This is a genomic window from uncultured Mailhella sp., assembly GCF_947631555.1.
In the GTDB taxonomy this organism is placed as follows: domain Bacteria; phylum Desulfobacterota; class Desulfovibrionia; order Desulfovibrionales; family Desulfovibrionaceae; genus Mailhella.
Genome location: NZ_CANRLT010000007.1, coordinates 1 through 51,171, shown reverse-complemented (window position 1 = coordinate 51,171; position 51,171 = coordinate 1). Strand labels below are relative to the sequence as shown.

Genomic DNA, 51,171 nt, shown 5'->3' with positions numbered 1-51,171 from the left:
TACTGCAGAAAGCCCGTTGTACATGAGCGAGGCGGAGAAGCCGGACCAGCTTACATAGCTGTTCCAGTGCAGGAGGGAAGAGCGGTGCAGGCCTCCGTTGCCCAGGACTGATTGCAGGATATTGCGCAGGCCGGAAATGAAGAACCAGAGCAGTGCGCCGCCCCAGGCCAGCCAGCCGCTCTGTGTGCAGAGGAAGGCCAGGAAGGCAGGGACGAAGCCGGCGAGGATGCGCAGGGCGTTACTCAGACGCGAGTTGAGAAAGCGTGCCTTTTCCCGGAGGGATTCCCGCCTTGGCGGAGCCGGACAGAAACCGTTGGTGACGGCGGAGTCCGATCCGCCCAGCGTGATGATGTTCCCCTTGTTTCGCGGCGTCTCGCTGGAGGCAATGCTGCATTTGCCGCGGTCGCAGACCACACTGTGTTCCGAGACGGCGAGCCATTCTCTTTTCCGCTGAAAGCCGTAATGCCCAAGTCCTGGCAGCCTGCGCAGGAGCGAAGCGAAGGGCGACGTTCCCTCTTCCGGCATGGGGGAGCGAAAGGTGGTCTGTTCCAGAAGTTCAATGCGCAGGGGCAGGCGCAGATGGGCGGAATGGCTGGTGTTGTCCAGTTCACGGCGAGCCCGGCGGGGCAGGCTTTCGGGATAGGCAAGCCCCATACCGTAGCGGTGTCCCGGGCGGCTTGTGGAATCCGTGCCTGCGGTGGAACCGAGCTTGGCGTTGAGATAGAAGTCGCAGAGCACGGGAATGTTCTGCAGGATAATCCGCAGTTTTGCGGCACGGGGAGAGAAGTCTTTTGCCGCCGGAGAGAGATTTTCCGGCAGCTTCATCGGAAGGGAGTCTTCCCCGCTCTGTGTTTTGGCATCGGCAGGAGCGTCTGCGCTGCGGAGCATGGAGAAGATGAGCTGCTTGATGCGGGGGACGCTGCCGTCGTTGATGGCGCGCTGGAGCGCGTTGATCCTCTGGATGTCTTCAAGGTCGCCGTTATGCCAGTCCTTGAGATTGAAAAGTTCGAGGTGCGTGATGCGGCCCTGGCAGTCCCAGAGCAGGATGAGCACGTCTTCCGCCGTCAGTCCGGCAAGGTTCAGCGTGATGCGGCAGCCGCTGCGCAGCCCGCAGAGCCGTGACAGCAGTGCCAGCGGCTTCTGCTGCAGAATGTCGGGGCAGCCCTCGTCATCACAGGCGCTTTGGAGATGGGAAAATTCCGGGAAGCGTTCGGGGTCCGCGAGGCGCGCCAGGATGGTCTCAGTGGTGAAGCTGTTCAGAGTATTCAGCTCGGTCAGCAGGGCGGAGCGGCTTTCCCCGGACAGTCCTTCCGCTTCCAGTGCTGTGCGCACGTCCGCCGCCCGTGCCTTGAGCAGCGGGAAGAGCCGGTCGTGGATATATTCCGCAAGGTGGAGTGTGGACGCCTGCCCGCTGCCCACAAATTTTAAAAATTCCTGTGTGTCCAGAGGATCAGGCGTGGCATGGAGCATGGGAGCAAGAGTGAAGCGTTCCGTCTCATTCCAGGTCTTCAGCAGGTGGAGAATGCGTTTTTCCAGCCATTTTGTGGCGGCACGGCCCTCGTTCATGAGGCCGGACACGGACGGGGAGGCCAGAAAGTTCAGAAATTCCTCGTTGCTGGCAAAGCCGCGGGGCACCCAGATGAGATCCACCAGACGCCCCCTGTGGGGAGCGTGGAACAGCAGCCCGATGCGGACGGTGATGCCCACGATGCTTGCGGCGTAGAGCAGCTCGCGGGCCGCTTCCAGTGAGACATAATTATAATAGATGACCGTAAGCGTCCGTATGCCCTTGAGCCAGGCGTCCATGATGAGGTGGGTGGCGTTTTTCCGGCCCTTGGTGTTGGCGTCGTGGACGTGGTTGTCAAATACAGCCTGATTCCACGCTTCGGGCATTTCCAGCATGAAGCAGCGGTGGAGCAGACGGCGCACGGTGGCGGGGTCGCCGGTGGCGGCCTTGTGGAAGTCGTGGGCCAGGCGCAGCTGCGTTTCCAGGTCGCCGTGGGCGCGCACCAGTTCCTTCATGAGCTGCACCAACACGCGGCCGGTATTGATGCGCAGGGAGGTGCGCGCCATGACCAGCACTTCATCGTAAAGGGCCTGAAGTGCGTCCAGCCTGTCCTGAGTCTGTCCCTGTGCCAGCGTGTCGAGGAGCCTGAGCACGGCGGAGGCCATGCGCAGTTCCACGGGGGCAGCCAGTTCGATGATTCCGTTGGGCCGCAGGTAGGGCATACGGCTGCCAGGTCCGCTGTGCATACGCGTAACGGTCTGATTGATGAGCGTGAGGAGCTGATGATCCTGGGGATCGAAGAAGAGAGTGCGCTGCGCCATACTCGCAACCTGCATGGATTTTTTTCCTTTTCTAATACTCCGGCCGCCCGGACGCAAGCACGGGATCCGGGATCGAACGTGACGGGAGCGGGCGCGGATCAGGCAAAAAATAGCCCGGATTATGTATGGTTTTTTTTCGCGGCTGGGTGCATTATACTTTACACTGAGACGCACCCCGCTTCCCCACGCTGTTCAGGAGAGACGCAGAGGGAAGGCGGCGGATGTTTTCCAGGAGGGGAATGGAGATGAAGGCATTTCCTGAAGTCAAGAAGAACTTCGGCTTCGGCTGTATGCGGCTGCCGTTGAAGGACGAAGCGGTGGACTGCGCCGAGTTCGCGCAGATGGTGGACATCTTTCTGGATTACGGATTCAACTATTTCGATACGGCGCACGGGTATATGAACGGCCGCAGCGAGGCTGCCCTGCGGGAATGCCTGACCAGCCGCCACCCGCGGGATCGCTATGTGCTGGCCGACAAGCTCTCCACGCACCATTTCCAGCGGGAGGAGGACATCCGGCCGCTGTTTGCCAGCCAGCTCGCCGCCTGCGGCGTGGAGTATTTCGACTTTTACCTGATGCACGCGCAGAACAGAAGTTCCTTTGCCAAATATAAAGCCTGCCGTGCCTACGAGACCGCGCTGGAACTTCTGAAGGAAGGCCGGATCCGGCACTTGGGCATTTCCTTCCACGACAAGGCAGAGGTGCTGGAACAGATACTCAGGGAATACCCGCAGATAGAGGTCGTCCAGATCCAGTTCAACTATGTGGATTACGAGGACGAGGCCGTGCAGAGCCGCAAATGCTATGAAGTCTGCGAAAGGCACGGCAAACCGGTGATCGTCATGGAGCCGGTCAAGGGCGGCTGCCTTGTGAACCTGCCGGACGCGGCGCAGAAGATTCTGGACGAGCTGCACGGCGGCAGCAGCGCGAGCTACGCCATACGTTTTGCGGCGGGCTTCCCGAACGTGAGGATGGTGCTTTCCGGCATGGGGAATCTGGACATGATGCGGGAGAACGCCGGGCTTATGCGGGACGTTCAGCCGCTCAGCGCTGCGGAACGGGAGGCGCTTCAAAAGGTCGTCGCCGTGTTCCGATCCCTGGATCTCATTCCCTGTACGTCCTGCCGCTACTGCACCGAGGTCTGTCCGCAGCACATCGGCATCCCCGATCTTTTCGCACTGCTGAATGCGAGGCGCATGTTCCGCAAGGGAAATGCCGAGTACTACTATGAAAACGTCTATACCGGCGCGGGCACGAAGGCGAAAGACTGCCTGAAGTGCGGAAGCTGCGAAAAGCTCTGCCCCCAGCACCTGCCCGTGCGCGAACTTCTGGCGCGGGTTTCCGCCGAGTTCGATACCTGACGGGCGGAGACGGCAGAGGGGAGGCGCTGCTCCTTCAGCTGCTGGAAAAGGGAGGAAAGTCTGAGGGAGACAGTGCATTTTCTGCTCTCCCGCATGGGGAAAAGGAAGCGGCGGCGTGAAAGGTCTTGTCAAAGGCCATAGGGAAATTTTGAAGGAGTTCAGGCAGAAACGAGACCGCGGCTTCTGAAACTATGGCCGGGGCGCGGGTGAAAGGCGCATTCTGTGGAGAGATGGTATGGAATACAGAATCTTGCCGCACGGCGGAGAGCGGATCGGAGTCCTCGGATTGGGCATGGGCGGCATCATGGACTGCCCGGAAACTGAGATAGAGCAGGTCGTCCGCAGCGCCATCGCGCACGGGATTAATTTCTTTGACCTTTGCGCGGGCGGGAAAAATGTTTACGCGCCCTTTGGACGGGCTATCGCCGGGCAGCGGGAAAAGGTGCTATTTCAGCTCCATTTCGGCGCCGTCTACGATGCAGAGGGTAAGTACGGCTGGTCGCGGGACAGGGCGGCGATCCGCGACACCTTTGAATGGGAGATGCGGACGCTGAACGTGTCCTGCGCCGATTTCGGCTTCCTTCACTGCGTCGATGAGGACAGCGATGTCGACAAGCTCGCCGCGGAGGGAATCCTCGACTATGTGCAGGAACTGAAGGCTGCCGGAAGAGTCCGGCACCTTGGCTTCTCCTCGCATTCTCCGCGCACGGCGCAGAGGATACTTGATATGCTCCCCGTGGATATGATGATGTTTTCCATCAATCCGGCCTACGATATGGAGCAGGGGGACGAGCTGGGCATCGGAAGCTGTGCTGAGCGGGCGGCGCTGTTCCGGCGCTGTGAGGCGGAGGGCGTGGGCATCTCGGTGATGAAGCCCTTCTGCGCCGGAAAGCTGCTGGACGCGAAGACCTCTCCGTTCAAAATGGCGATGACGCGGTATCAGTGCCTTCAGTACGCCCTTGACCGCCCCGGCGTTCTGACGGCTGTCCCAGGGGTGCGCGGGCTTTCCGACCTGCAGGAGCTGCTCGGTTTTACCGATGCACCGGAAGAGGAACGGGAATACGCCGTCATCGGCGGGTTCACTCCCGCGGCGGCACGGGGAACCTGCGTGTACTGCAATCACTGCCAGCCCTGTCCGGCGGGCATCGACATCGGGCTGGTGAACAAATACTATGACCTGGCACTGGCGGGCGACGGCATGGCTGCGGGTCACTATGAAAAGCTGTCGGTCAAGGCGGACGCCTGCCTTTCCTGCGGTCACTGTGACGGCCGCTGCCCGTTCAAGGTAAGGCAGAGCGAGCGCATGAAGGAAATCGCGGCGTATTTTCGCAAGGAAAAGAACGCCCTGCCATAAAAGGATGGCAGCGGAGACTGCGGATTCAGAAAAGGTGTTTCCCAAGGAGGAAAACATGAGCAAGATACTTGTGGCGTATTTCAGCGCCAGCGGAACCACGGCGCGCACTGCCAAAGCTCTGGCCGGAGCCGTGGGTGCGGATGTCTACGAAATCAGACCGGAAGTTCCCTACACGGCAGCCGATCTGGACTGGCAGGACAAGAATTCCCGCAGCTCCATCGAGATGCGGGACAAGTCCAGCCGTCCGGCGCTGGCGGACAGAAACGCCCCCGTTGCGGAGTACAATACCATCTTGCTGGGCTTCCCCATCTGGTGGTATGTCGCACCGACCATCATCAATACGTTTCTGGAAGCCTACGATTTTTCCGGGAAGAAAATCGTGCTCTTTGCCACGTCCGGCGGCAGCGGCTTCGGCAAGACCGTGGCCGGTCTGAAAGGCTCTGTGGCAGCGGACACCGTGATTATTGAAGGCCGGCTGCTGAACGGCGCTCCGTCTGCGGAGAGTCTCAAGGCGTGGGCCGCATCAGTACTCTGAGGAGTCGAGCCGTGAACTATGTGAAGCTCGGCCGCTCGGATCTGACGGTATCGCGCATCTGCATGGGGTGCATGGGCTTCGGTGACGCGGCCACGGGGCAGCATCGCTGGACGGTGGACGAGGAGCAGACCCGCGGCATCCTGCGCCGTGCACTGGAGCTGGGCATCAATTTCTTCGATACGGCTCCCGTCTATCAGAACGGCAGCAGCGAACGCTTTCTTGGGCGTGCGCTGCGGGATTTCGCCCGGCGGGACGAATATGTGCTGGCCACGAAGTTCACACCCCGGACGCAGGAAGAAATCGATGCGGGCGTCAGCGGGCAGAAGCACGTTGAAAACGCCCTGAACCGGAGCCTCGAAAATCTCGGCGTGGACTTCGTGGATCTCTACATCTGCCATATGTGGGACTACCACACACCGATGGAAGAGATCATGGAGGGACTGCACAGTGCGGTGACAACGGGTAAAGCCCGCTGCATCGGCATCTCCAACTGCTTTGCCTGGCAGCTGGCCAAAGCCAACTTCTACGCAAGGGAACACGGACTGAGCGAGTTTGTCTCCGTGCAGGGGCACTACAATCTCATCGCCCGCGAGGAAGAGCGGGAAATGGTTCCTTTCTGCCGGGATCAGAACATAGCCCTGACGCCGTACAGTCCGCTGGCGGGCGGACGTCTTTCCCGGCGCCCCGGAGAAAGCACCCGGCGTTTCCGCGAGGACGCTTACGCCCGCTTCAAGTATGACGCCACGGCGGAGGCGGACGGCAGGATCATCCTTCGGGTGGCGGAATTGGCGGAACGGCGCGGTGTTTCCATGACGGAAATCGCCCTGGCCTGGCTTTTGAGCAAGTCCGCCGTTCCGGTAGTTGGAGCAACGCGCGTTTCTCATGTGGAAGGCGCGGTCAGGGCGGCGGCACTGGAACTGACGCCGGAGGAACAAGGTTGGCTGGAGGAGCTGTACGTTCCGCACGCGCTTGCAGGCGTCATGGCGCAGAACGGGAAGCAGAAGGCTGGAAACGTGGTGTAGGCTGGGCGTCGCCGCGACTTTCGCCCAAAAGACAAGAACGCCGTCACGCCAGTTTTCCCGGAGTGACGGCGGGAGCAGAAAGAAAAAGCGCGTCAGGCCGAAACCGGCGCGCAGGAGGAACATATGCCTGAGAAAATCGTTCAGACGGCGGGCAGAGCGCAGCTTGGTGCTTTCGCTCCCGAGTTTGCGCACTACAACGACGACGTTCTTTTCGCCGAGAACTGGAATAATACGGATATCGACCTCAAGACCCGCTGCATCGTCACCGTGGTGGCACTCATGGCTTCCGGCATAACGGATTCCTCGCTGGTCTACCACCTCCAGAACGCCAGAACCCACGGTGTGACGCGGGCGGAGATCGCCGCCATCATCACCCATGCCGCCTTTTATGCGGGCTGGCCCAAGGCGTGGGCGGTGTTCAATCTGGCCAAACAGGTGTGGACGGATGAGTCCGCTGCGGAGACCGCCAAAGCCGCTCATGCCGCAAGCATGATTTTTCCCATCGGTGCACCCAACGACGCCTACGCGCAGTACTTCATCGGCCAGAGTTATCTTGCCCCTGTCTCGAAGGAGCAGGTCGGCGTGTTCAACGTGACCTTCGAGCCGGGCTGCCGGAACAACTGGCACATTCATCACGCCGTGAAGGGCGGCGGACAGATACTGGTATGCGTGGCCGGGCGCGGCTGGTATCAGGAATGGGGCAAAGAACCTGTGGCATTGAAGCCCGGCGACTGCGTCAACATCCCGGCGAACGTCAAGCACTGGCACGGCGCAGCACAGGACAGCTGGTTTTCGCATCTGGCCGTGGAAGTGCCGGGAGAAGGCTCTTCCAACGAATGGCTTGAGTCTGTGGACGATGCCCGGTACGCCGGTTTAAAATAGCGGACAGTCGCCTGTCTCAAGGCCGTTTTGATCTTTTTGGGCGACGTGCCGCAGCATTTTTCGGTTCGGCTTGACACGGAAACAGCCTGATGAGATACTGTTCAGACACGGTGAATTCTGGATGAGGGAAATCGGGGCTTATGCCCCGGTTTCCCGGAACGCTTTCCTGCCTGTCTCCGTTTTTCACACGCACGTTTTCAGGCGCCTCTGAGCGCCGAAGCGGGGACACGCAGGCAGAGCCGGGTGATTTTCGCCCCGCGCCGCCGGCGTCGCAGACAGATCGGCTGCGTGACCTCACCTCAACCCGGAGTCTGCATGACCTTATTTTCCTACCGAAGCCGGGCAGCCTGCCTGGGGATACTGCTTTTGTGCATGGTATTCCCGATGGATCCGGTTTATGGCCAGGAAGTCTTCTCCCAGACGGGGACTGCTTCGTGGTACGGCCCCTGGCATCATGGCAAAGCCACGGCGGCCGGAGAACAGTTTGACATGTTCGCCATGACGGCGGCGCACAAGAGCATTCCGCTCGGCACACTGGTCAGGGTACAGCACAAGAACAACGGGAAGAGCGTGATCGTGCGCATCAACGACCGCGGCCCGTATCTCAGGAACAGAATCATTGATTTGTCCTACGCCGCAGCCGACAGTCTGGGCATCACCGGCGTTTCACAGGTGACGGTGGAGGTCGTCGGCGACAGGAACGGCCGCCCCCTCGACAGCACACAGTCTTTTTTTGTGAAGCTCAAGGATGGCCCGCTGTCCGCCGCGTCCGTGGAACAGCAGCTCGACAGGCTCATACGCCTTGGTGTGTACGACGCCGTTTCGCTCCTGCACGTCAGGGACGGACTCATGGCTCTTGGGCCTTTTTCCAGCTTTGACGAATCGCAGAACGCGCTTGTGCGCGTGGCCACCACACACCCAGGCGCGAGCATCATGCTGGCTGCGAAAGCCAGCATGTCCCCGGCCATCATGTTCACCGCCCAGAGGTGACGAGTTTTCTGCATGGGGCAGCCTTCCTGTCGGAGAACGGTATCGGCGTCTCCGAACGTTCATGCCGGAACGGGTGCAGCCCTGATAAGAATCCGCACATAGTCCGGAAAGTGTCCTGACACTGTTGAAAGCCGCCTTGCGTGGAAATGCAAGGGCGTCAGGGCAGCTTGTTCAGTTCGGCGCAGAGCGCGGCTGCGGCGCGGCGGGCGCTTCCCGGTTCTCCGCAGAGTTTGCGCAGTTCTTCGAGATCCTGACGTATGGCGGCGAGAGCTTCAGGGTGGACAAGCCACTCGTCCACGCGCCGGGCCAGCGGCTCGGGGTCGGCCTCCCTTTCGATGTGTTCGGGGAAGATGGCGCGGCCCAGAATGAGGTTGGTGAGGCTGATCCACGGAACCTTGAGGACGTGTGAACCGATCCAGTAGGAGAGGGGCGAGACCTTGTAGGCAACCAGTGTCGGTACTCCGGCCAGTCCCGTTTCTAGCGTCGCCGTGCCTGAGGCGGCCAGAATGCACTGACATGTCCGCATGAAGGGATAGCGGTTCGCATTTTCTTCCATGATGAGGGGAAGGTCGCTGCGCCACAGGCTGCGCAGGTAGTCTTCGGAGAAATGCGGGGCGCGGATGCAGTGGAAGGACAGGTCGGGGTGCTTTTGGCAAAGCCGTTCGGCAGCTCCGGCAAAGGCGGGCAGGAGCGTTTCCACTTCCTTCCGGCGGCTGCCGGGCATGAGTCCGATGCGATGCGCGACCGGGTGTATGCCTGCGAGGGACGGATAATCCACGAGATCGACCAGAGGGTTGCCCACATAGGTAACTTCCAGGCCGTGGCGCTCGTAGAAATCCACCTCAAAGGGCAGGATGGAGAAGATATGGCGCACATGCCCGCGCAGGAAGTTCACCCTTCCGGTGCGCCAGGCCCACACCTTGGGCGGAATGAAGTAGAAGACCGGTATACCCAGTTTGCGTGCGATGCGGGCCACGCGGAAATTGAATTCCGGGGCGTCCACAAGCAGCACGGCGTCCGGTCGTATCCTGGTCATTTCCCTGCGGATGCGCCGCAGCAGTCCGAAGATGCGCGGCAGACTGCCGAGAACCTCCACAATGCCCATGACGGAGAGTTCTTCAACGCGCAGAAGGTTTTCCTGCCCGGCCTTTGCCAGGCGGTCTCCGCCCATGCCCACCACGCGCAGAGCCTGACCTTCGGGCAGTTCGCGCAGAGCGGCGAGCAGCGCTCCAGCCTGAAGATCTCCCGAAAGTTCTCCGGCGTTGATCCAGAGGGTTTTCATGGCGCGGCCTCCGTATTGCGCGGAAGAGCAAAGCGTTTCAGCGCGGGATAGAAGAAATTGAGCAGCGCCCCGAAGATCAGGGTAAAGATAATGCGGAAGCCCAGTATGCCCCAGAGTGTGCCGCCCAGCAGCGCGAGGGCAAGGCTGTCTTCGATGAGGGAGTGGCACAGGCCCAGCAGCGAGATGGAGCAGAGCACGTCACGCCGGGAGAGCTGGCCTTCGTGTACCGATTGGATGAGGACGCCGCTGCCGTAGAGTATGCCCATGGTGAAGCCGATGACCACGACGGAAACGGCTCTTGGGGAGATTCCCAGGCAGCGCAGAATCGGGCCGAGCAGCCAGGCCGCAAAGCGGGAGATCTGGAGCAGATCCAGAATTTTCTGGAGCAGCATGACGGCGCAGATGACGGCATAGAGTTCGGCCAGCGTGACGAGCTGCTGCACGACCCATTCCCCAAGGCTGGGGCTGGAATCTATATGCAGCAGCACCACGGCGTCCTCCTGCATCAGCCCGAAGCCATCGAAGATGAGGTGCAGCACAAAGGCGGCAAGCACACTGCTGGCAAGCCGGAATATCAGCTGGAAGAGCATGGAGACGCCGCATTGCCCGGCAATGCGTATTTCCAGCACAAGGCTGTGGGCGATGAGCGTGAGCACGGCAAAAACGGTCATCTGCGCCACCGAGACGGCGGGCATCTGGGGCAGCAGGGCGAGCAGTACGGACAGTCCGGAATAGATGTTCACCAGCATACAGGACGCCCATGCCAGACTGAATTCGTCAGGCAGCCCGATGAGCGCCATGATGGGACTCATGGGCAGAGCCAGCCAGGGGATAAGTCCGCTTTCTTCCAGAATCTTGACGGCAATGACGATGGGAATGAGAAAACGGAAGATGTTGAGCGCGACACGATGTCCGCTTTTCCATGAATTGCAGAGGATATTCCAGAGGGAGATCGACACGGGAACCTGCCGGGCGCGGCACACGATGCAAAGAGGAACACCGCTCGAAAGGAGAGTTTTGCTCCTTGCGGGCCGGGGACAAGGATGGCCAGGAGAGCTATTTATCGCGGTCGAGGTAGCCGTAACGGGCAGAGACGCCGTCGGTACGGCCGACGATGCGCTTGACCACGTCGTCCATCGTGTCCGGCGTGACGATACCGATGTCGCGAATCAGATAGTATTCCATGGAGCCTTCAGACATGGCCAGCGTCCAGACCACGGCGTACACGGAGCCTACGCCGGGACGGGAGGGAAATTCGGAAGCTGTGGAAAGCAGGATACGGAACTTTGTCTCCCGTGCGGGTTCGGCGGGGTTGGCGCTGTCAATGGCGGACTTGAGGCGGGAGAAGAGTTCTGAGCCGATGGCATCGCCGCCTTCAAATTCCACGATGACGGGAGTACGGCGTTCAGCTTTTTTGATCTCGTCCGCGGCAGCGGCGGGGGAGGCTGTCAGTATCAAAAGGGAGAGGAGCATGATTCCCGGAATGAGGAAACGGAGCGCTTTCATGAAAAGTTCCTTTGAGGTTTGAAACCTTCCCCTTTTCAGGGGGAAAAGAGTGGTGGACAAAAGGGCAAAGCCGATGAAATCCTTAACCCTTCTTCTGACTGTACGCTGCCGCGGCGTTTTGTCCTGTGGGAACAGGCGGAAATCAGAAACCTTGTTCCAGAGGCGGCCAGACCAGTGCCGTGTCCGGCTGCGGAGCTAGAGGCCGCGGGGAAGGCGCAAGCAGCATACGCCGCCCATCCAGACTCAGGCGGTCTTCGGCCAGCCATTGCAGTGCCTGGACGTAGATACGGTGTTCAAAAACGTGGATGCGTTCCAGAAGCTGCGCGTCGTCTTCATTCTGACGCACGGGCAGGATGGCCTGCACGATGATGGGGCCGCCGTCCATGACTGGGTTGACCAGATGCACGGTACAGCCGCTGAACTTTACGCCGTAGTTCCAGGCGTCACGCGCGCCGTGCGTGCCGGGGAAGGCAGGCAGGATGGCGGGGTGGATGTTCAGCACCCGGTCGGGGAAGGTGTTCAGGAAAACAGGAGTTACCAGGCGCATATACCCGGCCAGGGCAACGGTGTCCACGCCGGCCGCGAGCAGGTGTTCCGTCATGCGCTTATCGAAGCTTTCGCGATCCGGAAAGGCGGTGTGGTCGAGGCACAGGCTGGGTATGCCGTGCTTTTGGGCGCGATCCAGGACGGCGGCGTTGGGACGGTTGGCGATGATGATGCGGATGTCGGCGTCGAGGCGGCCGGACTCTGCAGCGTCGATCATGGCCTGGGCGTTGGTGCCGCTGCCCGAGGCGAGGATGCCGAGTTTCAGGGTCATGGACGGTTCCTTATCGCGTGAAGGCGGCGCACACGGCGTCAACCAGCGCGGGTATGCTGAAGGTTTCCGGCTGAATATCGGGGTGCAGACCGAGTTTTTCCATGGTTTTCGCCGTGACCGGGCCGATGGCTGCAAAACGGACGTTCGGATGCTTTTTCAGTTCTTCTGCGGGAATGGCGGCGAGAAAATTGCGCACCGTGGATGAGGAACCGAAGGTCACGCAGTCGAGTGTGCCGGAGTGCAGGGCTTCCATGACCTGCGCCCGGTTTTCGTCCGAGGGAAGCGTGGCATAGGCGGCGATGACGTCCACGCCGGCTCCGGCTTCACGCAGGGCCGCGGGCAGTTCCTCGCGGGCTTCACGGGCGCGGGGCAGCAGGACACGGCTGCCGTTTACGCCCAGGGCGATCATGCTTTCGGCCACGCTTTCGGCGATGTAGGCGGCGGGAACGAGGTCAGGCAGAACGCCCATCGCTTCCACGGCCTTGGCCGTGGCCGGGCCGATGGCGGCCACGCGCACACCCCCCAGGGCGCGGGCGTCAAGGTGCAGGGCGGCAAGACGCTTTTGGAAAAAGCGGACTCCGTTTACGGAGGTGAAGACCACCCATTGATAGCGGGAGAGGTGGGCCAGTGCTTCGTCAAGCTCTGCATAGTCGGGCAGGGGAGCAATGTTGATGGTGGGGAACTGGATAACGCGGGCGCCGCGTCGGGCAAAGAGTGCGGCACTCTCGCTGGCCTGTTCGCGGGCGCGGGTCACGACCACGGTACGGCCGAAGAGCGGGCGTTTTTCGAACCAGTTCAGCTTGTCCTTCAACTTCACCACCTCGCCCACCACGATGACGGAAGGGTTGGTAAAGCCCTCGTGTTCGGCCGCGGCGGGCAGTTCAGCGAGGGGGGCGGCCAGAGAGCGCTGGCACTCCGTAGTTCCCCAGTGGATGAGGGCTGCGGGCGTGTCTCCGTTCATGCCTGCTTCCATGAGCCTGGAGGCGATGTCAGGCAGATTTTTCATGCCCATGAGGAAGACCAGCGTGGAGGCGCTGCGGGCCAGAGCCTTCCAGTCATGAACGGAACCGGGCTTGTCCGGGTCTTCGTGGCCGGTGATGATGGTCACGGACGAAGCGAAGGCGCGGTGGGTCAGCGGAATGCCCGCGTAGGCAGGAGCGGCAACGGAGCTGGAAATGCCGGGGATTTCCTCGAAGGGAACGCCGGCATCCGCCAGTTCCTCGGCCTCTTCTCCGCCGCGGCCGAAGATGTAGGGATCTCCGCCCTTGAGACGAGCGACAATCTTGCCTTCTCTGGCTTTTTCAATGAGCAGCCTGTTGATGTCGTGCTGCTTCATGGCGTGATTGCCCGCGATCTTGCCAACATAGATGCGCTCGGCATCGGGGCGGGCGCAGGCGAGGAGCTGGTCGCTGGCCAGATAGTCGTAAACCACGACATCGGCTTCGGCAAGGGCGTTCCGGCCTTTGCAGGTGAGCAGGCCGGGATCGCCGGGCCCCGCTCCTATAAGGTAGACGTACATCCTTCCTCCGGGATTTGGATTGCGCTCAGTGTACTTGGAAATGCGGCGGGGGGCAAGTCCTGCACGGCTGTGAGCCGGGCGGGCATGATGGGGAGAGTGTGTGCCGTGTACGGAGAGGCCTTTCCCTTTGACGGGACTTCCCGAACGGATATAAAAGGAAAGAAAGAATGGCTTTTCGCTGCAGCTCAGGACGAGCCGGCTTGCGGCGGAGTCTGGGCACGTTTCGGGGAAAGGGGTAAACAGTTGCTGGCGTATGTTGTTGTGGCTTTGGGCTGGATGTGCGGCGGTATCGTGGGCGGAGCCACGGGCATTGGAACCGCCATGATCGCCATGCCGATTCTCACGCTGGTGCTTTCTCCCAGTGATGCTGTTCTGGTTTCATCTCTGCTTGCCGTGGTATCCAGTACTCATCTCGCATGGGCGTACCGGCGCTTCGCAGTCTGGGCCGATGTCTGGCCTCTGGTTACCGGTATGCTGCCCGGCTCGCTGCTGGGGGTAATGGTACTCAAGGTGGCTCCTGTGTATGTGCTTGAGCTTATGATCTGCGTTATGCTTGCCTGCTTTCTCCTCATGCAGTGTTCGTCCCGTCTGTCCCGGTTCAGTCTGCCTGATGCACCGCCGTTTGGCTTGGGAGCAGGAGCGGTCTGCGGCTTTGTGCAGTCCTCCGTGGTCATGTCCGGCGCGCCCCTGGGTATTTATGTCCTCCTGCGGCATTGGGATCCTGACAGAGCACGGGGGGCCATGAGTCTGTTCTATGTGTGCGCGGCCATGTGCGCCATGCTCCTCCAGGCCGCTTCCGGTCTGTATTCGGCTTCTCTGGTCAAACTGGCTCTGGCAGGCCTTGCAGGTTCTCTGGCGGGGCAGACGCTGGGCGTCTTTCTGGGCAGACATCTCGGAAGCGAAACTTTCCGGCGCATCCTGCTGGTCTTTCTCGCCGTGGCCGCGGCTGTTCTGTTTTGCAGGGCTGTTTCCTGAGTTGGGAAACGCCGGAACAGTTCGGGAAGATTCTGTTTTCATGTCTTTGGGAGCCGTGTTTCCGAGCCCTGCGGTGGAGCGGGAGCACGATTTTGGAAAAGTTCCTTTCCCTTTGACGGGACCTTGAGTTAACGGATAGAAAAGGGCAAGGTGCGGCATTCCCCGTCGGGGGTGCGGTGGAGATTTTGCACTTTTTGGGGAGATGATGTGGAACAGTTGCTGACGTATATTGTTGTGGCTTTGGGCTGGATGTGCGGCGGTATCGTGGGTGGAGCCACGGGGATCGGGGGTGTCATGATAGCCATGCCCCTCCTGACGCTGGTTCTTGATCCCGGCGATGCGATCTTGGTTTCGTGTCTGGTAGCCGCGACAGCATGTGTCCATCTGGCGTGGGCTTACAGGCGTTTCATCGTCTGGCCAGACGTCTGGCCTCTGCTCGCAGGTATGGTGCCCGGTTTGATAGCGGGCGTGGCCATGCTTAAGATTGCCCCTGTGCCTGTCCTTGAACTCATGATCTGCGCCATGCTCGTCTGCTTTCTCCTCATGCAGTGTTCGCCCCGTCTGGCCCGGTTCAGTGTGCCCGCTTCGCTGCCTCTGGGACTGGGCGCGGGAGCGGTGTCCGGCTTTGTGGCTTCCTCTGTGGCCATGTCGGGAGCGCCTTTGGGCATTTATGTCCTCTTGATGCACTGGGAGCCGGACAGAGCACGGGGCAACATGAGTATTTTTTACCTTTGTTCGGGCATAAGCGCCATGCTCATGCAGGCCTTTTCCGGACTGTATTCGTACTCTTTGCTGAAACTCGGAGTGGCGGCACTGGCGGGCTGCATGGCGGGACAGACACTGGGCGTTTCTCTGGGCAGGCATATCAGCCGTGAGACCTTCCGGCGCATCCTGCTGATTTTTCTCGCCGCGGCCGCGGTTGTCCTGTTCGTCCGGGCCGTTTCCTGAGCACTTCCGGAGAAAAACCGGAAAAGGACTCTTCCCCTTTTTCCCCCTCGTGGTTATGATATTCCGTGCCGCCCCCGCGTCCGTGGGGCGGAAAGGACACGCAGCAAAAAAGGAAGCCTCATGAAGACCTGGAAAACGTTTGCCCTCTGCGCCGCCTGCCTTGCGGCGCTTGCCTTTACCGTGCCGGACATCGCGGATGCCGCCCGCCTGGGCGGAGGACGCAGCTTTGGCAGCTCCTCGATCATGAAACGGCCTGTCGCCCCGCGCACAGGCTCCTTCGGCAGTTCCGGCCTGAGCCGTCAGACTGCCCCCATGCAGAGCAGCCGTGCTGACGGCGGTGCGGCGGCCATACCGCGCTCCAATACCGGACTCTTCGGAGGACTTTTCGGAGGTCTTCTGGCGGGAACCATGCTCGGTTCCCTGTTCGGCGGCTCCTCGGCCGCGGGCACGGGCGGCGGAGCCGGCTTCATGAATCTTCTGCTCATCGGTCTTCTGGTGTATTTCGGGGTGCGGCTCTTCCGCCGCGTGAGCGGAGGGAACGCTGCACGCCGCGGGGAATACCGGACCCGGCAGGACTATGAATCCCAGCAGTCTTCAGCGTCCGGGGCGTGGGACAGCTTGCGTTCCGCACAGCCCGAGTCCCCGGCGGCGGTATCCGTCCCCGCCGGTTTTGATCAGGAAGAATTTCTGCGTGGGGCCAAGGCCGCCTATGTCCGCCTGCAGCAGTCATGGGATCGCCGTGATCTGGACGATATTTCCCAGTTCGCCACCGAAACCGTGATGGAGGAACTGCGCCGTCAGGCCGCGGAGGATCCGCAGCCCGGCAAAACCGAACTTCTTCTCGTCACCGCGTCCGTGCTCGACGTGTGGGACGAAGGCGATGAACGCCGTGTGGCCGTGAACTTCGATGTGCTCATGCGTGAGGATCAGAACGTCCGCCAGCCCGAGCAGGTGCGGGAAGTCTGGTACTTCGTGTGCTCGAACCGCGAAGGGGACAGCTGGAAACTCGACGGCATACAGCAGTTCTCCCAGTAAAGCTGTTCCGAAAAGCCGGAGGAAGTGCGGACTGCAAAATTCCCGCCGAAGAATCGGCGTCGGAAGACTGCAGGCTGCAGCAGTGTTTTTTGTCTGCGGATAAGCCGGAGGGCAGACAGAGAGGTATGCCAGCAATAATGTAGCAAAGCCCTTCAGGACGGGGTGGGGTTCTATCGGCCTAAAGGCCGAGGTCTCAAACCATATAAGGAAGTAAGATGAAAAAATCCATAGCTGCTTTCGGCGGTGTTCTGGCACTGGTCTGCTCGGCAGCAGTATATATGGGCTTCAGCAAACCCGTGCGTGGTTCCGGCCTGGATGCTGTGTTTCTGTCCACAGCACGCCCCGCGCTGGAAGTGAAGGCATCTCCCGGATTTATGCCCGTATCGCATGGGAAGATGACGGTGCCCGTTGCCGAAGACAGAAGCCTTGCGAGAAAACATTCCGCCACTGTGTGGTACGGCTTGCAGGCACATGACGAGATGCAGCTTGTGGTGTCGCTTGCGGAGAGCGATGAACTCGACTGGTATCCGGGCCTTGTGGGCAGGGAACTGGAATCCATCCCCATCCTGTACACCAGCGGCGGCGATGAAGCTGGTTCCGTGACCCAGCGTGTTTTCATCCGTCCTGCAGAGGGGGATCCCTGGACAGATGCTTTCGCGCAGAAAGGCCTGGACAGTGCGGCAGACCTTATGGTGAGCCAGTACGAGTGGATCGTCAGCAACGGCAAGGACAAGGTGCTGATAGAATACCGTGAACCCTGCGGACTGGAAGCTGTCCCGGTGCTCCTTCCTGAACAGCTTCGAGCCTTCATCCAGAGAGCGAACACGTCTTTCTCGGCGCATTTCGTCGGGAACGGCACCATTCCCGCCTCACAGGTCACGCCCTGGGGCTGGAACCATGAGGGAGTGTCTTCCCGTCTGCTTGGTACGGTCCTTGGCAGTATGCAAGGGCGTATGGGCAGCTCATGATGGCAGATTTCCAGACAGAGAAGGGACGGTTCCGGCCGTCCCTTTTTGTATTCTTCATTTTTCAGGAGCGTTTGTCCTTCCTGAGTGCCGAAGAGAAACCAGATTAATGTTATTTTTCACCAGGTTAAGCTGCCGCCTTGCTGTTTTTTGATGAGAATAGGCAGAGGTCATCTTGAAAGTGAGATTGGGGATGAGGAATGAGGCCCATGCGCATTTCGGCGGCTGCGGGAACGGTGCTCACAGCTTGGAGGAACGTGTTGCAGTTGAAGGATGTTCCAGCGCTTCAGAAAAATTTGCTGGATAAGGGTGAAACACTGCTTCCGGAGCGATATCTTCTTTGCAGTCTTCCTCTTGACAAACAGGTTTTCAGTCGTATGTGAAGGTGGATAATGGTTCCGTTGCGGACAGGGCGAAGGGGCATATCTGCCCTGCGTCTTCCCGGAGCGGGGCGGTTCTGTTTTCGATGACAGCCGGAAGGCGGAAGCCTGCCGGACGAGTTTTCAAGGAGGCCATGTCATGGCGGAAACCACACATCAATTTCGGGCAGAGACCTGCAAGCTGCTCAATATACTTACCCATTCTCTCTACACCAATCACGAGATCTTTCTGCGTGAGCTGCTTTCCAACGCGTCCGACGCGCTGGAAAAGGTGCGTTTTCTTCAATCCGCGGGCGGCGAAATCCGTGACCCCGCATTGCCGTTGGAAATCTCCATCACGGCGGACAAGGACGCGCACACGCTGACGGTGAGCGATACGGGCGTCGGCATGACGGAACAGGAGCTCATCGACAATCTGGGCACTATCGCCCGTTCCGGCTCCGAACAGTTTCTGCGTGAGCACGAGTCCGGGGAAAAGCCCGGCAACGGGGAAGAAGCCGCTGACGGCGAGGACACCATCGTCGAACATGACGACAGCAAGCCTGACGACGCCGCGCAGATCATCGGGCGTTTCGGCATTGGCTTTTATTCCGTGTTCATGGTGGCCGAAAAGGTGGAAGTGACCTCTGTTCCGGCCACGGGCGACGGCACGGCTCACCGCTGGGCTTCAGACGGCACGGGCAGCTTCACTGTGAGTGCCGTTGAAGGCGCAGAGGCCGAAGCGCTGCACCGCGGCACGGTGATAAAGATTTTCCTGCGCAGCGATGCCCATGAATACGAAGAAAAGTTTCGTCTTGAAGGAATCATCCGCAAGCATTCAAATTTCCTGCCCTTTGCCATCCAGCTTGAAGGAGAGCGTGTGAACACCACGGCGGCGCTGTGGCGCGAGCCGAAATTCTCGGTGACGAAGGAGCAGTATCACGAGTTTTACAAATTCCTGACCTATGATCAGACCGAGCCTCTGGACGTCATCCATCTTGCCGTGGACGCTCCGGTGCAGTTCAACTGCCTGCTGTATGTCCCGGGAACGAAGGTCGAAGCCTTCGACGAACGCCGCGAGGAGTGGGGGCCGGATCTCTATGTGCGCCGTGTGCTCATCGACCGGCACAACAGAGAGCTTCTGCCTCACTATTTCGCCTTCATCAAGGGCGTGGTGGATACCGAGGATCTGCCCCTGAACATCTCCCGCGAGACGCTTCAGGAGAACGCCGTTCTGCGCAGGATCTCCCAGACCATGACCCGCCAGATCCTGAGCCATCTGGAAAAGCTGGCAACGAGCGATCCGGAAAAATACGAGGCCATCTGGAAGCTGCATGGCAGATACATTAAGTTCGGTTTCGACAGCTATCAGTACCGGGATCGCATCGCGCCGCTTCTGCGCTACGCCACCACCCTGGACAAGGACAAGCTCTCCAGTCTGGACGACTACATCTCACGCATGAAGGCCGGACAGAACGAGATCTGGTATGTGGCGGCGTCTTCCCTGGAAGCCGCCGCCGTCAATCCTCATCTTGGGCAGTTCCGGCGCAGGGGACTGGAAGTGCTTTTGCTCACGGAGCCGGTGGATGAATTTGCCCTGGAGACGCTTGCGGAGTATCAGAAGCACCCGTTCAAGTCCGTCGAGCGAGCCGAAGCCAAGGATCTGGAGCCTTTTGCCGACGTGGAGGGCGAGACCAAAGCCGCTCCGCTCACGGAAGAGGAGAAGCCCGAACTGGACGCTCTCATTGCCGCCGTCAAGACCATTCTGGGCGATCAGGTGAAGGACGTGCGCGCCACGACACGGGTCATCGACGGCGCGGCCTGCCTTGTCTCTCCGGACGGCATGACCTCTTCCATGGAAAAACTCATGCGCGTCATGCAGAAGAGTGAAGGCATCCCGCAGAAGGTGCTGGAATTGAATCCTGACCATGCCCTGGTGCGCGATCTCATGCGCATTTGCCGCGGAGACGCGGAAGATCCCCTGCTCAAGGACATGGTAAGCAGCCTGTACGACAGCACGCTGCTGCTCGACGGCTACATGAACGACCCGCTGGCTATGGCAGAACGCAGCATGAGGCTGCTGAAACAGACCGCCGATATGTATTCCAACCTGCGCAAATAATCGGGGGCGGATATGAGTGAATACGATCTCCTTGTTCATGTGGATGACAACGATCCCAAACGGCTGGAGCTGGCCCTCACCAACGTGGCCAATTACACGGCGGCTCTGCCCGGCGAAGACTTTCAGGTGGCGCTGGTGGTCAACGGGCCGGGCGTACAGCTCCTGACCGGCAGTCAGGAAGCGCTGGCCCGCACCGGTGCGGAACTTATGGAAAAAGGTCTGACCGTAAAAGCCTGCCGCAACGCACTGCGAAAATTCGGTATCGGCGAAGACGAGTTGTGGCCGGGGATCCAGGTTGTGCCCGCCGGCATTGTGGAAATCGTCAAGCTTCAGCGCAGCGGCTTCGTCTACCTTCGTCCCTGACAAAGGCGCAGGGAAGACGCTCGGCGAATATGCCTTCCCGTCTGACTGACAAAAGCAGCCCCGCACTTCCTTCATCTTACTCCCTTTATGGTTTGAGACCTCGGCCTTCAGGCCGATAGAGTCCCACCCCGCCCTGAAGGGCGGGGTATCTTTGGGGCGGCAGCCCGGGAGGAGATGCAAATCCCTCCCAAGCGCAGGACGCAAAGCCCTGAAGGGCTTTGCTACATTATTGCTTGTGGGAAGGGCGGGGCTTTGTCACGGCAAAATGTTGGGATTTGTCCGGTGAACGGTACATTTCCGGGCGGGGACAGGTCGCCCCTGTATCCTCCGATGCAGCAGAAAAGGAGAGTGGTTGAGGGGCTGGCACATGGTTTCGAGTTTAAACATGAAGAGATTCAAGATGAGAGCAAGGCCCTGTTCAAGCATGGATACCCCGGGGGAAGGGCTTTGAAAAGCAGGAACGGCAAAGCCTCTGCTTCCCGTCAGCGCTTTTCTGGCAACGCTGTCTTCAGCCTTCACGATGCCTGAACTCCTGTTTGCGGTATCTGTATTCCAGCTCTCCGGATAATTCAGAAACGCCAGACTGCTGCCTTAAAATTTACAAGAAAAGGCGGGACGCCTTGAACGCCCCGCCTTTTGTCAGCTTGGAACGCTGCCTGTCAGAGCCAGCGGAACCAGTCCTTCCAGCTTCCTTCCTGATGCTCGCGCATGGCCTGAGAGTTTTCCTTGCGGTAGCGCAGGTAGGCGGCTTCGCCCTTGGTGCGGGCGTAGTCAGCTTCCTCCTTGATGTCGGGGAAATTCCTGACCACATACTGGAAGCGCGTCCAGGCCGCCTGATAGTTATCCATGCCCCAGAACACGTTGGCGATGAAGATTTCACGCTGAGCGAGGGTTTTGCGGCAGGCGTGTATTTGTTCGGCGGCCGCTTTCCCGTATTCCGTGCTGGGGTATTCCTGTTCGAGGCGGGTGAAAAATTCTATGGCCTCGCTGACGACTTCCGCGGAATGGTCGATGGAGGTGTAGGAACTTTTCAAGGCCATGCCCGTCTGATACAGAACGTAGGGAATAGCATCGTTGCGAGGGTGCAGCATCTCGAAGTCTTTGTAGGCGTCCGCGGCCTGGAGGTATTCCTTATCCAGGTAGTAGGCGTCGGCAACGGCCAGTTCTGATTCCAGGGCGTAAGGACTGAAGGGGAAATCGTCCTTGATGCGGGTGTAGTATTTGATGGCCTGCGGGTAGTTCTTTTCCCGCATGGCATCGTTGCCGGCCTCGAAGATTTCCTGCACCGTGTCTTCGGCCGGCGGCAGAAAGTATTCGTCAACGAGACTGCACCCGCTCATGAACAGTGTGCAGAGCAGGAGTCCCGGGAGAAGCAGTTTACGCATTCCAGTGCTCCAGATACGACAGAGCTGCGGCGGCAGCGGTGGCTCCGTCTCCGACAGCCGTACAGACCTGACGGCAATGTTTGGAACGAATGTCTCCGGCGGCGAAGAGTCCGGGGATACTGGCGTTCATCTCGGCATCCGTGATGACGAAACCCGCAGGGTCGCGCCGAACTTCTTCAGGCAGGAATCCGTTCGCGGGATCCATGCCAACATAGATGAAGATACCTTCCGCCGCAATTACGCGGATTTCCCCATCCCGGCGGCTGCGGACAGCAACGGATTCCATGCCGGCGGCTCCGCCGCGGATCTCTTCGGGCACACACTCGGTGACAATTTCGACATTCTCCGCAGCGCGGAGTTTGTCCTGAAAGATTTGAGCGCCGCGGAAGGTGTCGCGCCGGTGGATGAGGTAGACCTTGCGGACGATGCGGGACAGGTAGAGGGCTTCTTCCAGCGCGGAATTACCTCCGCCCACAACGGCCACATCGCGGCCGCGATAAAAGTTTCCATCACACACGGCGCAGTAGGACACGCCCCGGCCGGAAAATTCTTCTTCTCCGGGAATACCGAGCTTGCGGTGCTGGGCACCGGAGCAGACAATGACAGCTTTGGCGTCCAGCCCCTTGCCTTCTTCAAGGTCGAGATGGAAGAGTCTGCCTTCGGCGGGTCTGACGGAGAGTACGCCGCCGCGCAGGCGCTCAACGGGATACTCCGCGAGATGCGCATCGAAGAGATCAGCCAGTTCCCAGCCTTTGACGGCATGGGGAAATCCCGGATAGTTTTCGATTTCTGCAGTGCTGAGTATCTGCCCGCCGGGGGCGGAATTTTCGATGAGCGCAGTACCGGCCCCCGCACGGACGAGATAGAGCGCTGCGGTGATGCCGGCCGGCCCCGCGCCGATGACAGCGGCGTCGTACAGCATCAGAGTGCCTTCTCGATCATGGCCGCGAGGGTGGACTTGGCCACGGCGCCAGTGATCTGATCCACGACTTCGCCGTCCTTGAACAGGATGAGAGTGGGGATGGCACGGATACCGAACATGGCGGGGACTTTGGAGGATTCGTCCACGTTCATCTTGCAGACCTGGAGCCTGCCCGCATACTCTGAGGCCAGTTCTTCCACGATGGGTCCGATGCCGCGGCAGGGACCGCACCAAGGCGCCCAGAAATCCACGAGGACGGGGAGAGCGGACTTGATGACCACATTTTCAAAATCGGTATCGGTAATGGCGACAGACATGGCGTTTCCTCCATAAAGGCAAGCATTCTGAAAGACGTTGCCTAATTTTACATACAGACAAGATAAAAGCGGAATAATTGTAGAGGGCGGACAAGGCCCTGTCAAGGCAGTCAGCAGGCCTGAGCCGCGCCGCAAGTCCAGTCTTCGGGGATGACCTGCCCCCTTGGTATGGCGGAGAGGGAAAGGTCGTGATGCCTCCCCGCCTGCGCCATGCGCCAGCCTGCACGGGCGATCATGACGGCGTTGTCTCCGCACAGGGACAGGCTGGGGATGTGCAGAGGCAATCTCCTTTTTTCGGCAAGAACCCGGAACACGCTGCGTACCACGCTGTTTGCTGCCACGCCCCCTGCCACGATGATGGACCGGGGAGAAAACAGCGACATGGCCCGTTCCGCCTTGATGCTGAGGGTTTCGGCCACCGCCAGCAGATACGAGGCCGCGGCGTCGCAAAGTTCCTGCCCTGCGAGGCCGAGGCGCTCGCGGGCTGGCGTGTCTCCGGCGGGAAAGCGGCATTCGGGATGCTGTGACAGCCAGAGCGACCCAGCCGTTTTCAGGCCGCTGAAACTGAAGTCGAGATTGTCGTTATGGGTGTAGGGACGGGGAAAGAGGCGCGGATCCGCGTGCCCGCGCTTGCCCAGGGCGTCCAGGAGCGCTCCTCCGGGATAGGGCAGCCCGGCCATTTTTGCGAATTTGTCGCAGGCTTCGCCCGCAGCGTCGTCGATGGTTCTGCCAAGAACGATCATATCCACGGGGCTGTCCATACGGCAGAGATGCGTGTGTCCGCCGGAGATGAGTACGCCGAGGGCCGGAAATTCCACAGGTTCTTCCATCTCCACGGCCAGAAGATGCCCCAGCAGGTGATCCACCCCGATGAGAGGGATTCCGTGAGCCAGCGAAAGAGCCTTGGCGAAGGCCACGCCCACAAGCAGGCTGCCCATGAGTCCGGGGCCGCGGGTGACGGCGATGCGGTCGATGTGCTTCCAGGGATCGTCTCCAAGTCCGGATTGTGCGAGCAGGCTGTCGAGAAGCGGGCCGATAAGGCGGCAGTGTTCGCGGGACGCCAGTTCAGGAACGACGCCCCCGAACAGGGCATGAATATCGGCCTGACTGGAGATCACGGAGGCACGAACGCCGCTATTGTCCACCAGAGCCAGTGCGGTTTCGTCACAGGAGCTTTCTATTCCCAGTACCAGCATACGCGATTCCGAAGGCGAGGCTTGTCCTGCAGCAGGGCGAGGACGCAGAAAAGGAGAGGGAATGGCCCCGGACAGAGGCGTTCCCTCTCCCGTCCGAGAGTTGAAGAAGGTTAGTTGCTGCCGGAATCCTGATAGAATTCCATGACCTGATCCACATCGTCTGCAGAGCCGATGATGAGCGGCGTGCGGACATGGATGGAAGGCGGCACCTTTTCAAGGATGCGCATCTTGCCGTCCGTGGCCTTGCCTCCTGCCTGCTCAGCGAGGAAAGCCATGGGCGAGGCTTCGTACATCAGGCGCAGCTTGCCGTTCGGGTGGTTGCTGTCTTCGGGATAGAAGAAGAGACCGCCCTTGAGCAGGGTGCGGTGGAAGTCGGCCACCAGAGAACCCACATAGCGCAGGGAGCGGGGCGGCCTGTTTTCGGGCAGGGAGAAGGTAGTGACGGCCTGCTGTGCGGCTTCGTTCCAGTACTTGTAGTAGCCGTGGTTGGCGGAGTAGTACTTGCCCACCCGGGGAATCTGGATGTTGGGATGCGTGAGCAGAAATTCCCCGATGGACGAGTCCAGGGTGAAGCCGTTCACGCCGTGGCCGGTAGAGTAGACCAGCATGGTGGAGGAGCCGTAGAGGAAGTAGCCTGCGGCAACCTGCTCCAGACCGGGACGCATGAGCGCTTCGGGCGTGAGTTCCCAGTAGTTTTCATCATCGGGGCGGCGGTAGATGGAGAAGATGGTACCAATGCTCACGCCCACATCGATGTTGGAGGAACCGTCCAGAGGATCAAAGAAGATGACGTAATGCCCGTGCGGTTCGTTTTCCGGCACGAAGAACGGTTCGGCCATTTCTTCGGAGCCAACGGCGCAGACGGCACCGGAGCTTTGCATGCGGTAAACGAGCGTGTTGTTGGCAAAGGTGTCGAGCTTCTGAACCTGTTCACCCTGCACGTTGATGGAGCCTGTAGAACCCAGAATATCCACCAGACCGGCCTGGTTGACGTTTCTGGAGATGATCTTAGCCGAGAGGATAAGGTCATGCATCAGCGATGTGAACTGCCCCGTGGCATGAGGGGACCAGCGGCGTTGAGACGCAATAAGGTGTTCAATAGCTGTGACTTCAGACATGTCCTAGCTCCTTGGGGCCTTCTTCCTTTCGCGCAGAACAGCCTGCGTGGAGAGTAAGGCCGGATTGAAGATGTATAAGGCCTGATGACAACTATCCTAACGAATAGACGCGGCAAAGACAAGGGGGGTCTGGCCGATATATCGGGTCACCCACAACATGGTCTGCCCATCCTTCGAGAGTGTTCCATCGGTCTCGCTGCGCAGGTACTCCGGCCAGTCTACGGAGGCGAGCGGCGTGGATGCGTAGTCGAGATCTCCGCTCCAGATGAGGACGTCGGGAGAACGCACGATCATGTCTGCAGGCGATGCGGCGAAGGGAAGGAGCGCCCGAAAGTCGAAGGAGGCCACGAGCAGAACCTGCAGGGTTTCTGCCTGGAGGAAGGGGCGGGCCAGCAGTATTTCCGGGCCGAGAGGCGTGTCCTGTACGGAAGCGCGCAGATCGCGCGGCAGAGCCTTGGGCGCGGCTTCCAGCAGGGGTGTGTAGTCCACCTGCTTGAGAGGGGTTGGCGGGATGGAGGCTCCCAGCGTCCCATCGGGAGCGACAAGCGCGAGTCCGGACAGCCACGGGAAGCGGCGCAGAAGCTCGTTTGCGGTCTGCATGTCCGGCGGTGCGGACAGAGCGTCAAGAGCCTTTTCCAGCTTGGACAGCTCTTCATCGATGGTCATGACCCGCTGGACAAGGCGCTGTTCCGGGTCTTCAAGAACTGTGCGGTCTCCGGTATCGAGCGAAGCCGGTTTGTTGACGTAGGTGTGGTAGAAACCTTTTGTGCTTTTGTAGGCGTTGTGTACGGGCTGGCATCCGAGGACGGAGACCACAGCCATAACAAGGATACTCATGGCACTGAAACGGAAAAGACTGTACATGCTTCTCTCCCCTGCACGTTCAGGCGCAGGCTCTGTTTTCCAGCCGAACGGCCAGTTCTTCGAGCATGGCCGTCATGGCGGAGACTTCGTCCGCCGGCAGCGCTGAGCTGGCGGAGCGGACATCGAGAGCCTCCAGCCTGGCCCGAATCTCGGAGCGTTCTTCTTCGCTGGTGCAGTTTTTCAGAAGTTCCCGATAAATATTGGCGGCTTCGGCGTATACACCCTGTTCTTCCAGCACGGAGGCCATGGAGCGGGTATGCAGCGAGCATTTTCCACTGACGGAAGCACGGGGCACCGGCTGCGGGGCAGGCCCGGCGGCATGCTCTTCAGCCGCGGACATTTCCCCGGAAAGAGCCGTGAGCAGCGGAGAAAGATCCGGCAGTGCCGCAGCGGTTTCCGTATCTGCAGACGGTTCTTCGTCAAAAACTTCGTCGTCTTCGGGGACAGAATCCAGGCCGTACCAGGGCGTATCTTCGGTCATGACGAAGGCGTGTCCCGCAGCGGCTGTGTCTTCTTTTTTACACTCTGGCGTATCCTGTGGGGAAAGGGACGCCTTTTTCTTAAAAGATGTTTTTTCCGGCTCTGGAACGCCGGATGCCTTTTCCCCGGACGTATCCTGTGGGGCGGCGTCTTCGGCGGACAGGGCGGCGAGTCCCGCGTGGAGGACATCGGCGAGGCCGAGGTTGTTCTTGACCAGGCAGGAGCCGAGGAAGAGCAGCATCGCGGCCTGATCGGGGCGCACTTCCGGCCTGCGGCTCCAAAGTTTCCACAGCGCGGGAGCGTGGGACAATGCTTCGATGATACCGGAAGCTTCCCGTCCTGCGGACTCGTCCTCCCCGGCGTCGTTGAGAAGCTGGATGAGCAGAAGCCGGGCTTCAAGAAATTCGGGATGCATGGCGAGGCCGCTTTTCAGGGCCTGAATGGCTTCGTCCCTGCGATCAAGATCGGCCAGAAAGCGGGCGTAGGGAAGGAAGATCCGGGACTGCGGGTCGAGGGAGAGAACTTCCTGATACCAGAGCGCCTTTTCCGGGCGGGAGGCGCCCGTCAGAGGAGAATCACAGGTCGTGCCGTTCTTCATGGTTTACCGTCCGTTTCCGTGCCTTTCCAGAGGGAGTTTTGCTTTTCCCTTTCAAAAAGATAGAGGATTTCGTTCTTGTGTACATAGTTGAGACGCTGGCGGATGACTTTTTCCACATAGGCCGGGTCGGTCTTGAGCAGCCGTATCTCCCGGCTCAGGGCCATGCGCCGTGCGTTGAGCTTGTCCAGTTCTTCGGAGAGCTGTGCCTTCTGATCCTTGAGAGTCTTCCAGTTGTATGAACCCATGAGGATACGGCTGAAGAGCGTGACGTTGAGCAGCAGCGCCACGATGAGCAGCAGCGTTTTCCAGACAAAGGCGTAGGATCGGCGGGGACGGCTCATGGGAAGCCCTGTTTACACGGCCAGACTGCTGCGCCAGTCGCGGTAGAAGAGATAGAAATAGTTGCAGCCTGAAAAGATGGTGAGGATGAGGGCAATATACAGCACTATCGAGCCAATGAGATGCACGGGCAGTCCCAGGAAGGGAAAGTGGATGAGCAGGGGAATCATGGCGCCGATCTGGAAGCCGGTTTTCCATTTGCCGTACCAGTCTGCGGCGATGATGACGCCCTTGTCCGCGGCCACGGCGCGCAGACCAGTGACGGCGAGTTCGCGGACGATGATGATGACCACAACCCAGGCCGATACCCAGCCGAGACCGACCATTTCAATAAGGATGGAACAGATGAGCAGTTTGTCCGCCAGAGGGTCGAGAAACTTGCCAAAGTTCGTGACCTGCTTTTCACGGCGGGCGATATAGCCGTCCAGAAAGTCAGTGATCGCGGCGGCTGCAAAGAGAATCATGGCAAGCCAGCAGGTGTAGACGTTGGGAAAATGGATAAGCAGAAGGATGGGAACAACGGCTCCTATGCGCATCATGGTGATGCGGTTCGCCCAGCCCATTTTTCTGAAGAAGTGAACCAGTTCCGAAAAAAATTTCATGCCTGCCTCTCTGGAACGGAAATCCTTTTCATAGGTATCACAAGAGCAGGTTCGCGGCAAGGCGAAAGGTACACCGCCGGGCGGAAAAGCCGGGAAAAGGGCGGGGACGCAGAAATCGCCCTTTTGAGCGCGGCGGCGCAGAAGCCCGGCATACGCCGAAAAGCTCATTGGTACGCCGAACAGGCTTTCCGTTCTCGGTGCGGCCGGACGGAAATCATGGCACAACATATTCTTGACTTGATGCGGATGATTGAGCGAAACTGACACCGCACTCCCGGCCGGGCTGTGGCCGGAGCAGTCGGGCTTCCAGCCCAAAGGATAGTTCCTTGTTGAGAAGAAAATCGTCCTATAGTTCTTCAGGAAAGAGCCTGGGTTCCGGGCTTTCCGTGATGGCCATGCTGATTATTCTGGCCGCTGCCGGAGCGGGGGCCTATTTTCTGATGCGTGATCTCAGCGGACCCGTGGTGACGCTCTCGCTCACCGGCGACCGCATCGGGCTTGTTCGTACCGTCGAAGTCGGACTGGACGACAAGTCCGGCGTCAAAAGCGTGTCCGTCGTTGTCCGCCGCGGAGCCAAGTCCATGGATGTACTCAGGCAGAATTTTCCCGGACTCGAGCCGCGGCAGAAGATCTCCTTCCAGCTCAAGGAAACGCAGCTTCCGGAAGGATCCTTTGAACTTGAAGTGCGTGCGGTGGACGGTTCCTTTGCCGGTTTCGGCAAGGGCAACGCCACGACGCTCACCAGAAAGCTGATTCTCGATTCCCGGCCTCCGCGCATCGCGGTCCGCACGGGGGCTCCGGCCATCTACCGCGGCGGCAGCGCACTCATCGTGTACACGCTCTCTGAGGACGTGTCGAAGTCCGGTGTCAGACTGGGCGAACTGTTCTTCCCCGGCTATCGTCAGGCGAACGGCTCCTACGCCTGTTTGTTCCCCTTTCCCGTTGAAATGGCCGTGAACGAGTATCGTCCGGAAATCATGGCTCAGGATCTGGCGGGCAACGTCACCTCCAGCCGTCTCCTCATCCATGCCGGCAGCCGCAATTACCGCGCTGATACGCTGAATATTCCGGAGTCCTTCCTCAACTTCAAGGCCGATGAGCTGGCCCAGCTCTGCCCGGATATGCCTGCGCCCCTGGAACAGTATCTCTGCGCCAACAGCAGGGTGCGCGAAAGCAACGACAAGACGCTGCTCGCCGTGGCCGCCGATCCAGGAAACGTGACGGATCATTTTCTGTGGAGCGGGCGTTTTCAGCGTCTGCCCCGTTCTGCGGTCAAGGCCAATTTCGGCGACTTTCGCACCTATGTGGACGGGAACCGTCAGAAGATTGACGAACAGCGGCACATGGGGCTGGATCTCGCTTCCGTGGCCAGAGCGGATGTCCCCGCTGCACAGAGCGGCCGCGTGATCTGGGTGGACTATCTGGGCATACACGGGCAGATGATCCTCATCGATCATGGCATGGGACTGATGACGCAGTATTCTCACCTCAGTGAGTATCTGGTGAAGGTCGGGGACATGGTCAAGGCAGGGGACATCATCGCGCATACGGGCACAACCGGGCTGGCCGGGGGCGATCACCTGCACTTCGGCGTCCTCGTGGGCGGTGTGCCGGTACAGCCGCTGGAATGGCTGGATCCTGTCTGGGTACGCAACAATATCATTTCACGACTGAACATCCTTTCCTGACCACGTCCGAACGGCACGAGCCGTCTGCCGCCGCCCGCCGCAGAGGAAATCCCGTTCCTGCGTGGGGGCAGAGCGGAGGCCCTTGCCTTTTCAGGAATTTGCCATGAACTACCGAGGCCCCCATATTTCCATTTCTCCTGAGTATGTGGTTAACCGCATTCTCAAAATCAATCTGGACGAGTTCGCCCGCTGGCCTCAGAGTGTGCGCAAGCTCGCTGCCGACATAGCTGAGGAGCTTTTTCTCGTCGCCTACAATCCCTTTATTTCCGATTCCGCCGTCAAGGCCAGCGTGGCCGCGCATTACAGCAGTGAATCCCAGTCTCTGGCCCACCAGTACGCCATGGCCATCAGTGAAGGCATCACCATGTTCTGGAGCGCGCACGAAGCGGAAAAGCTGTTCTGCAAAGAGCTGGAAGAGCGCCTGTCCGCCATCATGCCGGATGACTGCATTCTGCGCCGCCGGGGAGCGCTGGTAGCCGCCGCCACCGACGCCACGGATCTGCGCATGGAGCTGCCCCTTCTGGTGGTGGAGCCGGAGACCCCGGAACAGATCAGTGCGCTGGTGAAGCTGGCCAACGAAATGAAGTTCGCCATCGTTCCCCGCGGCGGGGCTTCGGGGCTGACCGGCGGGGCCGTTCCCGCGCGCAGGCGTACCGTCATTGTGAGCACCACCCGCCTGACGGCGCGTTCCATCAACAGGGCGGCACTGTCCATGACCTGTCAGGCTGGCGTGATCACTCAGGACGCCATCGACTTTGCGGCTTCGCAGGGCCTGCTGTTCACCGTGGATCCCGCCTCGAAGACGGCTTCCACCATCGGCGGCAACGTGGCCGAGAATTCCGGCGGGCCGTACTGCTTCGAGTACGGAACCACCATCGACAACCTGCTTTCCTGGACTATGGTCACTCCCACGGGCGAGATCATCCGCATCGAGCGTGTAGGGCATCCCGGGCACAAGATTCTTCCCGATGAGGACGTGGAATTTCTGGTGAAGGATCTGTCCGGGGGCGTGCGCAGCCGTATCCGCCTCACCGGTATGGACATCCGGCATTCCGGACTTGGCAAGGATGTGACCAACAAGTTGCTGGGCGGACTGCCCGGACTTCAGAAGGAAGGTATTGACGGCATTGTCACCGAGGCGACCTTCACCCTGCATCCCCGGCCTTCGCTTTCGCGGGTCATGGTGCTGGAATTTTACGGGCGTTCCATGGTTCCCGCCGCCGAGCTTGTGGGCAAGGTCGTGGAACTGCGCGACCGCATCCGCGGCGAGGGCGGCGATGTGCGCGTTTCGGCTCTGGAAGAGTTCAATTCCAAATATGTGCAGGCCATAGGCTATCAGCGCAAATCCGATCGCCACGATACGGATCCCATTTCCGTCATCATCGTGCAGGTGGACGGCAACGACGCCGAGCTTCTCGACAGCACGGTAAAAGCCATTTACGCGCTTGCCGGCGAGGACAACCCCTATGTGTTCGCGGCCATCGCACGGGACGGCAAGGAAGCCGCCGAGTTCTGGGAGGACAGACACCGGCTTTCAGCCATAGCCAGGCGCACGTCAGGCTTCAAGATGAACGAGGACGTCGTGCTGCCCATGAAGAGCATTCCGGCCTTTGCCCACTATCTCGAAGGGGTGAACGTCATCACCACGGCTGCCGCCTACCGCTATGCACTTCAGGAGCTTTCGCGGCTTCAGGGCTTCCCCATGGATGACCCGGAGTTCAACGCCGAATTTTCCTTTGCTTCACACACGGCAGGCAGCGAGACGGACGACCTTGATCCCGAACTCATGGACATCGACGTGGAAAACCGCGCCGTCGCCTGGCTGGAAGCACAGAAGAAGCGCTTTCCGAGACTGGAAGCGAGCATCGCCGGCATCATCGACTACATGCTGGCGAGCCGCATCGTTGTGGCCAGCCACATGCACGCCGGGGACGGCAACTGCCATGTGAACATCCCCGTTAATTCCAATGACCTGCGCATGGTGGAGCAGGCCGAGGAGGCGGCCATGCACGTCATGTCCCGGACGCAGGAACTGGGCGGCGTGGTCTCAGGGGAACACGGCATAGGCATCACCAAGGTCGCCTTTCTGGATTCCCGGCAGATGGAGAAGCTCCGCGAGTTCAAGCAGGGCGTGGACCCCATGGATCTGCTGAACCCCGGAAAGCTCGTGACCCGCAGGCTGCCGGTGCGTCCCTTCACCTTTTCGTTCAACCGGCTCATCGCGGACATCCGCGAGTCCGGCCTGCCCGACAAGGAATGCCTCATCCGACTGCTGTCCAACGTCCAGATCTGTACGCGCTGCGGCAAGTGCAAGCAGGTCTGCCCCATGGTCTTTCCGGAACGTTCCTTCCAGTACAATCCCCGCAACAAGAATATGATTCTTGGTGCCATCGCCGAGGCCATCTACTATTCTCAGATGACCAGCGGCCGCCCCGAACCGGAGCAGCTTGAGGAACTGCGCTCGCTCATGGAGCACTGCACCGGCTGCGGGCGCTGCACGTCCGTGTGCCCGGTAAAGATCGACTCTCCCGCTGTGGCACTGAGCTCTCTTGCCTATGTGAAACAGGAAGGTCTGGGAGGACACCCCGTCAAGGCCGAGGTGCTTAAGGCGCTCAGCTCGGATCCGGCGAGACGCCTTCCGCCCTTTGCCAAGGCCGCAGCGCTGGGGCAGAAGGTGATGAACCAGCTCGTTCCGCTGGTTCCCGCCGTGTGGCGGGAGCGCATCGCTTCTCCGCTGTTCTCCGGCAAGGGACCTGGGCTGGGCATGGTCAGCATGTACGAAAGCCTGCGCCTGGATCGGAACGCCGCGGCCCATATGTTTCTGCCCGTGAACGGAGACGCTTCCCCAAAGGAAGTCCTGCGGGAACGCGTGCCCGCCGTGCTGTTTTTCCCCGGCTGCGGGGGCGGTCTGTTCTATCGGCGCATCGCGCTGGCGTCGCTGGCTCTGCTCATGCGCGCAGGAATAGCCGTGGTCATGCCCGGCCGCCATCTGTGCTGCGGCTATCCGCTGCTGTCTTCCGGCTGCGCGGATCTGTACGAGGAGAATTTGCAGCGGAACCGGCACGCACTGGCGGAAACCGTCAAACGCGCTTCCGAAGCGGGCTTCGACGTCCAGATGCTGGTCACGGCCTGCGGAACCTGCCGGGAATCCCTCATGCGGCACGGCCTCACGGGCGCGGACGGCAGCGTGCTGGATCATCGCGACATTGTACAGCTTCTGGTGGAACGCCTGCCCCACGGGCAGACGCTCAGCGACGAACGCATCATCTATCATTCCGCGTGCCATTCGTCGTGGTCAGGGGTCAAGGCGACCAAGGACGGCGGCAAGTCCGCCCGCGCTCTGGAACGCCTCACCGGAGCCTCCATACTCCTGAACACCGGCTGCTGCGGGGAATCCGGCACCGGTGCGTACACTACCCCGAAAATTTACAACGTCCTGCGCGAGCGCAAGCGTGCCCGGCTTCAGCAAGCTCTTGCGGGCTATGCGCCGGAGGCTCCCATACTTGTGAGCTGTCCTTCCTGCAAGATTGGCATCGCCCGCACACTCATGAGCATGGACGCCAGACATCCGGCGCGGGGCAAGGGCGAGGTTCTCGAGGAGCAGGGCGGAACCTCCGCCATCGATACCCACCGTCCCGTGCTGCATCATTCGGAATGGCTGGCGGAAGTGCTCATGGGCAGGGACTGGCTCACGGCGTTCAAGTCGGCGATGGCACCGGTGGAAGGTTGTCAGGATGTACACAGCGTAACTGTGAAGACCGCTGTATCAGAGCGTGAAGTCCGCACGGTTTGGGACTATGGAACGGGAGATCTTGCTTATCGGCGCTGACGGCGGGGCCGCAAGACACTGCCGTCTCGTCCGCTGCCGTCCCGAAGCCTCGGCGGTGATCCTCCTCTGCGGGGACGATCGCTTCCTGCTGGGAGACGTGCGGCGTCTGGCTCCCAACTGGTTCTTTGCCCTGCGGGAGGGGGAAGCGGCACTTCTCGGCACGGCTCCCGATACGCCCGTGGACGTGTTCTGCCGGGTCTTCATCCCTGAAAAGCGGCCTCAGGACGCAGGCTTCAGGCTGGACAGTCTCATTGTCGTGGCGCACGAGTCCGGGCGGGCGCTGGAAACACGGCGGCCCGGCGCGCCGGTCGTGCCCCTGGTGCAGCGCTGAAACTGAGGGCTAGAAGAGCGGAAGATCGAGGCTGAGCAGCGCCTGACGCTGGGTGAGCCAGAACAGGGCCGCGCACACGGCAAGGAAGGCGTATTCCGCAAAGCTTCCCGTACGGCACAGCTTCAGCGAGAAACGGCGGCCGCCGAAGGGCAGGACAGGTACGCCTTTCGTTGTACACATATCCAGCAGAACGTGCGTGAACGCCCCAAAGGCGAAGCCGGTAAGGAGCGTGTCCGGCACGGGACCGAGGCAGCCCGCGTGGGCGAACACCCAGAGGGTGAGCCACCAGCCGAACCAGTGGGACGTCCTGCGGTGCGACTGATTGAACGCACGCTGTCGGGAGAAGGAGAAGGCGGCTCGTTTCTGGTCAAGGACATCGGGAAAGACGGAGCCTGCCCAGACGGCGGCAAGAGAGGCCAGCGGCTGATGCAGGGCGAAGGCGGCCATGACGGCGACGCTTTGATGGGTGATCCATTTCATAGGCTTAGAGGCTGCCAAGCATCAGGGAAAGGATCAGAAACGCGCCTGCGATGGCCAGAGCGATGCAGATCGTGCGGACAAGGCTTTCCCGTTCCTCCCGGATTTCTTCGCTGAGTCTGGCGGCGTGATGGCTCCTGGCTTCCCGTGCCACATTTGCGGGAACCACGGTCTTGCCGATGGGGAAAAGGGCAAGTTCGGCGAATTTGACGTGCTGCCAGGCAAAGGGAATGCCGATGATGGTGAAGGCCAGGGACACGGCAACGGCAAGATGGCCGAGCGCTATCCAGAGTCCGGCGAAGAGAAACCATACGGCGTTGCCCACGGCCCCAGGCAGACCCGTTCCCAGATCCTCCCTGCCATAGACAATGTCACGGGGGACGGCCTCATAGCCGAAGGGCAGAAAGGCAAAGCCCGCCATGACGAAGCAGGCACGGCCCCAGGGCAGCCCTATGACGCTCAGGCAGGCCAGTACGCCGAAGCCGAGCCAGGTCAGCGCCATGCTCCAGCCGCCGAAGAGTATCCAGAGCAGATTTCCGAGAACGTGCATGATTTCCTCCTGTACGCGCCTTTCGGGCGCATGGTGTCAAGTATAGCCTGTGGCTGCGCTCCCCGCAAGCGGAACCGGATGAGCGCCGGAGGGCTTTTCCGCTTGCCTGAAGCCTGCTCATGAAGTATCATGAAACTGTTTTATGGATTTTTTCAAGGGGAGCGTGGCATATGCAGCACACCAGCATTCGCGAAGCGCTGGCTTCTGCCGGGCCGTGCGCCGGCATCACGGTCTGTGGCTGGGTGAGGACACGGCGGGATTCCAGAGATTTTACCTTTCTTGAACTGAACGACGGTTCCTGCCTGAAGAATCTTCAGTGCATTGTGGATGCGGGCACGGAAGCGTGGAATGCCCTTGAGGGAGTGAATACCGGCGCAGCCGTGAGTCTCTCCGGAGATCTCGTGGAATCACCGGGCAAGGGCCAGAAATGGGAGGTCCATGCCACGGCGATGCACGTCTTCGGCCTGGCCGACCCCGCGGCTTTTCCGCTTCAGAAAAAGCGCCATTCCGATGAATTTCTGCGCACCATCGCGCACCTGCGCCCGCGCACCAACAAATACGGTGCGGCCTTCCGCATCCGTTCCGAGGCGGCGCTGGCTGTCCACGACTACTTCCGCGGTCTTGGCTTCCACTATGTCCATGCCCCCATCCTCACCGGCTCCGACTGTGAGGGGGCTGGCGAAATGTTCCGCGTGACGACGCTGCCCGTGGACGGCGGGCCGAAGCCTGCTTCGGGAAACGTGTTCGAGAACGATTTCTTCGGCAGACAGGCCAGCCTGACAGTCTCCGGCCAGCTCGAAGCCGAGGCTCTGGCCACGGCACTGGGGCGCGTCTATACCTTCGGCCCGACCTTCCGCGCCGAACATTCCAACACACCCCGGCACGCCGCCGAATTCTGGATGGTCGAACCGGAAGCCGCCTTCAACGATCTTCGGGACAACATGGACCTGGCGGAAGGACTTATCCGGCATGTGGTCGGCCATGTGCTGGACACCTGCCCCGATGACGTGGGACTCTTTGACAGATTTGTGGCGCCCGGCCTCCTGGATTCCCTCGCGCGCATCCGCGGGGACGGCTACGCCCGCGTTTCCTACCGCGAGGCCATCGGACTGCTTCAAAAGAGCGGCAGGAACTTTGAATATCCGGTATCCTTCGGATCAGACCTTCAGACCGAACACGAACGTTTCCTTGCCGAGGAATACTTCCATGCTCCGGTAACGGTCTACGACTACCCCAAGGACATCAAGGCGTTCTATATGCGCATGAACGACGACGGCGAGACCGTGGCCGCCATGGATCTGCTGGTGCCGCGCATTGGCGAGCTTGTGGGCGGCAGCCAGCGTGAAGAACGCCTTGACCGCCTGACCGCCCGCATCGAGGAACTGGGCCAGCGCCCCGAGGATTACTGGTGGTATCTGGATTTGCGGCGCTTTGGCTCCGTGCCCCATTCCGGCTTCGGCATGGGCTTCGAGCGCCTCATCATGCTGCTCACCGGCATTGCCAACATCCGCGACGTCATCCCCTTCCCGCGCACAACGGGTTCTCTGGAGTTCTGATGCGCGCCATGACCGAACGCCGGAGGGCGAAGATCGAAACCGTGCTTCGCCAGCGCCAGAAAGGGCTGACGCTGATCATGGACAATGTCTGGGATCCGCACAACGTCTCCGCCATCTACCGCAGTTGCGACGCCTTCGGGGTGCCGGAAGTCCATCTCTACTACACGCGCTGCGCCTTCCCCCAGCTCAGCCGCAAGACGTCGGCTTCGGCGTTCAAGTGGGTGGGGACGGTGCGCCATTCCAGCCGGGAAGAACTGGCGGAAGCCCTGCGATCTCAGGGAATGCGCATCCTTGCGACGAGCTGTTCGCCGGCGTCCCGGCCTCTGACCTCCTGCGACTTTACGCAGCCCACGGCCATCGTCATGGGCAACGAGCACACGGGCGTGTCGCCGGAACTGCTTCCGCTTGTGGACGGAGAAGTCTATATTCCCATGTATGGCATGGTGCAGAGCTTCAACGTGTCCGTGGCGTCCGCGCTCATCCTCGCCGAAGCGTCGCGCCAGAGAGCTGCCGCAGGCATGTATGGGCGGACACTCTGGACTGAGGAAGAATATGCGGCAAGGCTGAACGCCTGGCTGGAAAAAGCCTAGAGCGGCGGCACACCTCGAACGTGCATTGGCAAAGATTTTGGAGCAGGCATGATGTTCGATTCCGATCTGCGAAAACTGCTCATCCGCGCACAGCGCATAGCCATCATCGGCGCCAAGGACAACCCCGGTGCGCCGGTGGAGCATGTGGGGCGCTACCTGCTCAATGCCGGCTATGAGGTCATGCCCGTACACCCAGTGCGCCGGCAGGCGTGGGGGCTTGCCGCGGCACACAGCATCGCCGAACTGCCCGAACGCGGCTTCCAGCCGGATATCGTCTGTCTCTTCCGCGCCCAGCAGTACTGCGAGGGCCATGCCCGCGAGGTGCTGGCCCTGCCGCAGAAGCCTCTCCTCTTCTGGATGCAGGAAGGCATCCGCAGCCCCGAAGCGGGGGCGCTTATGGCCAAAGCGGGCGTGGCCGTGGTCGAGGACAGGTGTCTTGAGACCGTGCACCGGCACTTTTTCCCCGGCAGAACGGAGACGTTTTCCTGCCGGCGCTGCGGCAAGTGCTGCGAAGGACGGGGCGGCATAGTGGTGGGGCCGCGGGATCTTCCCCGCCTCTGTGCGCATTTCCGCCTGCCGCCGGAAGAGGTCTTGGTGCGCTATACAGAGCGCATGGCCGGAAAGACCGTACTGCGCTGCGGCGAGGACGGCTTCTGCCTGTTTTTCAAGGCGGGCGCGGGCTGTTCCATCCATCCGGCGCGGCCTTCCGTGTGCCGGGCCTGGCCGTTTTTCCGGGGCAATCTGGTGGACGAGGTGAGTTTCGCCATGGCCCGCGAGGACTGCCCGGGCATCAGCCGCACGGCTTCTCACCGGGAGTTTGCCCTGGAGGGAATGCGCTACCTTGAGGAGTACCGGCTGAAAGCGCACGATATTCATACCGAGGGCCGGGCGCTCATCGTGGAAGAGGACGAGCTGCCCCGGACGTGAGAGTTTTCCCGCGCCACAGGTGCGGGCGGGCCGCTGAATGCGGCATGGCAGACAGCGCCGCGGCGTGCGGCGCGACGTTCACAGGGCGGGCTTCCGCCCCGTGCCCGGAAGGACGACGGGCATGGAAACGACACCGAGGATACTGATGAACATTCTTATCTTTGGACCAAACGGAAGCGGCAAGGGGACCCAGGGCGCGTTGCTCATGGAGAAGTACGGCATTCGGCACATCGAATCCGGAGCAGTGTTCCGCCAGCACATAAGCGGAGGCACGGAGCTGGGCAGAAAGGCAAAAGGCTACATCGACCGCGGCGAGCTGGTGCCCGATGACATCACCATCCCTATGGTGCTGGACATCCTGAAGGCCCAGGCCGGCAAGGGCTGGCTTCTGGACGGCTTTCCCCGCAACATGGAACAGGCCCGCAAACTCCACGAGGCGCTGACGCAGGCCGGCATGAAGCTGGATTACGTTGTGGAGATACTCCTGCCCCGCAAGACCGCCCGTGAGCGCATCATGGGCCGCCGTCTCTGCGTGAACAACAACAATCATCCCAACAACATCTTCATCGACGCCATCAAACCGAACGGCGAGGTGTGCCGCGTCTGCGGAGGCGCGCTGAAGACCCGTCCTGATGACCAGGACGAGGCCGCCATCAACAAGCGTCACGACATTTATTACGATGAGAAGAATGGGACGCTTGCCGCCGCCTACTACTTCAAAGATCTTGCCGCCAGGGGCGAAACCGCCTACATCGAACTTGACGGCAGCCGCACCATCGGCGAGATTCGCGCCGACCTGCTCGCCAAGCTGAACTAAGCGCCTTCGGCGGATGAAAAAGACCGGTTCCTGAGTGAGGGGGCCGGCCTTTTGTTATGGACGGAATGCGACTGATGAGCAATTCCGCGAAACTGAAGGAGCCGCGGGTTTCCGCCGAAAAGAAAAAGTTCTTAGGCCCGCTTTGCTTCTTTCGCATAGGTGCGGACGGAGAAGGCGAACACCATCACGGAAAGGAGGAGGAAGATCAGAAGAAACATCAGTGCCAGACGCAGTCCTTCAGCGCCGCCGCCGAACATATCGGAAAACAGCCCCACAAACAGAGGCCCCCACGCACCGCCGGTCAGGTAGACGATTCCGCCCATAAGGCCGCAGGCTCCGCTGCGGAACCTGTCTTCCACAACATCCTGAACCATGGTGAAATAGATGGGCAGGGGCATCATGGTGAGCAGACCGTCGAACAGACCGTAAGCGAAGAGTACGGGCAGGGATGCTCGGCCGACCATGCAGTACAGGGCGAGCTTTGAAGCCGCTACGATGCTGAGGCAAAGGATAATGGCGTAGGCACGGCCGGAGGCGCTGTGCCTGTTGAACCAGTCGGAAAAGGCACCGCCTATGAGCGGGCCGCCGATGCCCATGAGCAGGAAGGCTCCGGCCATGAGCCCGGCCATCCAGGGAGAAAGTCCGTCGTAGCTGCGCAGCAGAAGAACGGGCAGCCATGTCTGATAGGCGAATTTCGCGATGCAGTAGAAGCCTGCGCCGAGGCCGCAGAGAAGCAGCGTACGTATCTTGAGCAGTCCCGGCAGACTGCGGAAATAGTTTTTTCCTGCCGGAGTCTGATGGTCGGGCAGGCATGGGATCGCCAGGGTGCAGAACAGCCCAGGCAGCAGGAACAGGAAGAAGGGTATACGCCAGCTTCCCGTCAGCGCGAGGAGAGCGCCTCCGAGAAGCGTACCCAGAGCCATGCCGAGGGGTGCACTCATCTGAAATATGCCGATGATGCGCCCGCGTTTTTCCGCAGGGAAGAACGAGGAGAGCCAGCCGGTGCCGCCTGCGCCTGTGGAGGCTTCGTTGATACTGCCAAGGGCACGTGCGCCGATGAGATGCAGCAGGCCGGAAGCTGTTCCGGTAAGGGTCATGGCGCAGGTCCACAGCGCTGCGGCCAGAGTGAGCATACGCCGGCGCCCCAGAATGTCGCAGAAGGCGGCTCCCGGGATGATAAGGAAAATCAGGGTGATGAGCAGTACGGAATGCAGCAGGCCGAGCTGAGCGTCCGAGAGGCAGAGGTCGGCCTTCAGGGCGTCGCCTACGATGCCCAGCACGGAACGATCCATGAAATTCATACTGTAGAGAAGGACAAGAACGGGAAGCAGATAGCGGGAATCCAGTTTTTTCATAGTCGTATTGCCTGGCGAAAAGGATGAACGAAGAAGACCTGCGGGCATTTCAGAAGCAACGTTTCGTTGAAGTATACCAGGAACGGGATACAGTGCAAGCATCGCCGGTCTTCCCTGGCCTTTTCCCGTCCTGCGGGAAAAGGCCGGGGAAGACAGAGCAAGAAAGCCGCGGCGGTCTGTTCAGTCGGCCGTCAGAGCAGCATGGTGAGCGGAAACTTGTACGCGATGGATCCCGTGGGACAGGCTATGCGGCAACATCCGCAATGCCAGCACTGAGAGGGATAGGCTACGAATGGTCCGTCTTGTCCCATCTCCAGGATATAGCCGGGGCAACTTTCAACACAGGAACCGCATTCCATGCAGTGACCGCAGTGCATACAGCGTGAGGCTTCCTTCATAGCCTGTTCGGAGGAGAGTCCTCCTTCGAGTTCGTGAAAGGTCAGACCAGGCACGAAGCTGCGCTTTGGCTGCAGCTGCCTGGGAGCGCATTCGTGGTAGTCGATGTTCATCAGCTCTTCCGCGCCCACTGTGTGCGGTGTGACGGGTTGTCCGGACGGTCTTGCCGTCACTTGCTGTTCGGCGTCGAGAAAGATCTCCATATCTTCTTCCGCACCTGTAAGGAAGCGATGGAGAGAAACGGCGGCTTCTCGTCCGGATCTGATGGCGGAGGCCACAAGTCCTGGGCCGGAAGCCATGTCGCCCGCGGCAAACAGGCCCGGAACCGAGGTGCGGAAGCGGTCATCGGTCTGCACCATGCCCCTGGGTGTACGTTCCACCTCCATGCCGTTCAGAACGGTTTCGTCCAGCATAAGTCCGCTTGCGCAGATAACAAAATCCGCATCGAGGTGGAACGGCGGCTCCGCTGCGGGTTCCACATGGAGCACCCCCTTCTCATCAAAGCTGAAAGCGGTTTCCTTTTCCGCCTCCACCAGGAATCGTCCCTGTTCCTGGCAGACCGAACGGCTGAGAAGGGAAGGGTGCAAGATGATGCCTTCGTCATGGGCCTGACGCAGTTCGTCTGCCGGAACTCTCATGCAGGATTCGTTTTCCAGACAGAGGAGATGGACGGAACGTGCGTTGAGCCGTTTGGCGGTAAAGGCGCAGTCGAAGGCCACGCCTCCGCCTCCGAGGATGGCCACGTCCCTTTCTGCAAGATTTTCGCGGTCGAGCGTCATGCGTCTAAGCCACGCCACGGCAGGCTGAAGATGTTCTTTGCCAGGAATATTCAGGATACGTTCCTTCCACAGCCCGACAGCCATGAGACAGGCGTCGTAGCGGCTCAGAAGATCTGCAAGAAAAACGTCGCGCCCCACAGTGACGTTGGTGAATACGGTCACGTTGCCTTCAATGGCGGCTGCTGCCTCGCGATCCACCACATCCTTGGGCAGCCGGAAGTCGGGAATGACCTGCCGGGGCACCCCGCCCATGACTGGAGAACGGTCGTAAACGTCTACGGCATGGCCGAGGAGGGCGGTGAAATGTGCTGCGGAAAGGCCGGCAGGCCCGGCGCCTATGATGGCAACGCGTCTGCCGCTTGAGGGGAGTGGCTTCAGAGTTGCCGTCCTGCCATGGTCGGCGGCAAAGCGTTCCAGACTGCGTATGGTCAGAGCCTCGTCACGACCGGTTCTGTTGCAGACGTCTTCACAAGGGTGGGGACAGACACGTCCCGTTATTCCGGGAAAGGGATTGCGAGTGTGGAGCCACAGCAGTGCTTCGTCCGGCTTTCCTTCCGCAAGAAGGGTATGGACGTTCTGAATGGAATTTCCCAGAAGGCATTTGGCCTCGCAAGGAGACGTGCGCGTCTGACGCAGTTGTCCTGCATGATGAATAAAAAGAGTTTTCAACGCCTTGCTGTAAATAGGGGGCATAGTTTTTTCCTCCCGCCTTTAACGCCAGAATGTCTTCGGGCGGTCGTCTTTCTTGTTCACTACCAGGATTCTGCCTTCGTAGGACGCGTCTTTGTCGGGATAGTCAGACCTGCGGTATACGCTCCGTCCGCTTTCCTTGCGCTGCAGCGTGCATAGTGTTGAAAGCGTACAGCTTTGCAAAAGATGCATTGCTTCATGTACTTTCATGAGTTCATGTATGTTGCGAGCTTCTACATGGTTTTTGCAGGTGCTGATGAATGCAAGTCGATCCAAAGCGATGTTCATGCCGGCTTCGTTGCGTACATAGCCCATGTAGTAGGACATGACTTGCCGGATGGCGGCTTCGAAAGTCTCTTGTGGCAGAGAGTCGCCGGTGACATTCATCGGCGCGAGAATACGGGCGCATTCGGTTTGGATTTCATCTTCAAGATCGTTGAGGTCGATGGCAGGGGAAAGGCGGCGTCCGGCTGAACGTCCGGCCATGTATCCACTGCATAAAGATCCTGAAAATGTATAAAAAACACATCCGTTGTACAGGCCAGGAACGGTAGTTTCATAGTTGTCATTTGTGGCGAGCATACCACTGAATTCTATTTCACCGATCTCAACTTCCATAGGCGCTTTGGCAAAGTCTACGCCGCGTTGTTCACAGTAGTCGAGGAAAGTAGCCTTGTCTCCGGGCATAAGTACATATTGCAGATGGTGCAGAAGGTCAGGCGCGATATGGCGCATTTCCATGTGAAATGGGCCGCGTCCTTCCACAAGTTCACGGTGAGTGCCGTTGATCTGGAACTGCCGCGGACTGTTTTCCATCTGAGGATGATACCGGGACATGAACCGCTCTCCGAGGGCGTTGAGTTCGTGTGCGCCTGAGCCGTTGATACCGTTCATGCCCGCACAGCCGAAGCCTTTGGGAATCAGCGTGGCCTGCTGCTTCACGTCCATGTTGATGATATCCGCTCCGATATCGTAGGCTAGAGCATACTGACTTCCGGTGTTGAACGGACTGTGCCAGGTATTGTACGGATTGCCCGTGGAATTTGTTGTGGCCCGGTTGCAGCTGTTGCCGAGAGCCAGAATGACGGTGGATGCGGAAATGACGTAGCGGGTGCCGTCCAGCACGTTGAAACCTATGGCTCCGGCGATGTGTCCATTTTTTTTCAGCAGGCGGGTGATCATGACGTGATCGAGTACGTCCGCACCCAGTGCGCGCAGTTTTTTGGCAATGAGACGTTTGATTTTCTGCCCTTCGGCGATATTGATGTACCAGGCGGGTTCACCGCGACCGGCCGTGCGCAGATAGCTTCCGTCGGGTTTGTGCAGCAGGCGTACGCCTTCTCCCTCCAGGAATGCTACCATGAGCGGCATGACTTCGCCCCATTCGCGGATCTGTTTTTCTGAAACGCCGGAACCGGGCTTGTTGTGGACTTTTATCAGATCATCGATGGTGTCGTTCGGTTCGTTTGTGCCGAGTACTGCTACGAAATGATCGTTACCGCCGCCGAGACAGCCTGAACTTTCCAGCTTGCCCTTGTCCACCATCAGCGTCTTCACACCGGCTTCACGGGCAGCCAGAGCAGCGCCGCAGCCTGCGGCTCCCGTGCCGAGGATCAGAAGCTCTGTTTCGAGGCGGATGATTTCAGGAATTTTGATCATAAAAGCTCCTGAGTGGTTGTTCCCCGAACGTCCGGATCGGGATTATTTTTGCGGATGACGGCCTGATGTCCGTAAACGAGCGTAAAAATGAGGAGACCGAGAGCATCGGCCCAGATGGTGGGCCAGATGAAAATGATGCCGTCTGCGATCAGCAGAAAGCGGTAGAGCTTGCTGCGCAGCGGGCCGTGCAGGTAGCCTTCCAGTCCGGAGGCCACACAGATAACACCGATGGAGGTAACGGCCGTGGCGTAGAGAATGCTTGGCAGGGAGCCGTCCATGAGCAGGCCCGGGCGGTACATGAACACAAAGGGTACCAGATAGGCCGCAATGGATAGTTTTACCGCCTGAATGCCGGTGCTGTTGGGACTGCCTTCCGAAATGCCGGCTGCGGCGTAGGCTGCTACAGCCACGGGAGGCGTAATGGCGGAAATGGCGGCAAAGTACACGATGAACAGGTGAGCGCTCATAAGGGAGAATTTGAATCCCAGGAGGGCGGGCGCAGCCAGGGTCGCGGTAAGCACATAGGCAGCGGGAACGGGCATACCCATGCCGAGTATGATGCACACCAGTGCGACCATAGCCAGGCAGAGGCCGCTTTGCCCACCGGTAGCGGCGAAGACCAGAGAGGTGAATTTGCCGCCCAGTCCTGTGAGCATGATGCCGCCGATGACCATGCCCGCCGCTGCTGAGGCGTTTGCCACGGTCAGGATGCCGAGACAGGTTTTATGCAGAACGGCGTAGATTTCTCTGATACCCATGCGTCGACCAGGCATGAGCCATGTGATCGCGATGACGGTTGCTGTGGCGCAGAGTCCGACAACGGTGGGAGTCACACGCTCGATGATGAGTACGATCAGCAAGGTGATGGGGACAAGGTAGAGCCAGTTTTCACGCAAAACCTTGCCTGCCGGGGCAACGGGATGTTCATCGTCCGCGATGGGGCGCATCCCCTGCATGACGGAACGATCATGTACCTGGAGCATGAGTGCCGCGTAATAGATAACGGCGGGGATGGCGGCTGCGATGGCAATGTCGATATAGGCTATACCTGCTACATCGACCATGAGAAAAGCCGCAGTGCCCATGATGGGGGGCAGTATTGATGCTCCGGAACAGGCAGATGCAGCCACAGCTCCGGCAAATTCGGGCGTGTAGCCGAGACGCTTCATGAGCGGGATGGTGATGCTGCCAGTAGTCACGACATCGGACACGGGCGAACCGGAGACTGTGCCGTAGAGGGCGGAGGCAATGACGCTGATTTTGGCGGGGCCGCCGCGCATACGTCCGGCAATGGAGGCCGCGAGACTGAAGAAAAATTTGCCGCCGCCAGCGGCGTTGAAGGTATGACCGAAGAGAACAAACATGAAGACGTAGGTACAGGCCACCCCCACCGGAGTGCTGAAAATGCCATCGTAGGTGAAGACCATGCGGTCGAGAAAGGTTGCCAGTGTACAGCCACGGTGTCCCCAATAGCCTGGCAGGTATCTGCCGGCAAAATTATAGACAATGAAGACGAGGATAATACCCAGCAATACGGGTCCGGCGGTGCGCCGGGTGACTTCGAGGACAAGCAGCACGCAGGCGGACGTGACCATCCAGTCTGCCGGAGAGAGTGGATCAACGCCTGTCCAGCGATTGATGATGTCCGTGCCGTTTATGGATAGGTAGATGCCAACGCACAGGCTGAGCGCGGCAAGCAGTATGTCCACGACAGGAACGTTTTCCGATTCCCGGCGTTCCGTCTTCATGGGGGTGAAGCAGAGAAAGGTGAGAGCCGCGGCGAAGGAGACGAAGATGCCGCGCAGGACGTAGGAATCAATGAAGCCGAACGGCGCTCCATACAGTTCCAGTGCCGAAAAAAGGCATACGAGCACGCCTGTAATCTTCGTCCACAGCGGGGACAGATTTCTTCTGCGTCCTTCTTTGAAAAACATTCCTGGTGTCATAGGAGTCTCTCGGGAAAGTGTTGAACTATACTGTCTGCAAGGGTAAACATCCCCGACCCGCAATCGGACGAGAGGTCCGGCGGACATTTTACCGAAAAAAGGGGGGTCATGCCGCCGCGAAGGACGGCATGACCATAGATGCTACTTGTTCAGATTCTTGTAGAATTTTTCCGCAGCGGGATGCATGGGAATGGTGGTATTGGCAGCCATTTGCATAGGCGAAAGATCCTTCAGGTTGGAATGGACGGTGCGCAGGTAGTCGAGGTTTGCGACCATGGCCTTGAGGACGCCTTCCACCAGTTCATCGGGAGTATCCGCGTTGGTGATGAGGAGAAGTTGCGAGGTTACGGTTTTTACGTCTTCCTTCTGGAAGGGATAGGTTCCGGCGGGAATGGTGATGGAGGTCGTGCCCATCTGACGGTTCATCTGCTCTATGACGGCTTCATCCAGCGGAAGCAGGGTCAGTTCATGTTTCTGGCCCAGTTCGAAGAAGCGGCTGGACGGGAACTGGCAGACTTCGATGATGGCGTCCATCTGTCCGGCATCCCACAGATCCATGGATTCCGGGCCGGGAATCTTTTCGATCCTGCCGCCCCAGGATGTGATGTCCTTGTAGGATGCTCCGTAAAGCGCAAGCAGTTTTTCGGAGAGCAGATCCATGACCGTGCCCTGGCGGTTTACGGTGATCTTCAGAGGGTATTTCTTGGCTTTCAGCTCGGCGGCGTCCGCAATGCCGGTCTTTTTATCCATAAAGAACTGTACCGTCTGATAGGGATTGAGTACGGCCACAAGGCGGAGTTTGTCCAGTTTTCCCTTGAAGGGGGCTTCACCGTTGACTGCGCGCAGTGTAAGAATATCCGAAGCGATACCGAACTGCACCTCTCCCCGGTTGACCATGACCTGATTAGGCCCGTCCTTGCCGGGTTCAGTCGTGACACGGGCGCCCTCGAGGCTGCGCCGCACGGTTTCGCCGACGCCTTCGGTGATGATGGCCCACAGACCGCCGGAACCGCCGCCGACAATGGTCAGATCATGGCTGGCTGCTTTCGCCGGCAACGCTGAGGGAAGGGCGAAAACGCCCGCCATGAGGACGCTCAGAAAAGTTCTGGTAAAAGAATTCATGTTCCCTCCTTAGGAGTTTTTTCATATTGTCAGGTTTAAAGGAAAAGAGCTATAAGGAAAAATATTTTTTAATCGGGTTATTCATATCGGAAAAATATAGATAAAAACAGCAGATTCTATATACTCCCGTACTCAGGAGGCGCGCACCGCAGGGGCCTCCTTCGGTGAAAACGGGAACCTCTGCATCGGGAGAAGTCATGGATTTTAAGCGACTGGAATATTTTTGTACGCTGGTGGAGTTCGGCTCCTTCAGTAAGGCAGCAACTTCTCTGCATATTTCTCAGCCGCCGTTGTCCCAGCGCATCAAGGAACTGGAGGAAGAGCTGGGCGTCACGCTTATCCACCGCACGAGCAGAAGCTTCCAGGTAACGCCGGCCGGGGAGAAACTGTACCACAAGGCACAGTTCATTCTGTCCTATATTCACAGCATGGAAAAGGATTTTCTCCACATAGGGAAGCCGGTTTCCGGCCTGGTACGTATGGGAGTATGCCCGCCCTGCAATTCACTGTTGCTGTCTTCCCTGCCCGAGCTTCAGGAGAAGTTCCCTCAGTTGACCTTTCGGGTCTGGATCATGGACAATCAGAGTCTGGAGAGGCACATGCAGGAAGTACACCTGGATTTCTGTCTCGTTCAGCTCCCGCTTATCAATCAGAATTATAAGATTGTGCGCCTGCGTTCTTCGCCCTTTTGTGCCGTGTATGGCCGAGGGTTGTGTCCGCCCCCAGGAAAGACGCTGGTGGACGCACGGGATTTTCACGGTGTGCCGCTCCTGCTTTCCCGCAGAAGAGACGGTGGAGGCAGTTATAACGTTCTTATGCGCACCTTCCAGATGGAAGGTGTGATCCCCCACATACTGCTGGATACTCAGGACAGTCGTATTCTGCTGGAACTTCTGAAAAACGGACTTCGGGCCGTGACGATCTTGCCTGAAAGTGAGATAGGCCCGGACAGCGGTTTGGAAACGCGGAGGCTGAATTTCGGCACACTGGAGACGCTTCCCGTGATCATCGTACTTCGGCAGGCGTATCTTTCTCACGCAGCCTTCAGTGTGCTGCGCTTTCTTTATGAAAAATATCGCGATTCCGATGACAGAAAGGACTATCTTTCCCTGCTTTTTGAGGAAGACTGAAAGGCAGGAGAACAGGCTCCTCTTTCGGCTGTGTGCCTGGAAATCCACGAACTGCGCCTTGTGCCAAGAGGCGTGGAGGAGCAGAGTCGGGCGCAAGCCTAGGAATTGGTACAAATCCCTCCCAGGCGCAGGAGCAACGCTCTGAAGGGGTTTGCCTTCCTGGTTGAACTCGTGAAGGTCTCCCCCTGGAAAAACGTGAAAAAGGGAGTCTTCCGCTTAAAGAGTCAATGTTCAGGAAATATCCTCCCCCCCTCAGCGGTGCAGCACGGTGGAACTCCAGCAGAGCAGTGAACCGCAGACCACCACGAGGACGCCGAGCCAGAAGGAGGCGTCGAGACTGGCGTCTATCCAGACAACGGCGAAGAGGCAGGAGAGTACGGGTGTGAAGTAGGACGCCACGCCAAGCAGAGTGATGCTGCCCCTGGTGACGCCGTAGCTCCAGGCGGCATAGGCCGAACCCATGGCCACCGTGCCCAGTCCGAGACTGAGCCAGCCTCTGACGGAAGCGTGGCCGAGGTCGCCGAAGCCCAGCAGCCATGCGCCGGTGAAGATCAGGGCGTCGAGGGCGAAGACGATGACCGTGGGGTTCTGCCCGCGGGACCAGGCCCGGGTGAGATTGGAGTAGACGGCCCAGGCCATGGCTCCGAGAAAGGCCATGAGGTAGCTCCACGGGTTCTGCCGGACATGCGTCCAGATGAGATCCGGCTGTATGCCTTCCTTGCCGCCCAGAACCAGCATGACGCCCAGAAAACTGATGATCACGCCCGGCGCCATCCACCAGCGGGCCTTCTGTCCGTTGAAGACGACGGCGAAGAGCACGACGAGGCAGGGCCAGAGGTAATTGACCATGCCCACTTCCACCGTCTGCGCTCCGCCGTCGGAGAGGTACAGGGAGGAGCAGAAGCACAGGGAACAGACGTTGGCCATGGGAAGTCCGAGCAGGAGGTACTTCCGTGGAAAGGCGCTCAGCTTCGGCAGTCCCAGGAAGAACGTGAGGTAGAGGCACACAGCCCAGCTCAGCAGGCTGATTCCGGCGGCCAGCCCGAAGGATTCCGTGATGCTGCGGGTCAGCCCTACGGACATGCCCCAGCAGAGAGGGGCAAGCAGACCGATGAGCGTGGCTTTGCAGGCGGAGTCAAGTCGCATGGCAAGTCCTTGAACGATAAACGCAGCAGGCGCAGGTGTGTTTTTCGCAGAAAAGCGGCGCGCAGGCAACTGCCGGGCTGGTGAAAAAAGAGCACATCAAGGCATTTTTCCTATTGACAGGAAGCGGGGATGAGTTTAAATTCAAATTTAGATTAGTGAAGGAATCCGGTTTTTCCTTCAGGGACACATTTCGCTCATGGCGCTCTTTGGGAATATCACCTCTCCATTTCTGAAGATGCGCAGTGCCGTGCGACAGGTCGGGCGGTGCGGGGCATGAAAGAGATACGCATGATTCCCGCCATCCTGTCCTTCGGCTGTGAAAGTTCTGGGGCTGCTCCGTCCGCGTGCCCCAGCTTTCCTTTTTAAGCGAGTTTTTCCAGCACCCTTCCTGGTGTCGTCCCCTTTTTTCAGACACTCCTGTGTGGACGAGCGGCTCCGCCCTGTGATAAGGAGTTCCCTGATGATCTTCTTCTCCAAAAAGAAAACTTCCCGCGAGGACGGTGAAGCCACGCGGCGGCACATTCTGGAAACGGCGGTGCGTCTTTTTGCCGAACACGGCTATGCGGATACCACCAGCAAGATGATCTGCCGCGAGGCCGGAGTGAACATGGCCTCGGTCAATTACCACTTCGGCAGCCGTGACGATCTTTACCGAGCCGTGCTCGATGACGTCCACAATCAGATTGTGAACATGTCGAAAATGGTGCGCATCACCTCCGCGGACACCACGGCCGAAGAAAAGCTCTCCCGCGTGCTGGAGGCTTACCTCGAGGCGGTGTTCAACGGGGAAGGCTGGCACATGCGCATCTGGGCCCACGAACTTACCATGCCTTCTCCCATGGGCGGGCTGGCCTTTCTGGAGGGAACCTTTCCCAAGGAAGAGAGCATCCTGAGTCTGCTTTCCGAGGTCACGGGCATTCCCCATGACGCGCCGGAGCTTCAGTGCTGCATCATTTCCGTCATGGCCCCGTACCTGCTCATGCTGTGCGTGCAGCGGAACATGGCCCGTTCGCTTTCGACCATCTTTGAATACGACAGGGAAGACGTGAACCGGCACCTCAACGGACTGCTGCTTTCCGGCATCCGTGCCTACGGCGAAAAGTACGCGCGCGGGGAGCTTCCGGCCTTCGCTCCGCCCCGGATCCATGAAGCCGCTCCTGATGGGAAGAAAGGGGCCTGAATCTTGCGCTTTCTTGCCGTGTTTCTTGTGCTGTTCTGCCTGAGCTTGCCGGCGGGAGCGGCGTCTTCTGCGCCTTCTGTGGAAGTCATGGCCGGAGCCATGATCATGACAGGTTTCCGGGGAACGTCCGTGCCGGAGCCTTTCCTCGAAGCCGTGCGCAAGGGGCGCGTGGGCGGGGTGATCCTCTTTGACCGCGATGTGACAAGCGGTTCTGCGCGGAATATCGCCTCCCCGCAGCAGGTGGCGCGGCTCACCGCGACCCTTCAGAAGCAGGCTCCCCGGCCTTTGTTCATCGCCGTGGATCAGGAAGGCGGGCAGGTGCGCCGGCTGATGCCCGTCCGCGGCTTCATGAATCTGCCCTCGGCGCGGGAGATGGCAAGCCTGCCGGCAAAGGAAATCTTCCGCCTTGGACAAAGGGCCGGGCGAGAGATGGCCCGCGTGGGCATCAATGTGGACCTCGCACCGGTGGTTGATATACAGAGCAGCAGGCAAAGCCCGGGACTCGGCGACATGGGCCGGATGTTCGGGACGAACGCCGCTGCGGTTTCACGCCTGGCACTGGCCTTTGCCGCCGGACTTGAAGACGGCGGAGTTCTTCCGGTGCTCAAGCATTTTCCCGGGCTGGGCAGCGCCGTGCTGGATTCGCATCACGAGCTTCCCGATGTTACCCGGACCTGGCGCAGCTGCGAGCTTTTTCCATACAGCGAAGCCTTCCGGCAGGGGTGGAAGGGGATGGTGCTCGTGGGGCATGTGTATCACGCCGGACTGGACAAAAAACTGCCCGCTTCCCTGTCTCCCGCAGTGATTGAGAAGCTCCTG

General features: G+C 59.8%; 45 protein-coding genes and 2 pseudogenes. 24 read left to right on the top strand and 23 right to left on the bottom strand.

All coding sequences use genetic code 11. The features are described from left to right. A partial coding sequence (locus tag Q0Z94_RS02105) for a hypothetical protein (RefSeq protein WP_298067220.1) occupies positions 1 to 2,343 on the bottom strand: 2,343 nt, incomplete at its 3' end. A gap of 230 nt (positions 2,344 to 2,573) precedes the next feature. Between Q0Z94_RS02105 and Q0Z94_RS02100 the strand changes: the two genes are divergently transcribed. From Q0Z94_RS02100 to Q0Z94_RS02075, 7 genes and pseudogenes are all read left to right on the top strand, one after another. Continuing rightward, positions 2,574 to 3,689, top strand: coding sequence for an aldo/keto reductase (locus tag Q0Z94_RS02100; protein WP_298067218.1), 1,116 nt, complete (start codon positions 2,574 to 2,576; stop codon positions 3,687 to 3,689). 235 nt (positions 3,690 to 3,924) lie between these two features. Next, a complete protein-coding gene (locus Q0Z94_RS02095) occupies positions 3,925 to 5,043 on the top strand; it encodes an aldo/keto reductase (RefSeq protein WP_298067215.1) in 1,119 nt (372 codons plus the stop codon). A gap of 55 nt (positions 5,044 to 5,098) precedes the next feature. Next, positions 5,099 to 5,578 (top strand): flavodoxin, encoded by a 480-nt coding sequence (locus tag Q0Z94_RS02090; RefSeq protein ID WP_298067213.1) that lies wholly within the window; start codon positions 5,099 to 5,101, stop codon positions 5,576 to 5,578. Positions 5,579 to 5,589: 11 nt separating this feature from the next. After that, positions 5,590 to 6,600, top strand: coding sequence for an aldo/keto reductase (locus Q0Z94_RS02085; protein ID WP_298067211.1), 1,011 nt, complete (start codon positions 5,590 to 5,592; stop codon positions 6,598 to 6,600). Between the two features lie 123 nt (positions 6,601 to 6,723). Beyond that, positions 6,724 to 7,020 (top strand): annotated as a pseudogene (locus Q0Z94_RS11835) (carboxymuconolactone decarboxylase family protein); the annotation flags it as partial. Between the two features lie 69 nt (positions 7,021 to 7,089). After that, positions 7,090 to 7,482 (top strand): cupin domain-containing protein, encoded by a 393-nt coding sequence (locus tag Q0Z94_RS11830; RefSeq protein WP_366517557.1) that lies wholly within the window; start codon positions 7,090 to 7,092, stop codon positions 7,480 to 7,482. Positions 7,483 to 7,797: 315 nt separating this feature from the next. Then, positions 7,798 to 8,472 (top strand): septal ring lytic transglycosylase RlpA family protein, encoded by a 675-nt coding sequence (locus Q0Z94_RS02075; protein ID WP_298067207.1) that lies wholly within the window; start codon positions 7,798 to 7,800, stop codon positions 8,470 to 8,472. A 157-nt stretch (positions 8,473 to 8,629) separates the two neighbouring features. Here the strand turns inward: Q0Z94_RS02075 and lpxB are convergent, their stop codons facing one another. From lpxB to cobA, 5 genes are all read right to left on the bottom strand, one after another. After that, positions 8,630 to 9,754: a lipid-A-disaccharide synthase gene (gene lpxB, locus Q0Z94_RS02070; RefSeq protein WP_298067204.1), complete on the bottom strand. Its 1,125-nt coding sequence runs from the start codon at positions 9,752 to 9,754 to the stop codon at positions 8,630 to 8,632. Continuing rightward, on the bottom strand, positions 9,751 to 10,713 hold the full coding sequence (locus tag Q0Z94_RS02065) for a hypothetical protein (RefSeq protein ID WP_298067202.1): 963 nt from the start codon (positions 10,711 to 10,713) through the stop codon (positions 9,751 to 9,753). The genes lpxB and Q0Z94_RS02065 overlap by 4 nt, the downstream gene beginning before the upstream one ends. Positions 10,714 to 10,810: 97 nt before the next feature. Beyond that, positions 10,811 to 11,260 carry a hypothetical protein gene (locus Q0Z94_RS02060; RefSeq protein ID WP_298067199.1) on the bottom strand — a complete coding sequence of 150 codons (450 nt, stop codon included), beginning with the start codon at positions 11,258 to 11,260 and terminating at the stop codon, positions 10,811 to 10,813. A gap of 142 nt (positions 11,261 to 11,402) precedes the next feature. Further along, a complete protein-coding gene (gene purN, locus Q0Z94_RS02055) occupies positions 11,403 to 12,077 on the bottom strand; it encodes a phosphoribosylglycinamide formyltransferase (protein ID WP_298067196.1) in 675 nt (224 codons plus the stop codon). A 10-nt stretch (positions 12,078 to 12,087) separates the two neighbouring features. After that, complete coding sequence (cobA, locus tag Q0Z94_RS02050; protein ID WP_298067194.1) at positions 12,088 to 13,596, bottom strand: uroporphyrinogen-III C-methyltransferase; 1,509 nt, start codon at positions 13,594 to 13,596, stop codon at positions 12,088 to 12,090. 243 nt (positions 13,597 to 13,839) lie between these two features. On the opposite strand from cobA, the gene Q0Z94_RS02045 reads away from it, so the two are divergent. The 6 genes from Q0Z94_RS02045 (at position 13,840) to Q0Z94_RS02020 (ending at position 20,363) form a co-directional block, all read left to right on the top strand. Then, positions 13,840 to 14,571 carry a sulfite exporter TauE/SafE family protein gene (locus Q0Z94_RS02045; RefSeq protein WP_298067193.1) on the top strand — a complete coding sequence of 244 codons (732 nt, stop codon included), beginning with the start codon at positions 13,840 to 13,842 and terminating at the stop codon, positions 14,569 to 14,571. Positions 14,572 to 14,778: 207 nt separating this feature from the next. Next, positions 14,779 to 15,519 (top strand): sulfite exporter TauE/SafE family protein, encoded by a 741-nt coding sequence (locus Q0Z94_RS02040; RefSeq protein ID WP_298067191.1) that lies wholly within the window; start codon positions 14,779 to 14,781, stop codon positions 15,517 to 15,519. 120 nt (positions 15,520 to 15,639) lie between these two features. Further along, a complete protein-coding gene (locus tag Q0Z94_RS02035; protein ID WP_298067186.1) occupies positions 15,640 to 16,554 on the top strand; it encodes a TIM44-like domain-containing protein in 915 nt (304 codons plus the stop codon). Between the two features lie 215 nt (positions 16,555 to 16,769). Then, positions 16,770 to 17,522: a DUF4851 domain-containing protein gene (locus Q0Z94_RS02030; protein WP_298067184.1), complete on the top strand. Its 753-nt coding sequence runs from the start codon at positions 16,770 to 16,772 to the stop codon at positions 17,520 to 17,522. 516 nt (positions 17,523 to 18,038) lie between these two features. Continuing rightward, on the top strand, positions 18,039 to 20,000 hold the full coding sequence (gene htpG / locus Q0Z94_RS02025; protein ID WP_298067183.1) for a molecular chaperone HtpG: 1,962 nt from the start codon (positions 18,039 to 18,041) through the stop codon (positions 19,998 to 20,000). A 12-nt stretch (positions 20,001 to 20,012) separates the two neighbouring features. Next, positions 20,013 to 20,363 carry a DsrE family protein gene (locus tag Q0Z94_RS02020; RefSeq protein ID WP_298067182.1) on the top strand — a complete coding sequence of 117 codons (351 nt, stop codon included), beginning with the start codon at positions 20,013 to 20,015 and terminating at the stop codon, positions 20,361 to 20,363. Positions 20,364 to 21,022: 659 nt separating this feature from the next. Here Q0Z94_RS02020 and bamD read toward each other — a convergent pair. The 9 genes from bamD to pgsA all read right to left on the bottom strand — a co-directional run bounded on the left by bamD (position 21,023) and on the right by pgsA (position 28,184). After that, complete coding sequence (gene bamD / locus Q0Z94_RS02015; RefSeq protein WP_298067180.1) at positions 21,023 to 21,748, bottom strand: outer membrane protein assembly factor BamD; 726 nt, start codon at positions 21,746 to 21,748, stop codon at positions 21,023 to 21,025. Next, entirely contained in the window at positions 21,741 to 22,673 is a 933-nt protein-coding gene (gene trxB / locus Q0Z94_RS02010) for a thioredoxin-disulfide reductase (protein WP_298067225.1), read from the bottom strand. The genes bamD and trxB overlap by 8 nt, the downstream gene beginning before the upstream one ends. Continuing rightward, entirely contained in the window at positions 22,670 to 22,987 is a 318-nt protein-coding gene (gene trxA, locus Q0Z94_RS02005; protein WP_298067176.1) for a thioredoxin, read from the bottom strand. The genes trxB and trxA overlap by 4 nt, the downstream gene beginning before the upstream one ends. A 110-nt stretch (positions 22,988 to 23,097) precedes the next feature. Then, positions 23,098 to 24,183: a tRNA (adenosine(37)-N6)-threonylcarbamoyltransferase complex transferase subunit TsaD gene (gene tsaD / locus Q0Z94_RS02000; RefSeq protein WP_298067174.1), complete on the bottom strand. Its 1,086-nt coding sequence runs from the start codon at positions 24,181 to 24,183 to the stop codon at positions 23,098 to 23,100. A gap of 110 nt (positions 24,184 to 24,293) precedes the next feature. Further along, a complete protein-coding gene (gene fbp / locus Q0Z94_RS01995) occupies positions 24,294 to 25,301 on the bottom strand; it encodes a class 1 fructose-bisphosphatase (protein WP_298067172.1) in 1,008 nt (335 codons plus the stop codon). 96 nt (positions 25,302 to 25,397) lie between these two features. After that, complete coding sequence (locus Q0Z94_RS01990; RefSeq protein WP_298067170.1) at positions 25,398 to 26,165, bottom strand: hypothetical protein; 768 nt, start codon at positions 26,163 to 26,165, stop codon at positions 25,398 to 25,400. Positions 26,166 to 26,184: 19 nt separating this feature from the next. After that, the gene (locus Q0Z94_RS01985; protein WP_298067169.1) at positions 26,185 to 27,243 is read right to left on the bottom strand and encodes a hypothetical protein; all 1,059 of its coding nucleotides are present in this window, start codon (positions 27,241 to 27,243) and stop codon (positions 26,185 to 26,187) included. Next, positions 27,240 to 27,584 (bottom strand): septum formation initiator family protein, encoded by a 345-nt coding sequence (locus tag Q0Z94_RS01980; RefSeq protein ID WP_298067167.1) that lies wholly within the window; start codon positions 27,582 to 27,584, stop codon positions 27,240 to 27,242. The genes Q0Z94_RS01985 and Q0Z94_RS01980 overlap by 4 nt, the downstream gene beginning before the upstream one ends. Positions 27,585 to 27,596: 12 nt before the next feature. Further along, entirely contained in the window at positions 27,597 to 28,184 is a 588-nt protein-coding gene (gene pgsA / locus Q0Z94_RS01975; protein ID WP_298067166.1) for a CDP-diacylglycerol--glycerol-3-phosphate 3-phosphatidyltransferase, read from the bottom strand. Positions 28,185 to 28,510: 326 nt separating this feature from the next. Here pgsA and Q0Z94_RS01970 point away from each other — a divergent pair, with 326 nt between their 5' ends. From Q0Z94_RS01970 to Q0Z94_RS01960, 3 genes are all read left to right on the top strand, one after another. Then, positions 28,511 to 29,872, top strand: coding sequence for a M23 family metallopeptidase (locus Q0Z94_RS01970; protein WP_298067165.1), 1,362 nt, complete (start codon positions 28,511 to 28,513; stop codon positions 29,870 to 29,872). A 103-nt stretch (positions 29,873 to 29,975) separates the two neighbouring features. Next, positions 29,976 to 33,701 (top strand): FAD-binding and (Fe-S)-binding domain-containing protein, encoded by a 3,726-nt coding sequence (locus tag Q0Z94_RS01965; protein WP_298067162.1) that lies wholly within the window; start codon positions 29,976 to 29,978, stop codon positions 33,699 to 33,701. After that, positions 33,670 to 34,032, top strand: coding sequence for a hypothetical protein (locus Q0Z94_RS01960; protein ID WP_298067161.1), 363 nt, complete (start codon positions 33,670 to 33,672; stop codon positions 34,030 to 34,032). Before Q0Z94_RS01965 ends, Q0Z94_RS01960 begins: the two co-directional genes overlap by 32 nt. 9 nt (positions 34,033 to 34,041) lie before the next feature. Here the strand turns inward: Q0Z94_RS01960 and Q0Z94_RS01955 are convergent, their stop codons facing one another. Together Q0Z94_RS01955 and Q0Z94_RS01950 are read right to left on the bottom strand one after the other, a co-directional pair. Further along, positions 34,042 to 34,512 carry a metal-dependent hydrolase gene (locus tag Q0Z94_RS01955; protein WP_298067160.1) on the bottom strand — a complete coding sequence of 157 codons (471 nt, stop codon included), beginning with the start codon at positions 34,510 to 34,512 and terminating at the stop codon, positions 34,042 to 34,044. Between the two features lie 4 nt (positions 34,513 to 34,516). After that, positions 34,517 to 35,059 carry a YccF domain-containing protein gene (locus Q0Z94_RS01950; protein WP_298067158.1) on the bottom strand — a complete coding sequence of 181 codons (543 nt, stop codon included), beginning with the start codon at positions 35,057 to 35,059 and terminating at the stop codon, positions 34,517 to 34,519. 170 nt (positions 35,060 to 35,229) lie between these two features. On the opposite strand from Q0Z94_RS01950, the gene asnS reads away from it, so the two are divergent. The 5 genes and pseudogenes from asnS to Q0Z94_RS01925 all read left to right on the top strand — a co-directional run bounded on the left by asnS (position 35,230) and on the right by Q0Z94_RS01925 (position 38,949). Next, positions 35,230 to 36,615 (top strand): asparagine--tRNA ligase, encoded by a 1,386-nt coding sequence (asnS, locus tag Q0Z94_RS01945; RefSeq protein ID WP_298067156.1) that lies wholly within the window; start codon positions 35,230 to 35,232, stop codon positions 36,613 to 36,615. Continuing rightward, a complete protein-coding gene (locus Q0Z94_RS01940; protein ID WP_298067224.1) occupies positions 36,612 to 37,205 on the top strand; it encodes a TrmH family RNA methyltransferase in 594 nt (197 codons plus the stop codon). Before asnS ends, Q0Z94_RS01940 begins: the two co-directional genes overlap by 4 nt. 48 nt (positions 37,206 to 37,253) lie before the next feature. Further along, positions 37,254 to 37,643, top strand: a pseudogene (locus tag Q0Z94_RS01935) (CoA-binding protein); the annotation flags it as partial. Continuing rightward, positions 37,617 to 38,132: a YkgJ family cysteine cluster protein gene (locus Q0Z94_RS01930; RefSeq protein ID WP_298067223.1), complete on the top strand. Its 516-nt coding sequence runs from the start codon at positions 37,617 to 37,619 to the stop codon at positions 38,130 to 38,132. The pseudogene Q0Z94_RS01935 and the gene Q0Z94_RS01930, both read left to right, overlap by 27 nt. 145 nt (positions 38,133 to 38,277) lie before the next feature. Beyond that, entirely contained in the window at positions 38,278 to 38,949 is a 672-nt protein-coding gene (locus tag Q0Z94_RS01925; protein WP_298067222.1) for an adenylate kinase, read from the top strand. Positions 38,950 to 39,080: 131 nt separating this feature from the next. Here the strand turns inward: Q0Z94_RS01925 and Q0Z94_RS01920 are convergent, their stop codons facing one another. From Q0Z94_RS01920 to Q0Z94_RS01900, 5 genes are all read right to left on the bottom strand, one after another. Next, complete coding sequence (locus Q0Z94_RS01920; protein ID WP_298067155.1) at positions 39,081 to 40,304, bottom strand: MFS transporter; 1,224 nt, start codon at positions 40,302 to 40,304, stop codon at positions 39,081 to 39,083. A gap of 191 nt (positions 40,305 to 40,495) precedes the next feature. Further along, positions 40,496 to 42,172 carry an FAD-dependent oxidoreductase gene (locus Q0Z94_RS01915; protein WP_298067153.1) on the bottom strand — a complete coding sequence of 559 codons (1,677 nt, stop codon included), beginning with the start codon at positions 42,170 to 42,172 and terminating at the stop codon, positions 40,496 to 40,498. Positions 42,173 to 42,190: 18 nt separating this feature from the next. After that, positions 42,191 to 43,828: an FAD-binding protein gene (locus tag Q0Z94_RS01910; RefSeq protein WP_298067151.1), complete on the bottom strand. Its 1,638-nt coding sequence runs from the start codon at positions 43,826 to 43,828 to the stop codon at positions 42,191 to 42,193. After that, positions 43,825 to 45,762: a TRAP transporter fused permease subunit gene (locus Q0Z94_RS01905; RefSeq protein ID WP_298067149.1), complete on the bottom strand. Its 1,938-nt coding sequence runs from the start codon at positions 45,760 to 45,762 to the stop codon at positions 43,825 to 43,827. Before Q0Z94_RS01905 ends, Q0Z94_RS01910 begins: the two co-directional genes overlap by 4 nt. A gap of 153 nt (positions 45,763 to 45,915) precedes the next feature. Continuing rightward, on the bottom strand, positions 45,916 to 46,896 hold the full coding sequence (locus tag Q0Z94_RS01900; protein ID WP_298067147.1) for a TAXI family TRAP transporter solute-binding subunit: 981 nt from the start codon (positions 46,894 to 46,896) through the stop codon (positions 45,916 to 45,918). Between the two features lie 197 nt (positions 46,897 to 47,093). Here Q0Z94_RS01900 and Q0Z94_RS01895 point away from each other — a divergent pair, with 197 nt between their 5' ends. After that, entirely contained in the window at positions 47,094 to 48,026 is a 933-nt protein-coding gene (locus Q0Z94_RS01895) for a LysR family transcriptional regulator (RefSeq protein WP_298067146.1), read from the top strand. Between the two features lie 252 nt (positions 48,027 to 48,278). Here the strand turns inward: Q0Z94_RS01895 and yddG are convergent, their stop codons facing one another. Beyond that, complete coding sequence (gene yddG / locus Q0Z94_RS01890; protein ID WP_298067145.1) at positions 48,279 to 49,172, bottom strand: aromatic amino acid DMT transporter YddG; 894 nt, start codon at positions 49,170 to 49,172, stop codon at positions 48,279 to 48,281. A 460-nt stretch (positions 49,173 to 49,632) separates the two neighbouring features. Here yddG and Q0Z94_RS01885 point away from each other — a divergent pair, with 460 nt between their 5' ends. Together Q0Z94_RS01885 and Q0Z94_RS01880 are read left to right on the top strand one after the other, a co-directional pair. Further along, positions 49,633 to 50,352: a TetR/AcrR family transcriptional regulator gene (locus Q0Z94_RS01885; protein WP_298067142.1), complete on the top strand. Its 720-nt coding sequence runs from the start codon at positions 49,633 to 49,635 to the stop codon at positions 50,350 to 50,352. 3 nt (positions 50,353 to 50,355) lie between these two features. Then, on the top strand, positions 50,356 to 51,171 hold an 816-nt coding region (locus tag Q0Z94_RS01880; RefSeq protein WP_298067138.1), incomplete at its 3' end, for a glycoside hydrolase family 3 N-terminal domain-containing protein.

What these genes read in the sequence shown, in the direction of transcription:
- Q0Z94_RS02100 (WP_298067218.1), top strand. Translation starts at nt 2,574, where the DNA reads ATGAAGGCATTTCCTGAAGTCAAGAAGAACTTCGGCTTCGGCTGTATG.
- Q0Z94_RS02095 (WP_298067215.1), top strand. Translation starts at nt 3,925, where the DNA reads ATGGAATACAGAATCTTGCCGCACGGCGGAGAGCGGATCGGAGTCCTC.
- Q0Z94_RS02090 (WP_298067213.1), top strand. Translation starts at nt 5,099, where the DNA reads ATGAGCAAGATACTTGTGGCGTATTTCAGCGCCAGCGGAACCACGGCG.
- Q0Z94_RS11830 (WP_366517557.1), top strand. Translation starts at nt 7,090, where the DNA reads ATGATTTTTCCCATCGGTGCACCCAACGACGCCTACGCGCAGTACTTC.
- Q0Z94_RS02075 (WP_298067207.1), top strand. Translation starts at nt 7,798, where the DNA reads ATGACCTTATTTTCCTACCGAAGCCGGGCAGCCTGCCTGGGGATACTG.
- lpxB (WP_298067204.1), bottom strand. Translation starts at nt 9,754, where the DNA reads ATGAAAACCCTCTGGATCAACGCCGGAGAACTTTCGGGAGATCTTCAG.
- Q0Z94_RS02060 (WP_298067199.1), bottom strand. Translation starts at nt 11,260, where the DNA reads ATGAAAGCGCTCCGTTTCCTCATTCCGGGAATCATGCTCCTCTCCCTT.
- purN (WP_298067196.1), bottom strand. Translation starts at nt 12,077, where the DNA reads ATGACCCTGAAACTCGGCATCCTCGCCTCGGGCAGCGGCACCAACGCC.
- cobA (WP_298067194.1), bottom strand. Translation starts at nt 13,596, where the DNA reads ATGTACGTCTACCTTATAGGAGCGGGGCCCGGCGATCCCGGCCTGCTC.
- Q0Z94_RS02035 (WP_298067186.1), top strand. Translation starts at nt 15,640, where the DNA reads ATGAAGACCTGGAAAACGTTTGCCCTCTGCGCCGCCTGCCTTGCGGCG.
- Q0Z94_RS02030 (WP_298067184.1), top strand. Translation starts at nt 16,770, where the DNA reads ATGAAAAAATCCATAGCTGCTTTCGGCGGTGTTCTGGCACTGGTCTGC.
- htpG (WP_298067183.1), top strand. Translation starts at nt 18,039, where the DNA reads ATGGCGGAAACCACACATCAATTTCGGGCAGAGACCTGCAAGCTGCTC.
- Q0Z94_RS02020 (WP_298067182.1), top strand. Translation starts at nt 20,013, where the DNA reads ATGAGTGAATACGATCTCCTTGTTCATGTGGATGACAACGATCCCAAA.
- bamD (WP_298067180.1), bottom strand. Translation starts at nt 21,748, where the DNA reads ATGCGTAAACTGCTTCTCCCGGGACTCCTGCTCTGCACACTGTTCATG.
- trxA (WP_298067176.1), bottom strand. Translation starts at nt 22,987, where the DNA reads ATGTCTGTCGCCATTACCGATACCGATTTTGAAAATGTGGTCATCAAG.
- tsaD (WP_298067174.1), bottom strand. Translation starts at nt 24,183, where the DNA reads ATGCTGGTACTGGGAATAGAAAGCTCCTGTGACGAAACCGCACTGGCT.
- fbp (WP_298067172.1), bottom strand. Translation starts at nt 25,301, where the DNA reads ATGTCTGAAGTCACAGCTATTGAACACCTTATTGCGTCTCAACGCCGC.
- Q0Z94_RS01990 (WP_298067170.1), bottom strand. Translation starts at nt 26,165, where the DNA reads ATGTACAGTCTTTTCCGTTTCAGTGCCATGAGTATCCTTGTTATGGCT.
- Q0Z94_RS01985 (WP_298067169.1), bottom strand. Translation starts at nt 27,243, where the DNA reads ATGAAGAACGGCACGACCTGTGATTCTCCTCTGACGGGCGCCTCCCGC.
- Q0Z94_RS01980 (WP_298067167.1), bottom strand. Translation starts at nt 27,584, where the DNA reads ATGAGCCGTCCCCGCCGATCCTACGCCTTTGTCTGGAAAACGCTGCTG.
- pgsA (WP_298067166.1), bottom strand. Translation starts at nt 28,184, where the DNA reads ATGAAATTTTTTTCGGAACTGGTTCACTTCTTCAGAAAAATGGGCTGG.
- Q0Z94_RS01965 (WP_298067162.1), top strand. Translation starts at nt 29,976, where the DNA reads ATGAACTACCGAGGCCCCCATATTTCCATTTCTCCTGAGTATGTGGTT.
- Q0Z94_RS01960 (WP_298067161.1), top strand. Translation starts at nt 33,670, where the DNA reads ATGGAACGGGAGATCTTGCTTATCGGCGCTGACGGCGGGGCCGCAAGA.
- Q0Z94_RS01955 (WP_298067160.1), bottom strand. Translation starts at nt 34,512, where the DNA reads ATGAAATGGATCACCCATCAAAGCGTCGCCGTCATGGCCGCCTTCGCC.
- Q0Z94_RS01950 (WP_298067158.1), bottom strand. Translation starts at nt 35,059, where the DNA reads ATGCACGTTCTCGGAAATCTGCTCTGGATACTCTTCGGCGGCTGGAGC.
- asnS (WP_298067156.1), top strand. Translation starts at nt 35,230, where the DNA reads ATGCAGCACACCAGCATTCGCGAAGCGCTGGCTTCTGCCGGGCCGTGC.
- Q0Z94_RS01925 (WP_298067222.1), top strand. Translation starts at nt 38,278, where the DNA reads ATGAACATTCTTATCTTTGGACCAAACGGAAGCGGCAAGGGGACCCAG.
- Q0Z94_RS01920 (WP_298067155.1), bottom strand. Translation starts at nt 40,304, where the DNA reads ATGAAAAAACTGGATTCCCGCTATCTGCTTCCCGTTCTTGTCCTTCTC.
- Q0Z94_RS01915 (WP_298067153.1), bottom strand. Translation starts at nt 42,172, where the DNA reads ATGCCCCCTATTTACAGCAAGGCGTTGAAAACTCTTTTTATTCATCAT.
- Q0Z94_RS01910 (WP_298067151.1), bottom strand. Translation starts at nt 43,828, where the DNA reads ATGATCAAAATTCCTGAAATCATCCGCCTCGAAACAGAGCTTCTGATC.
- Q0Z94_RS01905 (WP_298067149.1), bottom strand. Translation starts at nt 45,762, where the DNA reads ATGTTTTTCAAAGAAGGACGCAGAAGAAATCTGTCCCCGCTGTGGACG.
- Q0Z94_RS01900 (WP_298067147.1), bottom strand. Translation starts at nt 46,896, where the DNA reads ATGAATTCTTTTACCAGAACTTTTCTGAGCGTCCTCATGGCGGGCGTT.
- Q0Z94_RS01895 (WP_298067146.1), top strand. Translation starts at nt 47,094, where the DNA reads ATGGATTTTAAGCGACTGGAATATTTTTGTACGCTGGTGGAGTTCGGC.
- yddG (WP_298067145.1), bottom strand. Translation starts at nt 49,172, where the DNA reads ATGCGACTTGACTCCGCCTGCAAAGCCACGCTCATCGGTCTGCTTGCC.
- Q0Z94_RS01885 (WP_298067142.1), top strand. Translation starts at nt 49,633, where the DNA reads ATGATCTTCTTCTCCAAAAAGAAAACTTCCCGCGAGGACGGTGAAGCC.